This window comes from Vibrio sp. 10N.222.54.E6, assembly GCF_041473955.1.
Taxonomy (GTDB): domain Bacteria; phylum Pseudomonadota; class Gammaproteobacteria; order Enterobacterales; family Vibrionaceae; genus Vibrio; species Vibrio tasmaniensis_A.
The window spans coordinates 237,677-281,892 of record NZ_JBFRTD010000010.1 but is presented as its reverse complement, the minus strand read 5'-3'; the positions used below and the strand labels follow the sequence as shown (position 1 = coordinate 281,892).

44 protein-coding genes and 1 pseudogene (1 of these 45 cut by a window edge) are annotated in these 44,216 nt (G+C 43.6%); 24 read left to right on the top strand and 21 right to left on the bottom strand.

Translation table 11 applies throughout. From position 1 onward, the window contains the following. The first annotated feature begins 120 nt into the window (after positions 1-120). From AB4513_RS06190 to AB4513_RS06175, 4 genes are all read left to right on the top strand, one after another. Entirely contained in the window at positions 121-849 is a 729-nt protein-coding gene (locus AB4513_RS06190) for an AzlC family ABC transporter permease (protein WP_102257800.1), read from the top strand. A 2-nt stretch (positions 850-851) separates the two neighbouring features. Continuing rightward, positions 852-1,181 carry an AzlD domain-containing protein gene (locus AB4513_RS06185; RefSeq protein ID WP_009847233.1) on the top strand — a complete coding sequence of 110 codons (330 nt, stop codon included), beginning with the start codon at positions 852-854 and terminating at the stop codon, positions 1,179-1,181. Positions 1,182-1,237: 56 nt separating this feature from the next. Further along, positions 1,238-1,543: an NIPSNAP family protein gene (locus AB4513_RS06180; protein WP_102249511.1), complete on the top strand. Its 306-nt coding sequence runs from the start codon at positions 1,238-1,240 to the stop codon at positions 1,541-1,543. 81 nt (positions 1,544-1,624) lie between these two features. Continuing rightward, on the top strand, positions 1,625-2,398 hold the full coding sequence (locus AB4513_RS06175; RefSeq protein WP_102257801.1) for a viroplasmin family protein: 774 nt from the start codon (positions 1,625-1,627) through the stop codon (positions 2,396-2,398). Positions 2,399-2,594: 196 nt separating this feature from the next. Here the strand turns inward: AB4513_RS06175 and AB4513_RS06170 are convergent, their stop codons facing one another. Continuing rightward, positions 2,595-3,743, bottom strand: a complete 1,149-nt coding sequence (locus tag AB4513_RS06170; RefSeq protein ID WP_102257802.1) for a glycosyltransferase family 4 protein — start codon at positions 3,741-3,743, stop codon at positions 2,595-2,597. A gap of 315 nt (positions 3,744-4,058) precedes the next feature. Here AB4513_RS06170 and AB4513_RS06165 point away from each other — a divergent pair, with 315 nt between their 5' ends. The 4 genes from AB4513_RS06165 to AB4513_RS06150 all read left to right on the top strand — a co-directional run bounded on the left by AB4513_RS06165 (position 4,059) and on the right by AB4513_RS06150 (position 7,618). Further along, positions 4,059-4,985 carry a glycosyltransferase gene (locus AB4513_RS06165; RefSeq protein ID WP_102257803.1) on the top strand — a complete coding sequence of 309 codons (927 nt, stop codon included), beginning with the start codon at positions 4,059-4,061 and terminating at the stop codon, positions 4,983-4,985. Positions 4,986-5,000: 15 nt separating this feature from the next. Continuing rightward, complete coding sequence (locus AB4513_RS06160) at positions 5,001-6,437, top strand: lipopolysaccharide biosynthesis protein (protein WP_102257804.1); 1,437 nt, start codon at positions 5,001-5,003, stop codon at positions 6,435-6,437. 115 nt (positions 6,438-6,552) lie between these two features. Then, on the top strand, positions 6,553-6,906 hold the full coding sequence (locus AB4513_RS06155) for a hypothetical protein (RefSeq protein WP_102257805.1): 354 nt from the start codon (positions 6,553-6,555) through the stop codon (positions 6,904-6,906). A gap of 97 nt (positions 6,907-7,003) precedes the next feature. After that, positions 7,004-7,618: a LysE family translocator gene (locus AB4513_RS06150; protein ID WP_009847225.1), complete on the top strand. Its 615-nt coding sequence runs from the start codon at positions 7,004-7,006 to the stop codon at positions 7,616-7,618. Positions 7,619-7,731: 113 nt separating this feature from the next. Here AB4513_RS06150 and AB4513_RS06145 read toward each other — a convergent pair whose 3' ends face one another. The 4 genes from AB4513_RS06145 to AB4513_RS06130 all read right to left on the bottom strand — a co-directional run bounded on the left by AB4513_RS06145 (position 7,732) and on the right by AB4513_RS06130 (position 10,960). Next, complete coding sequence (locus tag AB4513_RS06145) at positions 7,732-8,199, bottom strand: DUF3429 domain-containing protein (protein ID WP_009847224.1); 468 nt, start codon at positions 8,197-8,199, stop codon at positions 7,732-7,734. Further along, positions 8,196-8,741: a glutathione peroxidase gene (locus AB4513_RS06140; protein ID WP_009847223.1), complete on the bottom strand. Its 546-nt coding sequence runs from the start codon at positions 8,739-8,741 to the stop codon at positions 8,196-8,198. The genes AB4513_RS06145 and AB4513_RS06140 overlap by 4 nt, the downstream gene beginning before the upstream one ends. 97 nt (positions 8,742-8,838) lie before the next feature. Continuing rightward, the gene (locus tag AB4513_RS06135; RefSeq protein ID WP_009847222.1) at positions 8,839-10,161 is read right to left on the bottom strand and encodes an AarF/ABC1/UbiB kinase family protein; all 1,323 of its coding nucleotides are present in this window, start codon (positions 10,159-10,161) and stop codon (positions 8,839-8,841) included. A gap of 412 nt (positions 10,162-10,573) precedes the next feature. Next, the gene (locus AB4513_RS06130) at positions 10,574-10,960 is read right to left on the bottom strand and encodes a thiol-disulfide oxidoreductase DCC family protein (RefSeq protein WP_009847221.1); all 387 of its coding nucleotides are present in this window, start codon (positions 10,958-10,960) and stop codon (positions 10,574-10,576) included. 160 nt (positions 10,961-11,120) lie between these two features. Here AB4513_RS06130 and AB4513_RS06125 point away from each other — a divergent pair, with 160 nt between their 5' ends. From AB4513_RS06125 to AB4513_RS06100, 6 genes are all read left to right on the top strand, one after another. Beyond that, positions 11,121-11,678 (top strand): DUF1439 domain-containing protein, encoded by a 558-nt coding sequence (locus AB4513_RS06125; protein WP_009847220.1) that lies wholly within the window; start codon positions 11,121-11,123, stop codon positions 11,676-11,678. A gap of 226 nt (positions 11,679-11,904) precedes the next feature. Beyond that, complete coding sequence (locus tag AB4513_RS06120) at positions 11,905-13,467, top strand: glutamate synthase-related protein (protein ID WP_102257806.1); 1,563 nt, start codon at positions 11,905-11,907, stop codon at positions 13,465-13,467. Positions 13,468-13,792: 325 nt separating this feature from the next. After that, positions 13,793-14,314: an NADPH-dependent FMN reductase gene (locus AB4513_RS06115; protein WP_032555252.1), complete on the top strand. Its 522-nt coding sequence runs from the start codon at positions 13,793-13,795 to the stop codon at positions 14,312-14,314. 164 nt (positions 14,315-14,478) lie between these two features. After that, positions 14,479-14,919 carry a redox-sensitive transcriptional activator SoxR gene (gene soxR / locus AB4513_RS06110; protein ID WP_009847217.1) on the top strand — a complete coding sequence of 147 codons (441 nt, stop codon included), beginning with the start codon at positions 14,479-14,481 and terminating at the stop codon, positions 14,917-14,919. A 154-nt stretch (positions 14,920-15,073) separates the two neighbouring features. Beyond that, positions 15,074-15,454: a VOC family protein gene (locus AB4513_RS06105; protein WP_009847216.1), complete on the top strand. Its 381-nt coding sequence runs from the start codon at positions 15,074-15,076 to the stop codon at positions 15,452-15,454. A gap of 62 nt (positions 15,455-15,516) precedes the next feature. Beyond that, complete coding sequence (locus AB4513_RS06100; RefSeq protein ID WP_029224030.1) at positions 15,517-15,918, top strand: globin; 402 nt, start codon at positions 15,517-15,519, stop codon at positions 15,916-15,918. A 60-nt stretch (positions 15,919-15,978) separates the two neighbouring features. Here the strand turns inward: AB4513_RS06100 and AB4513_RS06095 are convergent, their stop codons facing one another. Continuing rightward, on the bottom strand, positions 15,979-16,563 hold the full coding sequence (locus AB4513_RS06095) for an outer membrane beta-barrel protein (RefSeq protein WP_009847214.1): 585 nt from the start codon (positions 16,561-16,563) through the stop codon (positions 15,979-15,981). Between the two features lie 378 nt (positions 16,564-16,941). Next, complete coding sequence (locus tag AB4513_RS06090) at positions 16,942-17,709, bottom strand: hypothetical protein (RefSeq protein ID WP_009847213.1); 768 nt, start codon at positions 17,707-17,709, stop codon at positions 16,942-16,944. A gap of 139 nt (positions 17,710-17,848) precedes the next feature. Here AB4513_RS06090 and AB4513_RS06085 point away from each other — a divergent pair, with 139 nt between their 5' ends. Beyond that, the gene (locus AB4513_RS06085) at positions 17,849-18,238 is read left to right on the top strand and encodes a DUF4345 domain-containing protein (protein WP_009847212.1); all 390 of its coding nucleotides are present in this window, start codon (positions 17,849-17,851) and stop codon (positions 18,236-18,238) included. A gap of 9 nt (positions 18,239-18,247) precedes the next feature. Continuing rightward, entirely contained in the window at positions 18,248-19,750 is a 1,503-nt protein-coding gene (locus AB4513_RS06080; RefSeq protein ID WP_009847211.1) for an arylsulfatase, read from the top strand. Positions 19,751-19,881: 131 nt separating this feature from the next. Here AB4513_RS06080 and AB4513_RS06075 read toward each other — a convergent pair whose 3' ends face one another. After that, a complete protein-coding gene (locus tag AB4513_RS06075) occupies positions 19,882-20,367 on the bottom strand; it encodes an Lrp/AsnC family transcriptional regulator (protein ID WP_004736367.1) in 486 nt (161 codons plus the stop codon). 122 nt (positions 20,368-20,489) lie between these two features. On the opposite strand from AB4513_RS06075, the gene AB4513_RS06070 reads away from it, so the two are divergent. Then, complete coding sequence (locus AB4513_RS06070; protein ID WP_009847210.1) at positions 20,490-21,089, top strand: LysE family translocator; 600 nt, start codon at positions 20,490-20,492, stop codon at positions 21,087-21,089. Positions 21,090-21,290: 201 nt separating this feature from the next. Here the strand turns inward: AB4513_RS06070 and ahpF are convergent, their stop codons facing one another. Both ahpF and ahpC read right to left on the bottom strand, forming a co-directional pair. Beyond that, positions 21,291-22,883, bottom strand: coding sequence for an alkyl hydroperoxide reductase subunit F (gene ahpF, locus AB4513_RS06065; RefSeq protein ID WP_009847209.1), 1,593 nt, complete (start codon positions 22,881-22,883; stop codon positions 21,291-21,293). A 228-nt stretch (positions 22,884-23,111) separates the two neighbouring features. Further along, the gene (ahpC, locus tag AB4513_RS06060; RefSeq protein WP_004736364.1) at positions 23,112-23,669 is read right to left on the bottom strand and encodes an alkyl hydroperoxide reductase subunit C; all 558 of its coding nucleotides are present in this window, start codon (positions 23,667-23,669) and stop codon (positions 23,112-23,114) included. A 434-nt stretch (positions 23,670-24,103) separates the two neighbouring features. Here ahpC and AB4513_RS06055 point away from each other — a divergent pair, with 434 nt between their 5' ends. Further along, the gene (locus AB4513_RS06055; RefSeq protein ID WP_009847208.1) at positions 24,104-24,595 is read left to right on the top strand and encodes a VOC family protein; all 492 of its coding nucleotides are present in this window, start codon (positions 24,104-24,106) and stop codon (positions 24,593-24,595) included. A 166-nt stretch (positions 24,596-24,761) separates the two neighbouring features. On the opposite strand, the gene AB4513_RS06050 is transcribed toward AB4513_RS06055, so the two are convergent. From AB4513_RS06050 to AB4513_RS06040, 3 genes are all read right to left on the bottom strand, one after another. Continuing rightward, on the bottom strand, positions 24,762-25,781 hold the full coding sequence (locus AB4513_RS06050) for an AraC family transcriptional regulator (RefSeq protein WP_009847207.1): 1,020 nt from the start codon (positions 25,779-25,781) through the stop codon (positions 24,762-24,764). 105 nt (positions 25,782-25,886) lie between these two features. Next, the gene (locus tag AB4513_RS06045; protein ID WP_009847206.1) at positions 25,887-26,885 is read right to left on the bottom strand and encodes a DUF2860 family protein; all 999 of its coding nucleotides are present in this window, start codon (positions 26,883-26,885) and stop codon (positions 25,887-25,889) included. A gap of 109 nt (positions 26,886-26,994) precedes the next feature. Then, the gene (locus AB4513_RS06040) at positions 26,995-27,264 is read right to left on the bottom strand and encodes a hypothetical protein (RefSeq protein WP_032555251.1); all 270 of its coding nucleotides are present in this window, start codon (positions 27,262-27,264) and stop codon (positions 26,995-26,997) included. Positions 27,265-27,680: 416 nt separating this feature from the next. Between AB4513_RS06040 and AB4513_RS06035 the strand changes: the two genes are divergently transcribed. After that, a complete protein-coding gene (locus AB4513_RS06035; protein WP_009847204.1) occupies positions 27,681-28,133 on the top strand; it encodes a septal ring lytic transglycosylase RlpA family protein in 453 nt (150 codons plus the stop codon). A 108-nt stretch (positions 28,134-28,241) separates the two neighbouring features. Here AB4513_RS06035 and AB4513_RS06030 read toward each other — a convergent pair whose 3' ends face one another. Then, positions 28,242-28,793: a hypothetical protein gene (locus tag AB4513_RS06030; RefSeq protein ID WP_102257807.1), complete on the bottom strand. Its 552-nt coding sequence runs from the start codon at positions 28,791-28,793 to the stop codon at positions 28,242-28,244. A gap of 269 nt (positions 28,794-29,062) precedes the next feature. On the opposite strand from AB4513_RS06030, the pseudogene AB4513_RS06025 reads away from it, so the two are divergent. Next, positions 29,063-29,182: pseudogene (locus tag AB4513_RS06025) on the top strand (manganese-dependent inorganic pyrophosphatase); the annotation flags it as partial. A gap of 415 nt (positions 29,183-29,597) precedes the next feature. Here AB4513_RS06025 and AB4513_RS06020 read toward each other — a convergent pair. Beyond that, positions 29,598-30,866, bottom strand: a complete 1,269-nt coding sequence (locus AB4513_RS06020) for a triacylglycerol lipase (protein ID WP_102257808.1) — start codon at positions 30,864-30,866, stop codon at positions 29,598-29,600. 840 nt (positions 30,867-31,706) lie between these two features. Between AB4513_RS06020 and AB4513_RS06015 the strand changes: the two genes are divergently transcribed. The 3 genes from AB4513_RS06015 to AB4513_RS06005 are packed head-to-tail and all read left to right on the top strand — an operon-like array spanning position 31,707 to position 35,063. Beyond that, the gene (locus tag AB4513_RS06015) at positions 31,707-33,803 is read left to right on the top strand and encodes a protein-disulfide reductase DsbD (RefSeq protein WP_102257810.1); all 2,097 of its coding nucleotides are present in this window, start codon (positions 31,707-31,709) and stop codon (positions 33,801-33,803) included. Then, positions 33,800-34,327, top strand: coding sequence for a protein disulfide oxidoreductase (locus AB4513_RS06010; protein ID WP_009847199.1), 528 nt, complete (start codon positions 33,800-33,802; stop codon positions 34,325-34,327). The genes AB4513_RS06015 and AB4513_RS06010 overlap by 4 nt, the downstream gene beginning before the upstream one ends. A 10-nt stretch (positions 34,328-34,337) precedes the next feature. Further along, positions 34,338-35,063, top strand: a complete 726-nt coding sequence (locus AB4513_RS06005) for a DsbA family protein (RefSeq protein ID WP_009847198.1) — start codon at positions 34,338-34,340, stop codon at positions 35,061-35,063. A 505-nt stretch (positions 35,064-35,568) separates the two neighbouring features. On the opposite strand, the gene AB4513_RS06000 is transcribed toward AB4513_RS06005, so the two are convergent. Further along, positions 35,569-35,700 (bottom strand): hypothetical protein, encoded by a 132-nt coding sequence (locus AB4513_RS06000; RefSeq protein ID WP_017100407.1) that lies wholly within the window; start codon positions 35,698-35,700, stop codon positions 35,569-35,571. Positions 35,701-35,967: 267 nt separating this feature from the next. On the opposite strand from AB4513_RS06000, the gene AB4513_RS05995 reads away from it, so the two are divergent. Beyond that, complete coding sequence (locus tag AB4513_RS05995) at positions 35,968-36,447, top strand: hypothetical protein (protein ID WP_009847195.1); 480 nt, start codon at positions 35,968-35,970, stop codon at positions 36,445-36,447. Between the two features lie 140 nt (positions 36,448-36,587). Here the strand turns inward: AB4513_RS05995 and AB4513_RS05990 are convergent, their stop codons facing one another. The 5 genes from AB4513_RS05990 to AB4513_RS05970 all read right to left on the bottom strand — a co-directional run. After that, entirely contained in the window at positions 36,588-38,741 is a 2,154-nt protein-coding gene (locus AB4513_RS05990; protein ID WP_102249532.1) for a TonB-dependent receptor, read from the bottom strand. Positions 38,742-39,343: 602 nt separating this feature from the next. Continuing rightward, the gene (locus AB4513_RS05985) at positions 39,344-40,300 is read right to left on the bottom strand and encodes a GntR family transcriptional regulator (protein ID WP_102257811.1); all 957 of its coding nucleotides are present in this window, start codon (positions 40,298-40,300) and stop codon (positions 39,344-39,346) included. Between the two features lie 290 nt (positions 40,301-40,590). After that, entirely contained in the window at positions 40,591-42,588 is a 1,998-nt protein-coding gene (fhuB, locus tag AB4513_RS05980) for a Fe(3+)-hydroxamate ABC transporter permease FhuB (protein ID WP_102257812.1), read from the bottom strand. Next, entirely contained in the window at positions 42,588-43,499 is a 912-nt protein-coding gene (locus tag AB4513_RS05975) for an iron-siderophore ABC transporter substrate-binding protein (protein ID WP_017096909.1), read from the bottom strand. Before AB4513_RS05975 ends, fhuB begins: the two co-directional genes overlap by 1 nt. A gap of 17 nt (positions 43,500-43,516) precedes the next feature. After that, positions 43,517-44,216, bottom strand: the 3' portion of a protein-coding gene (locus AB4513_RS05970) for an ABC transporter ATP-binding protein (protein WP_017104133.1). The gene runs 68 nt beyond the window's last position; only the last 700 of its 768 coding nucleotides appear in the window; the start codon falls outside the window, past its right edge; the stop codon is at positions 43,517-43,519.

Genomic DNA, 44,216 nt, shown 5'->3' with positions numbered 1-44,216 from the left:
ACGGTTAAGTACGGTTAAGTGCGGCAAACAGAGGGGCATGAAATCGAGCAAGTTTGTACAATCGAACCGACTCCACTCTTCTTACATTGAATAGCTAATGTGAAGAGAGAAAAGAATGATATGGATAGTGAAACAATGGATAGACGAACACAGTTATGGAAAGGTGTTTTGGCTGCGATGCCCTTGAGTATTGCGGTAATACCGTGGGGCATATTAGCTGGATCATATGCGATAGATGCTGGATTGAGTCAGCTTCAAGCGCAAGCGATGTCGGCTATTCTATTTGCCGGCTCAGCACAACTTGTCGCAGCAGGGATGTTCAAATCGGGCATTGGGTTAGGGACTATGTTGTTGACCACGTTCTTTATTACTTCAAGACACTTTTTATACAGCGTATCGATGCGTGACAAAATCAGCCACCTTCCTGCTCGTTGGCGTCTATTACTTGGCTTTTGGCTGACCGATGAACTGTTCGCGATTTGTAGTGGCCAATCTCAGCAAGAGTTTAACCGCTGGTACGCTGCAGGTGTCGGTGGTGGTTTTTACCTCGTTTGGAACATCGCGAGCTTCGTTGGCATTGTCGCGGGAAGCCAAATTCCTTCGCTTAATGAAATTGGGCTCGACTTTGCGGTCGCAGCAACCTTTATCGCCTTGGTGTTCCCATTAATCCGAACTCTACCCGTCGTTGTGTGTGTGGTGGTTTCACTGGTCACTTCGGTTGCCATGTCGGTTAACAATATTGAGGGCGGGCTAATGATTGCAGCGATCGCTGGTATGTTAGCGGGCTTTTTCAGCGAATCGTTCCAAGAGCGAAACAACGGTAACAAGACAATCGTGGAGGGGAAATAGAGATGATTTGGTTAACGATATTACTTATGACGGCGATTGTTTTCTTTAGTCGGTATTTGTTTCTTGAGCCTGCAATCCCGCTTCGACTCAATCAAACCGCAAGGCGCCTATTGCGTTATTCAAGCCCTGCGGTACTGACTGCGATTTGGGGGCCAATTGTATTTGCACCAGAACAAACATTTTGGCCAAGCCTTGAAAACCCATACTTGATAGGCGCGGTGGTCACAGGTCTGTTGATTTGGAAAACAGGCAATGTGCTGCTAACGATTGGCGTCAGTATGGGCGTGTTTTTGTTCTATAACCTCGTTGCGGTTGATTACCTTTTTTCTTGAGCTTCAACGTCAACTTCGGCTTTGTGTTTCTCCTATTATTTAAGGGCTGAATAACTATGATTACTTGTTATGTTCGATATGTAATTGATCCTAAAAAGGTAAGTGAGTTTGAGGCATACGCAAAAATGTGGATTCCTCTGGTCGCTAAATTCGGAGGTCAACACAACGGTTATTTCTTACCGTCGGAAGGGGCGAACAATATTGCATTGGCGTTGTTTACCTTTGAAAGTTTGACTGCCTACGAAGAATATCGGGTTAAGTCGCTGAGCGATGCTGAGTGCATTAAAGCGTTTGAATTTGCAGACGAAGTTGATTGCATCGTGAGTTATGAACGCAGCTTTTTTAGACCTGTTTTAGAGTGATAGACCTTGCAACGTATAGCTTGGTGGCATCTAATGTACTGATTCACTATTTGTGTGTTTAGGTTTTGGTAAGGAGTTAGTTTGGCTAAGAAGTATTATGTGGTTTGGAAAGGTCGTACACCGGGTATTTTTACTACTTGGAATGAGTGTAAGTCGCAAGTTGATGGTTTTGCTGGTGCGAGATATAAATCGTTTCCAACACTAGGCGAGGCCGAGTCTGCTTTCGGTGGTAAAACGTCGTCTGTGTCAGGTTCTTCGGCTACAAAGCCAAGCTCTGCGGGGAAGGCGACGAAAGCTAAGGTGCCGCCTCTTTCGGAGCAGCAAATCACAGATATGCCTTTTGATATCAAGATCTTTACCGATGGTGCTTGTGAACCAAATCCTGGTGAAGCAGGGACGGGGTTAGCGGTCTACCAAAACAACCAGTTAACAGAATTGTGGTATGGCTTGTATCAGCCTGTTGGTACCAACAATACCGCCGAGTTACATGGGCTTAAGCAAGCGTTTGTTCTCGCGAAAGAGAAGTTAAACGCAGGCCTCTCTGTTGCGATTTATTGTGACTCTAAGTACTCGATAGATTGTATTACTAAGTGGGCAACGGGTTGGGAGAAAAAGGGCTGGACCAAGTCGGGCGGCGAGATCAAAAACCTCGATATTATTAAGCCTGCGTATGCTCTCTACCAAGAACTGGCTTCAAAAATCACCATCTACCATGTGAACGGTCACGTTGGTATTGAAGGTAACGAATTGGCCGATAGAATGTCGATTGTGGCTATTTCATCGAAAGAGCAGGAGCTAGCTCAATATCGTGACATCGAAGATCTTGAGTCTATTTTGGCACTTCGAGCCGGCTAGCTAGGCTTCTTAATGAAAAGCTAATAAAAGTTACTGAAAGCATAAGTTGCCATCATTAGGCTGTGCTAAGTTGAGCGTTACATTTCAAATCAATGTAGCGCTCTTCTGTTTTTGTGGTGCTCAGTTGTTTTGATGTGCTTAGTAGCTCGTATGGTGCTTAGCCGTTCTTGCGATGCTCAGCCGTCTGAGCTATTCCTTATTGAGCTGGGTTCTCTATCCAACGAGATAATTGCTGAGCTTGTTTGATCGAATTAAAACTGTCTTTCACTCTCTCACGTGCCTTTAAACCCATCGATGTTTTATCGTTACTGCTCAGCTGCGCGAAACGCTCAATCGCTTCTCTTAATTCTTCCACGTTTTTTTCGCTAACCACAAAACCTGTCTCTGGTGAGACGATCTCTTTGCATCCCATGATGTTGGTGGTAATGACGGGTGTTCCCACGGCCATCGCTTCTTTTAAAACCAGTGGCCCTGTATCCACACACCCGGTTTCGGAAAAACAGAAGGGCGCGATTAGGCTGTCATAGTTCGATAGTTTCTCTTTCACCCACTCGTGAGGTTTCGCGCCAAGAAAGGTCACGTTTCGAGCAAGTCCTTTTTCTTTGACCTGCAATTTTAATTGTTGCTCTAAATCGCCAGTACCGATGATATCGAGATGAATGTCGAGAGGTTCGGCAATCGGTGCCAATGCATCAATAAGATGGTGGATACCTTTTTGCTCCACTAATCGACCAAGAAAAACAAAGCGAAGTTGCTTCGTTTCGGTTTTGGGGGTGAGTTGGAATTGTTTGGTATTCACTCCGCAGTGCAGGAGCTTAATGTTTCCCTTAGCCATGGTGTTGAAATCAGTGAGCATGTCTTTGCACACTGCGACCACAAAATCACTCGACGAAATCTTCTGTTCAATATCATAAGCGAACTCGTAAACATCATGACCGTGAGCAACGAACGAGCAGGTGATGTTCAGTAGCTTTGCCGCGACGATGGCGTGAGCTGTAGTGTGCTGACAGAAATGCGCATGAACGTGTTCGACGTCGTTCTCGGCGAGTTGTAGCGCCAGTTTGAATCCATAAGCGAACAGTGATTTTTTGGGCATGCTGGTTTGCTTAGAAATAAATGAGATAGCCTTGATGAAACCTATCCAATTAATGCAGGCGACTTTACCCATCCGAACATTATTGCCTATTTCGACAATGTCGTAGTCGAACTGTTTTTCGCTGTTTTCAATTTCGAACGTCATTACACAAACATCGTGCCCACACGCTTTCACAGAGTCGACTTCTGTTTGAATGAAGGTCTCACTGAGTACAGGGTAGGTTGGTGCCACAAATGCTACTTTCTTCATTCCTTACTCCTCAAATCCATATGACTAAAGCTATCAAGCCAAGGTAATAACCAATAAAGCAAAATACGAACCAAGATAAAATCGTAGTTTTGGAGGGCTTTTCGATGGTTTTCCGAAGGTTATCCCCCAAGAAGTCGCTCATTTTCTCAAATTGATAATCAAATTGGAGTTTTGACGCTCATGTCTGATCACCCTGTTCGTCATTTTGAGAGTGTCTGCGTAGGCGACTGATCTAAAAGTGATTTCATAGCAAGGCACTCTCGGCATAGAACATGCAACGTCAGCCATATAACGTATAAATCTGAGGGCGTCATTATGGCTAAAGTAAGTGTTGTTATTCCTACCTACAATTGTTTGGATTACCTGCCGAAGGCAATTGGCAGCGTACTGAAGCAGACTCATCAAGATGTTGAGCTCATTGTCATTGACGATAACAGCAACGATGGAACGTCGACGTATCTCGCTTCGATAGAAGATGAACGCATTATTACCTTATCCACATTGGGTGTCGGGGCGCCTCAAGCGAGAAACCTAGGGATTGAAAAAGCGACCGGAGAATACATCGCTTTTTTAGACGCAGACGACTTCTGGTTTCCTGAAAAACTCGAACGCCAACTCGAATTTCATCAACGATACCCAGATCTCGCGATGAGCTTTACTAACTACGAACACCTTACTGAAGATTACCAAGTGATAGTCGACTGCTTTAGTTACTGGTCGCAGTTTCAAGACCAAGGTGAAGCGTTTATCAATATAGAAAACCCGTTGGAGTTCATCATTGAAAACAATGTTATTGGAACGTCAACGGTGATGGTGAAAGCGGATGTGTTTTCTCAAACAGACAGCTTTAATCCTGATATAAAATATGCAGAAGATTGGGAACTGTGGCTTCGAATGAGTGAAAATCATCAGATTGGTGTGTTGAATTCTGTGCAGGTTGGCTACTTGATGAGAGCGAGTTCTGTTACCCAAACTGAAAGTCTTAAACTGACAAATTTGCAGTCTATCGAAACCATTCTTCAACGTTACCAAAATGACAGTCAGCGATGGAACCTACCGACGTCCAGTTTCAAAATTGCAAAGGCAAGAATATTAGAAGGTTACGCCGACTATTACAGAGGCTTACAACAAAACCGACTGGCCATCTCATACAGTATTCGTTCGTTAGTTTTGGCTCCTCAAAAAAGAACTTTACGACACCTTCTTGGGGACTGTAAAAGTTTCCTAATGCCTGCATTGTAGGAATAGGTGACTCCAATGGGTTCATTAAAACAGTCGGCCTATTACGCCATTGGTATCGTGATGATGAAAGGGATCTCGCTCGTGATGATCCCCTATATCACCCATAAGATGACGTTGGCAGAATACGGTTCTTTAGAAGCCATCGTCTTGTTGGCTGACATCGGGACAATCCTATTTAGCTTTGGGATTGTTGAGGCAATGTACCGTTATGTGGGCGTCGCTGAGGGTGAAGAAAAGAGAAAGCTGGCCTCTAACTGTTTCACGTTGAGTGTCTTGGTCTGTGTGTTAGGCGGTTCTTTAATTGCTCTTAGTATGCCGTTGTTGTTATTGATGCTGCCCGTCGAGTTTCAGCCCTATCAAATATTACTTCTTCTGATACCGACCATGTTAGATGGTGCGATTTCTATCCCGTTAACACTGATGCGAATGAATGCGTTAGCTAAGCGCTTTTGCATGCTCAATGTATTGAAGGCAACGGTGCAAGCTGCAATGACCTTCGTGTTGCTTGAAGCGGGTTATGGCATTGATGGTGTTCTGATCTCTTCCGCTGTTTCTAGTGTGTTGCTGGTGCTGTGTTTGCTTCGTTATCAATGGCAAGAGATGGGTACATTTGGCAGCCTCAAATACTCCGCTAAGATCCTAAAGTTTGGATTGCCCACGTTAGTCGGTGGTGCTTCGATGTATATGATTACAGGGTTAGACCGCTGGGTGATGGCGAGCTTTGTTGGCGTTGAAGAACTGGCGATTTACGCGGTCAGTGGTAAGTTTGCGTTGCTTCTTGGCTTACTACTGCAGCCTTATGCTTTGTGGTGGTTTCCAAATCGGGTGGCCATGCTACAACAGCCTGGCGGTAAAAAATTCTGTGCGGATAGAGCGCTAGTCGGCGTGAATCTGGCCATAGTGTTGGGTTGTTTGATGATCCTTACGGTGCCTGGTTTTATTGCTTTGATTCTGCCCAGCAGTTATCAGTATGCAGGTACTATTGTTGTCGCACTCTTGGCGATTGGTGTGATTAAGAATGCAGGGGATTACCTCAACCTTGGTTGTTTCAGCGGTGACTCAAGCCAATCGCAAATGTGGATACAAGGCGGGTGTGCGATTGTAGCAACCATTGGCTATCTTGTTGTAACACCGATTTATGGCGTGTGGGGCGTGGTGGTGGTGCTTTGTGGTACTTATGCCGTGAGGCTGTCACTGCTTTATATTGTGAGCCAAAAGATGGAGTACTTGCCTTACGATCATCGTAAATGGATGGCTGCGGTGAGTATCGCCATACTTGCGATTACCAGTGACAGGCTTCTTGGTTGGGCGCTGGTTGATGTTCATGACTTTGTTTTAGGCAGTTTTGTGGCAATAGTGACGTTAGTCGTCTTTGTTCGATACTCTGTTATTCCTGTTCCACAAGTGTTGCTCGATAAGCTCACGTTAGGCAAACATTCCCACGTAAGTTGAACCGATTTCACCCAGAGCGCGGGTATTCTGATAAGCGTCTAGGGAAATATGAATTAATGATAATAAAACACTGTTCATAATTATTTTAATTAGATAGTATTTATAAATCTAGTGAATGCTAACTATGGAAAGATATATGAATAAGTGGATGCTGCTCCTCTCTCTGTTTTCAGCTGCCTCATACAGTGATTCTCATTTTACAACCGAGAGTGTTGATACTCCCGACTTCAATTCATCGGGTTTCAAGCCGCCTGAGGTTTCTCGACAGGAACAAAACAATATCGTTTGTGAAAGTGTCGTTTGTAATTCAATCTCGCGATCGCAGCCCGTTCCTGAAGTGGGCGAAGTACCGGATCGAGAGCCGAATAAAACATTAGAAACGATAGCGAGTGCGATTTTCATCGCGGGCGAAATTGGTATTGCAGACAATTTGATTGAACCAGACGAAGAGCATTATATTGTCGAGTAATGATTAATTAAAATGGCGGCATGTGAAGCTGAAATACAGAGCTTTCTGCATTCGTTCATTGATTAAATATTTACGAAGTTTTTAACAAGGACGAAAAATGGAAATCTGGAAGTTAATGCTATTCATCCCCGCTTGTTTCGCGCTCAACATGACACCGGGCCCAAACAATTTGTTATCAATGAACAACGCCCGTTGTTACGGATTTCAGGCCGCCTTTGTCCCTGGTCTAGGAAGAATCCTTGCTTTTTCCGGCATGATTGCTTTGGCTGCATCTGGTTTAGCGGTTGTGCTTTATACTTCTGAAACGCTGTTTTTCCTGATCAAATTATTTGGTGCAATGTATCTGTTGTGGATCGCGTTTAACCTATGGCGATCTCAAGCCAGCCCGGTCGCGGATATCGAGCGAAATAAGAACTGGTTTGGTCTTGTTAAACAAGAGTTCGCACTCGCTGCGGGCAATCCAAAAGCGATACTCATTTTCACTGCATTCCTTCCTCAATTTGTCGATGTTTCTGCGAACGTAAATACTCAATTCTTTGTTTTGGGAAGTACGTTTCTTGTATTAGAAATGCTCGCAATTTCTATCTATGCAGCCTTTGGCTTATATCTACGACATTGGTTTTCAAAACCTCAGATGGCCAAGCGTTTCAATAAAGCATGTTCTGTGTTTCTTGCCTTGTCTGGTGCGAATTTATTGGTGAGTCGTCAGTAGGAATTGACTGGTTTGTGAGTTGTATTTGTCGATGGTTTTGGTGCCATTAAAGAAGAGAGTGCCTATCTAGAGCCCGCATCTTGATGCCGGTTTAAATATGGGCGTACGCACGCCTAGGTCAACATCACGATACCGTGCATTAATACGACACTAGAGGTCAGTCGGGTTCGCATATCAAAGTAGCCGTCGGGGCCTTCACTTTGATTCTCTTCTCTCATTGACCTTTCCGCTCGCCAAACCGCAATGTAGCCTAAGATCAGAATCAGAGTGGTGAGGAACTCTTGTTGCTCACCGAGTAGCACCGCTAGCCACGCTGCCAACACAATAACATTGCTAAGAATCAGAGCCTTGTTGCTGGATTGGCTTTCGAAGTTCTCTATCCCATTGCCCCACAAGATGCCCGACAAAAAGCTCAAGATAACCACGCTGTAGGTGATGAAGAGTGTTTCGCCGCTCAAGCTAAAGAATTGCCTGTCGGTGAGTGATAACAGTAGGCCGAATAAAAAGGGGATTAAACCCATATAACCGAGCTTGGCCATGGTGTTGCGTGTTTGAGTTGTCTCCATGTAATCTAACCTCATAACTGCTGCTCTATTGCATTTTTGAGGGTGCTACTGGTTGGCGATGTAGAACTCGGGAAGGTTGCTATCACTTTGCCTTCTTTGCTGACCAAGAACTTGTAGAAATTCCATTTCGGTTTGATACCGGCTTGTTGTTGGATTTCGGCAAAGACTGGATTTGCGTTTGGCCCAGAGAGTGACGCGCGCGCCATCATTGGAAAGGTGACGCCATAATCTAGGTAGCAGATTTTTGCGGATTGCTTCTCGCTTCCTCTGTCTTGGCGAAAATCATTACTTGGGAAACCAACAACCGTGAACCCTTCATCTTTATACGTTTGGTGAAGCTGCTCTAGTTGCTCGAACTGAGGCGTGAAACCGCATTGGCTTGCCGTATTCACGATTAATAAAGTCTTACCTTGGAACTCTTCACACAGCTCAATTTCTTCGTTTGAATTTAGCAGCCTTTGTTTGCCGTTGAGTATCTCAGGGCAGCTTGCTGAAAATGCGAATGAACTTGTTAGGCTTGCGATTAGGGCGGTGGAGCACAGCAGTGAATGTTTCATAAGTCTGACTCATTTTAGTTGGCGTAACTGTTATTACTGTTCAGCGACTTGAAATGATCACTTTGCTAATCATTAACCGTCACTATTTAAGAACTAATCAAGTGTCATCGCTGATGAGATATGGAGCGACCAAACGACTTATGTTCACCCTTGCTCCAAGGCGAGATGCCAGTAGGTACATGCCTCCAATCTTTCGGTGGAGGAATAGAGCGTCTGCTGGTGGCGTATGCCAATACTCTTGCTCCATGCTGAGTATGGTTCCCGCTTCACGAAGCCTTTGTGCTAAACCACTGGCTTTGAAGTTGTAATCTTCGTCGACAAGCATGGGCTCACACGCCATAGTCACTAAGTTAAGAATGGCTTGGCGCTGATCGGGCAGTATGACTTCGCTAAAGAATCCAATCTGTTCGAGTGCTTGATTGAGCCCTGATTCGTCTTTATTAACAACAGAAGTAAAGGCCAAACGATAGCCATCACTGAAGCGGTCGCTGTATTCACGGGTGGCACCGAAATCCAATAAGCCAATCTGTCGTGTTTGTTCTACATACAAGTAATTGGCGAAGTTGGGGTCGGTCTGCACCATCCTAAAATCGAACAATTCCCTGAACATGAGTTCGAGCAAGCTGTGCATCACAAAATCTCGAGTACTTTGATCATAACCTTCAATTTGCTCTATCGAGATGCCCTCAATGAAGTCCATGGCGAGCACCGATTCTGATGAGATTTGCGCATGAATCTTAGGCACGACGAAGTGAGAGTGCTCTTTTAATGCATTTTGATAACGAGTCGCATAGTCGGCCTCGCGAGCATAGTCGGCTTCATCATGTAGTTGTTTTTTTGCCTCTTCTAACAAGCCTTTGTAATCGACTGACTTGGGTATCAACCCAACAATATTGAGCAATGTACCAACGTTATCCACATCACTGTCGATGCTTTTTCGAATGCCTGGGTATTGGACTTTTATGGCAAGTTTGTCTCCAGAGTCGCTATACGCTTGGTGAACCTGACCGATGGACGCACTGGCGATGGGCTTAAAGTTGAAGGAGATAAACTCCACCTTCCAGTTGATTCCGAGTGAATTTTCCAACACTTGGCTGAGCTGTTTGGCTGGCAGTGGGTCAGCGTCTGAACGTAGGCGAGAAAGAATATCGGCTAATTCAGGTTCTAAGACATCGCCTGCATCCATTGATAGCATCTGCCCCAGTTTCATTGCTGCACCGCGCAGGTGTGCGAGTTGATCGGTGAGCCGAGCAATGTTTTGTGGCGTTAGCAGTAAGTCTTTTGCTGTCGGCCTATTGCCCTGTGCGAGTTGCTTGGTGCCTTCCGTCAGCACATTACCCGCGACCCTTGTTGCCAGCGAGGCGAACTTACTGAATCTTGAAATACGATGGGTAGGTAGATTTCTTTCTTTTGCCGACATAAAGGTTCTCACTTAGTTATCAAGATTGATACCAATCGTAGTAAATAACTGTTCACCCTAGCTTGTTAAAAATCTCGATAACGTCGTTAGATTTTTTGATTGTAGAATAACTACTTATCGAAACTTCTTGTCGAAAAGAGCCGCCTTGTTCTCCAGCTTTTTCCCTGCGCTATTTTTGACCACTTACTTACTGTGATTGGTATGACTACAAAGTTCTATAAATCATTACCCAACCGAATGTTTTGTTGTGGTAACTTGTCTCGCGAAACAGTAAACAGAATTTAGAGGACAAAACATGAAGTTTATTTGGTTAAAAGTCGCGGTTACCGTTTTAGTTTTTGCTGCGCTGTTTGGTGTGGTGTATTACAAAGTCGCGAGTGGTATGTCTTAATACCAATGCAATTTAGTACAGCTATTTAGTGCAGCTGTTACCGTTGCAACGTGACTTTCCAGTTAGCCAGAAAGAGACTTTGTATCGGTTCTTGGCAAACCGCAGATAACACCAGTCGGCCATTGGCCTAAATATCGCCCAGCGCAATGGGGTATAAAGCCAACCTTTACCAACCAGCTTCCACGCTTGGTAAGTCACGTCCAAACCCAGCAGCAGTTTTCCATTCTCATCGAGTGCATGCAAAATCGTGTTGGCTGCCTCTGCATCTATCTGCGGGTAATCTGTAAACGCCTCACTGTAGATATCGATGGTTTGAATCTGATTTTTGGTATCAGATTTAGCCAGTGCCGCCATCTCTTTTGCACAAAGTGGACAGGTGCCATCGTAAAATATCGTTAATGCAGTCATTGTTTCCCTAACTATTTTTGCTAATTTTAAATTGTACGCAATCACCAACTAGGTGGATCATTTTACTCAGTTATCCGACACTGTAATTGTGACGACTATTTTACAGTACCATTACAAGGTAAATTCCGCGCTAATAACTAACGATAAAGAGTTGGTATTGATGATAATTAACGTAGCAAAAAAGTTTATTTTGGCAGCTTCTGTGCTGGTGCTAAGTGGTTGTGTTAGCTACAGCGTGACTGAGCAAGAAATGATGAACTACCTGCAAGATTCGGTGATGTTAGAACAAGAAGTCGGTGTGCAAAACGTTATGTATGCGCAAGTCGCTGTTGATGATTTAGCGGTGCAGATTGGTAGAGCTGATACCGAGCGTGTGTCTGTTTTAGCGAACACCAATGCAAAAGTTCAGGTGTTCAATATGCCGAATATGGGGTTGGACTTGGATATCGAGTTCAGTGCGATTCCTGAATACGACAAAGAGAGCGGCGAGATTTATTTGAAATCACTGCGTTTAGAGCGCTTTGAAGAAAAAGATAAACAGCTTTCGCCAGAGATTGCCAAACTACTTAAGCCTGCCGTTTCTATGATTGGTTTTGCTTTGTCCCAGTCTCCAGTTTACAAGCTCGACAGCAATAAAGTGCAAGAGTCGTTGATCAAGTCATCGGAACCCAATCTAGTGATTAAAGACAACAAGCTGGTCATCGAGTTATTCGATTAACCTTTCACGTTTAGCTTAGACTCAGATTTAAAACACAATGGCTGCCGATTTGGTGGCCATTTTTGTTTGTGTTGAATCAGTAAGATTTCTGTTTTTAGACTGTCTATTCAGCTTGTTTTCTCTGGCTTATTTATTGAATTAGCCGCGTATCTCACCTTTACTTTACTCTTGTGAGCAAGTCATCGCTTCAGTCATCAAATCATAAGAAAGAAAAGGTGAGCGAACTATGAAGAATCCAGTGATAGCGGATACCAAGCCAGTCAAAGTGGAGCTAACAGAAGGGGAGGAGTATTACTTCTGTACCTGTGGGAAATCGAAAAACCAACCGTTTTGTGATGGTTCTCATGCAGGAACGGGCTTCAAACCGAAGAGTTTCGTGGCCGAGGAAACCGGCGACGCTTACCTGTGCCGCTGTAAGTATTCGAACAATCTCCCTTTCTGTGATGGCACCCATAAACAGTTTACGGCTGAGCAAGTGGGCCAAGAAGGCCCCGATGTTCACATCCAAGCGGCAACGCCCGATCTCTCACCTGCGGCTTCTGCAACCAAAGAGGAGCCCACGGTTGAGTTCATTCATCAATTAGCACGAGATGGCTTATCCAAAGTGGGGCATCACGGGCCAATGACTTCAATGGGCGTTCCAAGATATCTATTGCCTCACTGGGATGATATTCAAGTGATGGTTGCACAAATGGCGACCAAACCGTTATTGGAACATGTGCCAGTTGGTACTGAGCTTATTATTGGGCCAAAAGCGAAAAAGCCACTCAAGTTGAACATATCTTTGTTTGTTTCTGATATGAGTTTTGGGTCGTTGTCTGAAGAAGCGAAAATCTCTTTAGCGACAGGCGCGGAGCTTGCGGGAACGGGAATTTGCTCGGGTGAGGGAGGCATGTTGCCCGAAGAGCAAGCGGCAAACTCACGTTACTTTTATGAATTAGCTAGCGCACAATTTGGTTACGATGAATCTAAGCTCAAAAATGTCCAAGCCTTCCATTTTAAAGGTGGGCAGGGTGCTAAAACCGGAACTGGCGGTCACCTACCGGGTGCGAAGAACATTGGCAAGATAGCAGAGGTGCGTGGCATTGAAGCGGGTACCGCCGCGATTTCTCCACCCACCTTTGTTGATCTAAAAACCGTCGAGGATTTCAAAAAGTTCGCCGACCGAGTTCGAGAGGTGACTGGCGGGATCCCAATTGGCTTCAAGTTGAGTGCCAATCATATTGAAGAGGATATTCAGTTCGCATTGGATGCCAGTGCCGATTACATCATCTTGGATGGTCGAGGCGGTGGCACAGGTGCGGCGCCAGAAATGTTCCGTGACCATATTAGCGTGCCAACTATTCCAGCGCTTGCTCGTGCCAGAGCCTATCTAGACAAGCAAGGCGTAAGTGGCAGAGTCACCTTAATCATTACTGGTGGGCTTCGTGTTCCAATGGACTTTGTAAAAGCGATGGCGCTTGGTGCAGATGGTGTCGCTATCTCGAACAGTGCCATGCAGTCGATAGGGTGTGTTGCCGCCCGAATGTGTAACACCAATAATTGCCCGGCGGGCATCGCGACTCAAAAAGCCGATTTACGCCAACGGTTAAATGTCGAGAAGGCATCGAATCAATTGAAGAACTTCTTCGAAGCCTCGACTGAATTGATGCAAGTGATGGCGAGAGCGTGTGGTCATGATCATTTGAATCAGTTTAATCCTCACGATTTGGCAACATGGAATCGCGAAATGGCCGAGCTATCCGGAGTCGCTTACTCTGGTGTCAGTCCATTAAATCAACTTAAGTAAATAGTATTTCGATCAAGCACACTCACTGTATTTTGGGTGTGCTTATTTTTGTCTGTGTAATACTAACCTATGTTTAACCTTTCGTAATTAACTGCTTTATAAGTGTTTTTAAATTATTTCCTATTTTTTGAAAATATCGCTTTACCTCAAGTTAACTTGAAGTTCTATCATCGTCCCCAATCTAAAAACACAATCTATCACCTTGTCGCCTAGTGCAGGTTTTGATGTTATCAAACAGACGTTACGAATCTTCAGTTATGAACTTTGAGCTCCGTAATTGAAGTCATGAGTGCAAAAAGGTGAGAAAAATGAACAAGGATCAACAATGAAAGTATTAGCGATTGGCGCGACCAACAGTAAAGCATCGATTAACCAACAATTGGCAGCGTACACCGCAAGCTTAGTTGAGGGCGCGCAAGTAGAGGTGCTCGATCTTAATGATTTCGAGATGCCCATTTACAGTGAAGACAGAGAAAAAGAGTCCGGTGTCCATCAACATGCGCAGCGCTTTTTTAGCAAGATTGGCGAAGCAGATGCTGTCGTCATCTCTTTTGCAGAGTACAACGGTTCATACACCGCAGCCTTTAAGAATGTGTTTGATTGGACATCACGAATCGACATGAAAGTGTACCAAGGCAAACCTGTTGTGATGCTCTCCACATCACCAGGCCCAGGTGGCGCCAGCTCTGTGTTGTCGTCTGCGGTACATTCTGCACCTTACTTTGATGCTGATGTGAAGGGCTCGATGTCGGTACCAAGTTTCTACGATAACTTTAATGTAGAAACGGGAGAAATCATCAATGCCGAAATAGCAGAGAGCCTGAAATCGATCATGAGTCAGATTTAGAGAGCGAGAACACCACAATAAAACAAAGTAGCTATTTGCGTGGTTTCTTTTCATTGCGCCCGTTATCAAAGTTTAAGGACATTAATTAGTTAAGATGAGAATTGGTCGTTATTATAAAGTTAAAGTAAGCTTTAAATATTTATGATCTCAAGGATAGTGTCGTAATGAGAAACATCGTATATCTCACCATAGGCCAATTGGCGGAGCGAAGTGGTGTGGCACCTTCAGCGCTGCGCTTTTATGAAACCAAAGGGTTGATTGCTTCGATTCGTACTAACGGAAATCAACGCCGGTATCAGTCGGCGATGTTGAGACGAATTGCGTTGATACAAGTCGCGCAGTCGATAGGCTTCACGCTCGAAGAGATCACCGAAGAGTTATCAACACTGCCAATGAACCATACCGCGACTAAGCGAGATTGGGAACGCGTTGCGAAGAAATGGCAGGGGCAACTGGACAGCAAGATGGCGCAGATTAAATCTCTACAAGAAAACCTAACTGGTTGTATCGGTTGCGGGTGTTTGAGTATGCAGAAATGCCAATTGTTGAACCCTGAAGATATTCTGCATGACCAAGGACAGGGCGCACAACGCATTGTTGATTAGACTAACTGAGTTCCTGAAAAACATGGAGCAACGGGCTAAGTTTTAGCTTTTACTCAATGGGTTAAGCAACAGTTGTGGCCGAATAGCGTGCCTAGACAATCACGAATTATAGGTCTAGTTTAGGTGGTTCTTTCAATAAAAGAAGAGGTTAGTTATGTTCAGCCATGTTTTTCTCGGTACCAAAGATATTGAACGCGCGAAGGCTTTTTATGACCCAATCATGAAAGTGCTTGGTTATAGCGAAGGTTCTGTTGATCCCAAAGGGCGCTGTGTTTACGTTAGCCAAACGGGTGTGTTGGGTTTAACGAAGCCGATTGATGGTCAGCCTGCGACTCACGGCAACGGTATGACGGTGGGTTTTCTTGCATCCTCCCCAGAAGTTGTAGATGAGTGGCATCGTGTTGGCGTCGAAAATGGCGGTACCAGTATTGAAAATGGCCCCGGAGCGAGAGGTTCTGACGAGCGTCGCTTGTACATGGCTTATTTGCGAGATCCTGATGGAAACAAGATCTGTGCAACTCACTTTATGCCATAGTGGCGTATACTTAGATGACATGGACTGTTAAGGATCGCTGGCGAATGCGAAGAACCAACAAAATGACACCTAATGAACTGTTTTATGAAAGCTTTGAGCGTTGCAGGATCGATGAAGAATTTCTAGAAACATTTTTGGCGGACTTCTGCGAACACAACCCTAGGTTTTCAGAGCGATTTGAAAACATAGGGTTAGAGCAACAAACCAAGATGCTTAAAGCTTCAATCATCCTTATCTATAACTCTGCAGGTCTGCCGAGCGTACGAAACTCGGTGAGAAAGCTTGGGAAGCGACATAAAGATTTAGGCATGGATATTTCTGAGCAAGAGCTCAACGAGTGGTTTAATTCCTTGCTCAATACGGTTAAAAAATACGATCCACTTTATGATGAAAATATCGAACAAGCTTGGGCACATACCTTGGAAACAGGACTTGCTATCATGAAGAAAGAGTGTGTAGTCTGAATCAAAAAATGTACAAAGTAAGCCCCACACAACAAGAGGCTTACTTTTTTATCGACTCAATTAAAAGGTAAAGCCTGCTTGGATATTCAGTACCGACTCAGCGGTATACCAACCAGTACTTCCGCCGAACTCATACCAATCAAATCCAGCTCGAGTCACAAACTTGGAGTGGCCGAAAACTGGTTTTAGTGACTTGTATTCTGCGCCGATGCCGTAAGTTAAGCCAAAATCACCATGGGACCCTTTGTGGACTTCATTATTATCGCTAGATCGGAACACCAATTTGGTATCTGAGTGTGCGTAAAACGCGCCCGCCTTACCATAAACAGCGAAGTTTTCGCTGAAGCTGTGCTTATACATAGGTGTTAATGAAAGCATTAAAGAATCGAACTCTTGCTCTGTTTGAAGCACCTTGTCACCATTATAGCTAGTAGACTTATCGTCAGTGCTGATAACAAGTAACGTCGATTCAATATACCAATTGCTTTGAACGATCTGGCTACCTAACGTGAATTGAGCGCCAACGTCACCGCTATCCATACCTACACCACCTAATGTGTACATTTCGTTTGATGCGAAAGCTGAAGTTGATGCGATCCCCGTAACTGAGGCAATCGTAAGAGCCGCTAAGACTAATTTTTTCATTGTTTTTACTCTGGTTTGTAAATTTCGGGAGAGGATTTTAGCGGCATTTTCAAAATAAAAAACACTGTTCGAATGGGCGATGGTAAGATTAAATGAAGATTAAATATCTCAAAACATAAGCCTGTATTTCCATGACCTAAAATTACAATTTTTTAGATGGATCAAATGCGCGGTGTGCGAGAGTTAGTCTATGATTTAATGGGTTTTCTATGAGGGAGGGCGGTGCATGTTTCACGCAGAAAAACCTCTGGCGACGGAGGTCATCACCAGAGATAAGAATCATTCGAGGCTTACGTTTTAATTGAAATTAAATCCAAATGACCAATGTTGGGTTGGCATTGGATTGGCCGAGGGTTCTAACACGTTACGATAATCGGATTAAAAGTGAGCAGCCCAACCAATCAGGAACCCTTGCGATGCGGTATCGTATTCAAAGGTACCTTTGTTTTCGTAATCAACCCAAGTGGATTTATACGCCAGATTTAAATCCGACCAGTCGTTAATTTGATAGCGAGCGCCGGTTAACAGAGATGAGGTAAAGTCGGTATCGCTTCCAAGGCCCATATCTAAGCTCGTGTGCACAGTCCAATTTTTGTTGAGTTCCTTGGTCCAACGAACGCCTATCAGATAATCAATCCAATCTTCTTCTAAAGATCTTGAATTCAGGGTTGTCCCGCTGTTTGTGTAGAGTTTGGAATCAATATCGTTATCCCACCAGCGTAATCCAACCATATAATCAATGGCACCAATGTCGTATTGGTAGCGTTTAAAGCCTTTTGCTTCTAAAACGCCTTGTCTGATCTCAAGCTTGCCATTAAGAATACCTGTGTTGCCGATGATTGAATCTGACTTTCCGCTCAGTTTCATGTAGCTGTAGTCAACGTAATAACCCCACTGATTGTTATAGATCCCCTCTAGTCGAAGCATCGCTCCCATATCCAAATGACCCATGATGAATGCAGGGTCGACATCAACATCGCTAGAAATATCACCAATTGTTGTATTACCACGGATATTTAAAGCAAGCGCATAAATTTCTATGCTGTGTTGCCACTTTTTCGTGTCCGATTGTGAACTTGCTTCTTGTGCATTTACGGTTGAACTAACAGCCAACGCTGATGCGAGTAGGTAATGCCATTTAGCCATATTGATATCCTTATCTTCGATGTGAAATAGCACGAATGTGAATGTGTGTTTTAACTATCCATTTTTCACATATGCAACTTGTATATTGCTGATTGTAGACTATGTTTTTTGAAAAGAGCCAAATTAAAAGAGTAAGGATATGAAGCCACAAAGCATTTTTTTGTTCGTTGCTGTTTTGGGTTTAACACCGATTGCGTTGTCGTACGGTTATGCCCCCGTTGTCTCCCTTGATTATCTTTTCGGAATTGATGCTAGCCCTATCAATGTCACTCATATCTTTCGTGCTGTGATGGGGTTGTACTTAGCGTTGGCTCTGTTTTGGATAGTAGGGGCGTTACTAAAGAAATACCGACTGCCAGCACTCTACAGTTTGGTGGTCTTCATGTTGGGTTTGGCTGCCGGCCGAGTCATTAGCTTGTTGATAGATGGCATGCCTCACTGGCTACTTGTCGTCTATCTACTATTGGAGCTTGGCTTTGGTTTGGTAGGAATAAAAATGGTTCACAAAGAGCAATCTGAAACAGTATAAGGACATTCTATGAAAAGGATTTTCCACCTTGTTGTGATGAGTGTGTTGAGTAGCTTTTCGCTATCAGCATGGTCAGCACAAGAGCAACCGAATATTTTTGTTATCTTCACGGATGATATTGGAATATCAAACCTGAGTGCTTATCACAATGGTGTGATGAGCAGCGAAACACCGAACATCGATAGTATTGCTGAAAAGGGCATGCTATTAACGGATTACTATGCTCAACCTTCTTGTACGGCGGGTCGTTCTGCATTCTTAACGGGTCAACTCCCTGTTCGAACAGGCATGCACTCAGTTGGGTTACCGGGTGGCCCAGTTGGTTTAAGTGCCGACACGCCAACGCTTCCTGAAATCCTTAAAACCATGGGTTATGTCACGGGGCAGTTTGGCAAAAACCACCTTGGTGATAGAGATGAATTCTTACCGACAATGCACGGTTTTGATGAGTATTGGGGTTGGTTGTATCACTTGAATGCAATGGAATACACAGAAGATCCAGATTGGCCAAAAGATGGATCTTTGGATGCGTTTGCACCTCGTAATGTTATTTATGCAAGATCAGACGGTAAAGGTGGTCAAACGATTGAAGACGATGGTGCATTGTCGATCGAGCGTATGCGTACACTCGACGATGAAGTAAATAAACATGCGATCAACTTCATCGAAAGGGCGGTTGAAGCGGATAAGCCATTCTTCACTTGGTACTGTCCATCACGTGGTCACGTTTGGACGCACCTGTCACCTGAATACGAAGCTATGCTTGGCCAAAACGGTTGGGGACTTCAAGAAGTGGTCATGAAAGATCTTGATGACCATGTTGGTGAAATGATGGCCAAAATGGAAGAACTCGGTATTGCCGATAACACCATCATCATTTTCACTGCGGATAATGGTCCTGAGATCATGACTTGGCCAGATGGCGGTATGACACCTTATCACGGTGAGAAAGGCACAACTTGGGAAGGTGGCGTAAGAGCCCCTGCACTGGTTAGCTGGCCGGGTAAAATCCCAGCGGGTACTGTAGGCAATGGCATCTTTGATGGTATGGATTGGTTACCCACTCTTGTCGCTGCGGCTGGTGGTCCAACGGATCTAAAAGAAAAACTGCTGAAAGGTCACGATGGCTTTAAAGCGCACCTTGATGGTTACAACCAAGTGGATATGCTGACTGAGAAAGGTGAGTCAAACCGTAAAGAGATCTACTACTACGAACGAGACAAGCTGCAAGCGGTTCGTGTTGGTGATTGGAAGGCGCACTTTGTGGTCCAAAATCATGGCTGGAGTGGTCCGAAAGAGGAGCTAAATGCACCATTACTGTTTAACTTACGTCGTGACCCATACGAGAGAGCGGCGGAAGAGTCGGGCATGTACTTGAAGTGGATGGGGCAAAAAATGTGGGCATTTGGTCCTGCTCAAGCTGCTGTACAACAACATCTAGCAACCTTCCAAGAGTGGCCCCCAGTGACACCAGATTTACCAGCTGAAAAAACAGGTGGTGTGGGTAACTAATACGCACTTGTAAAAACTAAGTGCCCGGTTAACAAACCGTTGACTGGGCATTTTTTGTTTGGTCTATCAATCTTTTCTTTGAGTAAAAATAAGCCCGAGTTAATAGAGTTCTGAGTAGATGGTAGCGCAAGCTAATCCCCAAGAGGCAACTTATAGCTGTTTTTCAACTCTTTAACCGAGATATTCGACTGAATCGCACTTACACCTTTTACTCGTCTGATCGAGCTAATACGCTCAAAGTACTCTTCTAAATCTTTCGCTAGCACTTGAATCATATAGTCGGCGCCGCCTGCAATACAGTGACACATAGGAATCCAATCGGTTACTTCGACAAACTCTTCAAACGGTTCTGTGTTTTCTACTTCATGGTTACCTAAGGTCACAAGAGTAAAACCAGCCACATGAAAACCAAGCTTTTTGCGGTTTAGCTTCGCGGCGTAACCATCGATATAACCCGTCTCTTCCATGCGTTTCCAACGGCGCCAACATGGGGTTTCGCTGAGGTTCACTTTCTCTGCGAGCTTGCTGTTGCTCATGCGTCCGTCTTGTTGGATATGTTCTAAGATGGCGATATCTGTGTCATCTAACACTTCTTTGGTGGATTCTTTCTGTTTCATGGTGTTTTTAGGAAGGTCTTGCTCAAATTTGCATTAATATTAGCCTATATAGCAATTTAATTCCTAGTCGAATCTGTAAACTCTCTCCGTATAAATACTTTACTTATTAGGAGTGAGAGGAAATGAGCTCTCAATTAATGCTGGCGTTCTTGCTATTTTCAACATCAATTGCAATTACACCTGGGGCAGGCAATATCGCATTACTTGGGATTTCAAGTCGTTATGGATTTGCTGCGACTTTACCTTTTATCTCTGGGAACGCTGTTGGCATCATCATCGTACTGGCAGGATCCAGTGTCGGATTGGTGAGTCTATTTACCCTTTACCCAGATCTTTATAACATTTTGAAATACGTGGGTGCGGCTTACTTGCTGTTTATGGCGTGGTCGATTGCGAACATGCAAATCGAAGAAAGCACCACAGATAAACGTTCAGGTTTTATGTCAGGTGTGTTGGTGCAGGTGTTAAACCCTAAAGGTTGGATAGCTTCATTAACCGTGTTTTCGCAATTCATTACTCCGAATGCAGATTACTTGATTCAAGTAGTGACCATTATCGCGGGTATGGTGATTACCGGTGTGCCGTGCATGTTGGTGTGGGCGTATTGCGGCACCATGCTGAAAAAATTACTGCAATCACCAAAACAGATGATGTTTGTGAACCGTTGCTTGGGTGGAAGCTTAGCGATGGTGGTTGCCTTTATGCTTTATCAACCGGCATAAATCACAAGGAAAAAAACCACTCCTAAATCCATAGGAGTGGTGTCTAAATGTCGACTAAGTCGTTAACAGTAAAGAATTAAGTTAACAAATATTTAAGGAACTTGAGTTAAAAGCTTTTATGCCTAGAAGCTTTTAAGTTTTAAGTTTTAAGTTTTAAGTTTTAAGTTTTAAGTTTTAAGTTTTAAGTTTTAGGTTTAAAGATTAAGCCGTTTCAGCCTCTTTAACTGGAGCTGAGTTACGGATTAGGTGGTCAAATGCACCTAAGCTTGCTTTTGCACCTTCACCCATTGCAATGATGATCTGTTTGTAAGGTACGGTTGTTACGTCACCCGCTGCGAATACACCTTTCATTGATGTTGCGCCATGAGCGTTAATTTCAATTTCACCGCGTGGTGAAAGCTCTACCTTCGAACCCTTCAACCATTCGCTGTTTGGCATCAGGCCGATTTGAACAAAGATACCTGCTAGTTCAATCTGTTTAAGTTCATCGGTGTTGCGGTCTTTGTATTCCAGACCGGTTACGCGGTTGCCATCACCAATCACTTGCGTTGTTTGCGCCATCTTGATGATTTCGATGTTTGGTGTTGCGTTCGCTTTGTCGATAAGCACTTGGTCTGCACGCAGTGTGTCTGCAAATTCAAGTACGGTTACGTGTTCAACGATACCCGCTAAATCAATTGCCGCTTCGATACCTGAGTTACCACCACCGATAACCGCTGTTTTCTTACCTTTGAATAAAGGACCGTCACAGTGTGGGCAGTAAGCGACGCCTTTATTGCGGTAATCTTGCTCACCCGGAACATTCATTTCACGCCAGCGAGCACCGGTACTGGTGATAACCGTGCGAGATCGTAATGTTGCGCCGCTCTCTAGTTCGACGTGGATGTAACCGTCGCCTGTGTCTTCGGCTGCGATGATGTTTGCAGCGCGCTGCTCAGTCATTATCTCAACACCGTACTCTTTTACGTGCTCTTCAAGGCTTGCCACTAATTTAGGACCTGTTGTCGCTTTCACGGAGATAAAGTTCTCAATCGCCATGGTATCCATAACTTGGCCACCGAATCGGTCTGCAACCACACCGGTACGAATGCCTTTACGTGCTGCGTAGATAGCCGCTGAAGATCCTGCAGGGCCGCCACCGACAACCAATACATCAAACGGTGCTTGTTCGTTTAGGTTAGCCGCTTTCTTTTCTGCTGCGCCTGAGTCAACTTTGTTCAGGATCTCAGCCAGAGACATACGGCCTTGACCAAATAGCTCACCGTTAATAAACACGCTTGGTACTGCCATGATGTCGCGAGACTTCACTTCGTCTTGGAATGCTGCGCCGTCGATCATGGTTGTCTTAACCAGAGGGTTAATCGCCGACATCATGTTGAATGCCTGAACCACTTCTGGACAGTTTTGGCATGAGAGTGAGATAAAAATCTCTACATTAAGCTCTTGATCGAGTTCTTTAATTTGCTCGATTACGTCCGCTTCAAGCTTGATAGGGTGACCACCACTATGAAGCAGTGCAAGTACCAGTGATGTGAACTCGTGGCCCATTGGCAAACCGGCAAAACCGATCGCGGTGCCTTTCTCTTGGTTCACTACCTGCATGATAGGACTGCGAGTGCTTGCGCTGTCATCTCGAATCACTTCAATTTTGTCAGTGAGAGAAGCTATATCATTCGCCAGATCTTGAAGTTTGTTCGCGGTGTCGCTGTCATCTAGGCTAAGGACTAACTGAACATTGGTTTTTAGGTTTTCTAGGTATGCTTTTAGCTGCTGCTTCATTGCTTGATCTAACATAATCGTGCCTGCTCTTAAATTCTGTGTCTTGGTATTGACCAATACCTTCTTGCTGAAAAAGGAAAATAAAAAGGGGGCGCAAGTCGGCAAATATTGTGGTGTTGATGTTTTGAAAGGGTGGCGCGCAACTGCCCTTTAGGAGGGAGGCCGAAGCGCGCCTGTAGAACCGTTTAACTGTTCTGTTTTACTTGTTCTTTCTTAGCTGTTCTTGTTTGAACTAGGCTTAGATTAAATCTTGCCTACTAGGTCTAGAGATGGCGCTAGAGTCTCTTCGCCTTCTTTCCATTTAGCTGGGCAAACTTCACCTGGGTGAGCGGCTACGTATTGTGCTGCTTTAACCTTGCGTAGTAGGTCTTCTGCGTCACGTCCGATGCCTTCAGCTGTGATTTCCATTGCTTGGATAACGCCTTCAGGGTCGATTAGGAACGTTGCACGGTCTGCAAGGCCTTGACCTTCACGCATAACGTTGAAGTTGTTTGTGATGTTGCCTGTTTGGTCGCCGACCATGAAGTATTCGATAGTGCCGATTTTGTCAGAAGTATCGTGCCATGCTTTGTGAGAGAAGTGCGTGTCAGTTGATACTGAGAAAACTTCTACGCCGCGAGATTGAAGCTCTGCGTATTTGTCTTGTAGGTCAACTAGCTCAGTTGGACATACAAACGTGAAGTCTGCTGGGTAGAAGAAGAATACAGCCCACTTGCCTTTAACGTCTTGCTCAGTGATTTCTACGAATTCGCCGTTTTTGAATGCTGTTGCGTTGAATGGTTTGATTTCTGTGTTGATCATGATTCGACTCTCTTTCTAATTTGTAGTGTTTAACGCTATCCCGCGTCGATGGAGCTATATTGCATTCGCACCGAAAATTAGTGAAATCGGACATTTCTATAGATTCAATAGGCAAATCCTATCTTCGTAAGAAGATCGCTATCGACAAAAACTATCGATAAAAGTTATCAAACTAGGGCTACGTTCTATTTCGGCTTATCTCTATTCACGTAAGCCTCTATGTATCTATGTATCTAAGTAGGCAAGGGCAGGCGTGGCTTCTTTAAGCGAGCTGGGATTTGATGCTAAATCTGTAAATAACAAAAAATTATCATTAATATAATTAATGATAATTTCATTTAATCGTTACATCTCCATATACTCTCTCCATCGAAACGAAACATCGAAGCCAGTCTTCGAAACGCACAGAATTAAAAACGAATTTGGAGTAAGTTATGAAAATGAATCACGTAGGCATCATGGTGGGTGACATGGATCAAGCAGTCGAGTTTTACACGAAAGCGCTGGGTCTAAGAATCGTAATGAACAACACTAAGGTTATGGAAGAGCGTGAATCAGCAATCGGCCGTATGTGTATCGCAGTATTTGGCGAAGGCTTCAAAGGCTTCAACATTGCACACCTAGTCACATCTGATGGCATCGGTGTTGAACTGTTCGAAATGAAAGAACGTCAAGAGCGTCACGAAGTAGACTTCTCTCGTCTAGGCATCTTCCACTTCTGTCTGCAACTTCCAAAAGAGCAGTTTCATTCAGCTATTAAGCGTGTTGAAGAGTATGGCGGTAAGGTTCGTATGGACATCATGCGTTACCACCCAGAAGACGAACTAAAACAAGCGCAAATGGTTTATCTAGAAGACCCGTTTGGCAACCTATTCGAATTCTACTCGCACACATACGAAGACACGTACGCGACTGATTACGAGTAATCGCGTTACCTGCCTGTCATAAGGTAGAAAACCGAACCCCCCCTAAAGAGGATTGGTAGAGATACCAATCCTTTTTGTATTTGGATCGACTTCGATTGGCCTGACACATAAGAATGCCGTCGAGAAGAAGCTTCCGCTGAAGCGTATAACTCGCCGGAAAGTGACCTTACGATTTTAGTTCGGTAGGAGAGTGCCCAGTCCAATTTTTGAATGCTCGGCTGAATGCGCTCGAATCTGAGAAGCCAAGTTCGTGAGCGACATAAGTAATATTACCGTCGTTTTGGTTAAGTAAGGTCAGGCTCAGTTCAAGTCGATACTTATCAAACAAACGACGGAAACTCACACTTTCTTGTTTAAGTTTACGGTTCAAGGTTCGAGGGCTTATGTGCAGGTTGCTTGCTACGCTATCTAGGTTTGTGTCTTTCACTGCAAGCACCTTGAACGTTTCATTCACTTTGTAGATTAAGTTGGTTTTTAACACCTTTTCCATCTGTTGGTCAGCAATTCGTACTAACTCTGCATGAAAATCAGGTTGGAATTGGCGAGGCTTTCTCTGTGCCAGTTCGTTAGAGAAAAGGAGATATCGGGCAGGGTAACCTTCTTTCATTTCTATATTGAATACGCGCTCGAAGATAGCCAAGAACTCATCGCCAATGGTGCTCTTGTTGATATGAATGGTAAGTTTTTGCTTGGGCGCATTGAGGTACTTTCGAATGAGCTTGAGAATAATACTGAAATAGAGCCCCAAGCTAATGTGTGTCATTAGCGTTGACTCATCAATGTATTCGGGTGTCACTGTCCAAAGTTCCAGTTCACCGTTATCGGTTTCACGACTGAATATCTTCAATAGTGGGTGTATATGAATTGAATATCGACTCAGTAGTTCACAAAAGCTGGAGATATTGGGGGCGGTTAGCATGGCCATGACCGGAGCGCCCATTTCAAGCTCATCAAAGTAACGGGCTGATTCATCAAACAAGTCGATCAGTTCATGATCAAAACGTTGGTAGATATTGGTGATCCCGGTTTGAAGCTGATGGGCCGAAATCGTTTCGGCGGAGCAAAGTTGTTCATATACCTCTGCCCCTGACCAGATGTCACTGCTGTCTCCAATTCTAGCTTGGATCGCTGAATCTAAAGTTTTAAACCAAAATATGGGCAACTGAGTACTAAAACTTTCCACCATAACTTCCTGTTATTGCTGGTTGTTGAAGAGTGTTCTCCTCGTTAATGTGCCTCAAATTATAGGATTTTTTTACTGGTTACAAGCAGTGAAAAGCTCAGTTAGACCTTAGAACTTGTAATCAACACCTACTGAAACTACATATTGTGACGATTGGTAATATTCAATATTCGATGTGGTTGTTTTTGCACCTAATAGTGATACTAGAGACCAGTTTTTTGCATCAAAGATATTGGCATATTCATAGGCGATAAATGCACCGAAATCTTTGTCTTCACGCGTCTTATTGAAAATAGGGTTCTCTTTATCATAGTCGCGTTTTGCTGCGTTGATCGTGAAAGCCAGACCATGATTGCCGAATCTTTTCGCTAAGTTCACCTCTGCTCCAACACTCAGGAATGATAACGCATTACCCTCAGAGTTCGACGAGAAAACATTGATTGAAGGCGTGAGAATGCCAGACCCATCTTTTAAGAAGTACTGGTAACCCGACTTTAGGTAAAAATACTCTCGCTCTCGCGTCATTAATGCTCGCTCTTCGTCCGTTAAATCAAGTCCTTTTAATCCTGTGTTTTCTTTTTTCACATCGGACTCGCCAAAAGCCATATCGATATTAAAGTTAGTCCCCATCATTTTAGACAGCTGCATTCGAACCACGTTGCCGGTTAGGTCGGTTTCTTCTCTCTTCGAATCAACGGCATAAGGGTCATCCCACACTTCGCCAGAGATCAGCGTTGGTAAGATGGAAAAGTCGATAACCATCCCGCTCTCCAGTTGCTGTCTATAGCCCACTTCAAATGCCAACGTACCTGTAATGATGTCGTCTCTAGAGGTGCCTAAGAAAATTTGCTTGTGATTCAAAGCGCCAAAGGTGTACTGCATCGAACCTAAAATAGCGACCATTCCATTGGCTTCAGTTGCACCAGACGACATTAAATCGGTTTGAGATTGATGATTACTTTGGCCAACATCTAAGTTGCTTGAGTTTGCGGTGAAGCCGGTTAGGAAGGTCATGTTGCCACTGAAACCTTCGCTTGGTGCTAAAGCTGCGTATGAAGGAGAAGCAAGCATCATAGTTGCCAAAAATAGGGAGATAATATGTTTCATCAATAGACTCGTACTTGAATGGTTTTTAATCGAACTGATTTCGAAATCGAATAGCTCTTGAAAATAAATAGCTCTTGAAAGTGAATTGCTTTTTAAAGTGCATTGCTTCTTAAAGTGCTATTGGGGCTTTTTTATTTGCCCAAGGCTTGGCGCTTTCTAGTTGATAGGCCAATTCAAATAAGAGGCGGTCGTTGCCTCTTGCTGCGGAAAAGTGGCTGCCGACTGGAAGGTTCTGCTTGTTCCAATAAGAGGGAGGCGACTTGATGGGAGAACACGCAATATTCGCTAAAGTAGGAAGAGAGTTCGTTGCAGCTGAAGGCGCAACTTTACCCATGGCTTCGAAAAAATATCGATATTTCAATTCACTGACAGTCATCATTTCTATCCCAAGTTAGAAAGTCACTATCCTTGTTTCGAAATCTAGCTTGCTAGATCTATCTTCACTCCGTGTGCTGATTTATGGGAGTAGAATAAAGATCAGGGTGTTGGTTTGCAGTGCAAATATCGCCAATGCTCATACTATTTACGCCAACTGGATTGTCGGGTTATGTGTAGGTAAGCGTTATTACTACACAAAAAAGTAGCCATCGTCGTTCTGAATAGAATGATAAAGAAACAAACAACATTAAGACGTTGTTAAAGTTGACGTTTTAAGGATAAAACCTTTCATGAAAATGACGGAAGAAAGCGTAGTTTATGGAAATATTGCGGGCTCATACCGAATGGTAGCCTTGACTGAGCTGTGACTATACTCAGCACAATATTACTAACCAACAACAACGAAAATAGAGAAACATGCAGAGATTAGCGTTCCCAAATCACATGAAAAAACGACATATCATCTTTACCGCTCTTATTCTTATGATATTAGCTGGATGCACCTCAACGTCGGCTGTCGGCAGTTCTAAAACAAAGGACTATGCCAAGTCACATGCTCTTGTGGGTAAAGCTTCTTGGTATGGCGATAAATTCCATGGAAAACTCACAGCAAGTGGTGAGACATACAACATGAATGCCTACACAGCGGCTCATAAAACCTTGCCCTTTGGGACGATCGTGAGAGTGACCAATACAGACAATGGCAAGTCGGTCGATGTGAAAATTAACGATCGAGGCCCTTACGTAAAAGGCCGAGTTATCGACCTTTCTCACAAGGCATTTGCACAAATAGGTAACGTTAAGCAAGGCACTGTGCCTGTCAAAATTGAGATTGTTGATGACAGTAATACCTTTAGGTATAAGCACTAACCAACTTCAAGTATTCCTTTGAATTGTCAACCACTACTATAAACGGTGCTAAGAGCTAGGCCGGTACTGGTTAGTAATCAAAAGTGAAATTGTATTCGTTAAGCAGGCTCACATCTTACTAAACTTGTGAGACATAAAATGGCCGACGGTTAAGTTGGGAATATAGAATTGAGTCGCTCCGCCAGGTAGGCCTTGCGAATTACCTCTCATTTCAAGAGCTGTATTTCTTTTGGATTGTGAGCCTGCATCAATACGGTCCATCCCTTTAAAACCGCCAAACCAAGCATAAACCGGAGATTTTAGTCTCATCTCCAATAAGTAATCCAATGAACTCCAGTTCTCTTTGATAACTGAGGTCAAACGTCCCCATTCTCTAAGAGATACGCCATTACGCTGCGCAATTTTTTTCTTTTGTTCTAGTCCTGCATCATGTTGGAAAGGGTCGGTTGGTGACCACCATGGTGACAGTGTGGTCTCGTCTGTAATTTCGCCTCGCCCTAAAGTTGGATAACCATTAAATTTATATATCGATGTCCCAGCTGGAAGGAGTTCTCTAGTGGGTTGGCCATATTGTAATTGAAAGGCATCTCTTACAAATGTTCCAGGGCCAGTTGGTATAGAGCCAACAATACTCCAGTCTAAATTATGATTTAGTATCACTTTAATACTCCTGCGTGATTCAATATAAATAGTTGAATTTGCGAATCGAATAACTGTCTGAAAAATAGCTATTATTATTTATTTACAATATCATCACCAAGTATTACCTGGCAATATCACTCAGTGTTCATATATGTTCGGTTTTAATGTATTTGACAAGTGCGCAGGAGGCATGAGTTGATTCGCTATGTCTATATTTCCCCGTCGAAAATCTACATATAGGGTGAGGATGATTAGGGGCAAAAATAAGTGAACTTAGGTGAATTAAGGAGATTAAAAAATCGGCTTTCAATGCTGAACCAACAAGTGACATGCTGACTTTGGAGGGCGTCACTTCTCGTAAGCGCCAGATTGGCCCTGCAGTGCAAAAGGCAATTGAGAGCTTGTAAGTAGAAAGAGATTTTTGGGAGAGGGATTGGTATAGATCCCCCCCCCTTCTTGTTGATAAGCTAATTAACTTGGACTTTAGGACTAAATTCACCAGTGTTTTCGTTGGCAAAATACTAATACTCGCATTGTATAAATATGGTAAAAAGTAGAGTTTGGTTGTTTATATGAAGTGTATAAATAAAAATTTCTTTTTATTTGAGTAGAAATGCATTTTCTGTTGTCCAAAACACACAATGTTTCTACCTAAAGGATTTTATTCTGTATGAGAAAACTAATAATAACCGCTCTTTGTCTTTATATATCTGGCTGTGCAACCAACGGTGCTGTCTGCATTCCTACAGGAGTTAGTATTTACTGTGGTAGTGGTGTCTAAATAAACAATATCAATTGTGGACAACCAATAGTCAATTAATCTTAAAAATTATTTTCATTGGCATTATAGCCTTGTTCGGTTCTCAACCAAAACTCAGAAAGATCTTCAAACAAGTCGTCGTTGTCTAAGATGCTTAAATGGTTTTCATCGTAACCAAGAATTTGGTCGGCGTTTAATTGAGCTGGGCGCCAAAGCTGGCTTGATAGGTCAATTACGCCATCATTACTGTTGGTATTAAATAACTCCCCTGAATTGTATCCAAACGCTAAAAAGTGCGGGGTATGGTTTTTAGTTTTACTACCAAATAACTCGGCGATAAATTTTCCGTCTGGATTTAAATCTACCCAGGCTGGCATCACGATAGGGGAGTATTCAACTCCTTGCTTGGCAGATGTCACCCCACCAAACGGGGAAGATATGGTGGTGATGCTGCTGACAAAATTGCACAACTGCCCGATTTGGCACTGACGAACACTGTTTGCCACGATCAGCCCGCCCATGCTGTGTGCCACCACGTGTGATTGTTGGATCTTGTATTCCGTCACTATGGTATGCAGCAGGTTATTTAAGCCTTTCGAACTTAAAACCAGAGATAAGCCAGAAGGGTAGTTGAATACCCATATTTGGTATTTAGATTGATCGATTTTTTCGATTAATGGAGCAAAATCTAAAGCGGTTGCGTTGATACCATGTACAAATAGGATAGGGATTTTAGTTGGGTCGTATTCCGACAAAAAGTAGAGTCCAGCATTCCCTTCAAAAAAGAATGTTACTGGCTGCCACATGCCGAGCTTAGCGTTTTCTCGCTTAAAGGGCGGATCCGTTAAACTCACAACGGTGCCTATATCGACAAGATCCAATTCCACTTTCAGTAAAGAGGACAATGAGTGATTAACAAAGGCTCTGGGCGCTTTGTTTTCGTTAATGGCGAGTGAAATTCTTACTGTAGAATTGTCTTGGTGATCATGCAGATTAACGACACTGAATGGTTCGTCAGCTTGTAGGGTTAAATCTTGGTTTTTATCATCAAAGACAAGTAGGTAGTGTATTTTTCTAGATAGCTGCAATTGAATACTGTCGCTATCTATTATGCCGTCGTAGCCATCAACTTCGCTTTTATTGATATCTTTTATCTGTTGAATAACGACGGCTGAGCCCGACGCTGGTTCGGTCAAAATGATTTGGTACTGGTCGGTATAGGCATCAATTGCGTCTATCTCATTAGATAGATTTCTAAAATTACCACACCCTGACAGCACAGCACTGAATAACAGTACGAAAAATAATCGTCCAGTAATGAATTGCCTCATTCTAATCTCATCCCCATCTCAACAAGCTTCGTCATTCAATCAATAATTTTTATACATAAACAAACAGCATGAGTTTAATACTAGCAAGAAAACAGAGAGTTAGGTCATACGTTGTTCTTGAGCATGTATTGTCTTGGTCCGAGTTTACTTAGTTCACGCTGCTCGACCGCGGTATGGCTGATGTCGATTGTCTTTTCGATACTGATTGTCTTTCCGACCCTGATTGTTGGTATATGATTTTTACGATTCTCAATCGCTTTGATTCATGAAAATTATCGACATTGAGAAAAAAATTGAACTTTATTATTTTAGTTAAGTCGTATTGCTACGTTTACCATAACAAGACATCTGCAGTTTAGATATGATCTCAAGTCGAAACACACATCAGCTAACTCGTAGCGCACTATTATTAGTGGGTTGGGTTATCTGTTTCTGTCTCGCCAGTAATATGAGTTTTATCCAAGGCTGCAAAGTAAATTATGACAACAGTGATTCTGCTATTTCTACTGCCGTGCAGGCAAACAAGATTAGCGATAGTGGCGTTTTTATTGATGGGGCATCTCAATCCCAAGACGGCCAATCCGTCCAAAAATGTGAGTTATCAGAACACCTGATAAACTTTGATCACCACCAAGTCAATGATCAAGCTATATTCACGTACTTCATACTCGTTGTCGTCGTATTGTGGTTGCTAAGTACTGTCCCGTATTTCCCTCCCTTCACTGAGCCAATCCTCCACAAAGGTAGGCGCATCCATCTCAAGATCTGTGTCTTTAAAGAATGAAAATAAGAGCGTTTAACTAACACTCATATTATTCATTTTTTAAGGAAAAATTAGACATGCCTAAAAGCAAAATGTCATTGCGCTTTGTTGTGCTTTGGCTATTCGTTGCGTTGTGTTCAACATTCACTGTGAACGCAAGTGCGAGCGAATCAATGACTCCTGTTACAACGGGTTGGATGCAAGACAAGTTACATCCGTATGTAGAAACGCGTTTTGTCATGACAGGACAAATTAATAAAGAAGATAAAACCGCGGCGGGTTATCTGGAAGTGAACCTTTCTGATGAATGGAAAACTTACTGGAGAAGTCCTGGCGAAGGAGGCATTGCGCCCAAAATTAAATGGGCTGACTCTAAGAACGTTTCGCAACTGCAATGGTTTTGGAAGTTTCCTCAACGCTTCAACTTGCTCGGCATAGATACGCTAGGCTACAAGCACAACATCATCTTTCCGATGAATCTTCATATTGATGATATGAACAAACCTGTTGAGCTCCATGCAGTGCTGACGATGTCTTCATGCACCACCATATGTATTCTCACGGATTTTGACATCAACTTGGTGTTTAACCCAAGTGAGATGACCGTGAATAACGACGCGATGCTTGTCTACGCAAAAGCAATGAGCGAAGTGCCGAAAGACTCACCGCTTGTAGAGGGTACATCTACGATTTGGGATGCTCACAAGTCGCAACTTCAAGTTATTGCTACACATAAAATTGGTTGGACTGCACCCGATATAATCGTGGATGGTGATTCAGATGAAATGCAAGATGCTGAATTTGGTATTCCTCACATTGAAATTGAAGGTAACCAAGCCATTGCGACTTATGACGTAAGCAGCTGGATGGGCACACCCGATCTCAACAACCAACACATTCGTGTCAGCATCAAAGACAAAGACTTCATTACAGAATACCCAGCCACTGTTACCAACGGCATAGTGGGTAATAGCTCTATGATAAGTATGGTGCTTTTGGCGCTATTAGGTGGGTTGATTCTCAATATCATGCCCTGTGTATTCCCTGTACTTGGAATGAAACTGAGTGGGGTTATTTCTGCTCAAGGCATGGCAAGAAAACAGGTTAGGTTCCAATTCCTTGCATCTGCGAGTGGCATCCTCGCATCCTTCTGGTTAATCGCCACTTTCTTGGCTGTGTTAAAAATATCAGGCAGCGTTATCGGTTGGGGAATTCAGTTCCAAAACGGTTGGTTTATCGGAGGGATGTTTATCGTCACAGCCCTTTTCAGCGCCAACATGTTAGGGCTTTTCGAGATCCGTCTTTCATCTAATACCAATACGTGGATGGCAACCAAGGGAGGCAGTAGTTACGTCGGACACTTTACACAAGGCATGTTCGCAACGCTATTGGCTACGCCATGTTCTGCTCCATTTCTTGGGACAGCCGTTGCATTTGCTCTTGCCACGACTATCCCGACGATGTTTGGTATTTTCACCGCACTTGCCGTTGGTATGGCACTTCCATGGATCATCGTTGCTGCATTCCCATCGATAGCTTTGGCGCTGCCTAAACCAGGAGCATGGATGAACCGTGTTAAATACCTGTTCGGCGGAATGATGCTAATCACTAGCGTTTGGCTCTTTGGCTTGCTTCGACCTCACGTCCCTCAATTGTGGTTATACGCAATATTGGCAGTCAGTGTTTGCTTATTGCTTGTCCGGTTGGTTCAAGTGCATGGAATCAAGACTGCGGGTGCTGTTGCCTTGCTGCTGTTGAGTGTTATCTCTGCCTCGTTATTTGTCGAGAAGGCAACATCCAAAATTCTGCCACCAGAACCTGAGTGGGAAGCTTTGTCGACCGTAGCCATTGATGAGCATGTTGCTAATGACAAAGTAGTTTTCGTTGATGTTACCGCTGATTGGTGCGTGACTTGTAAAGCAAACAAGATCGGGGTTCTCTTACAAGATCCTGTTTACAGCGTATTGACTGAAGGTGATGTAGTGCCGATGGAGGGCGATTGGACAGTCCCAAGTGATAGTGTCACGTCATACCTACAAGATCACAACCGTTTCGGTGTTCCGTTCAACATGGTTTATGGCCCTAACGCTCCGGAAGGTATTGAGCTTCCTGTCATCTTAACCAGTGATGCGGTGATGGAAGCCATTGAGAAAGCAAAAGGTGGTGACGAATGATGAGAAAAAAAGCTAAGGCAAAACCTCAGTCCAAAAAGCAGAAGTTGAGATCGGCATTACTGTATACCTTGTTCGCATTGGTCGTGGTCTTTGGTGTTGATTATTGGCGTACAAAAGACGTTCCAATGCAGAACGTTCCGCCAATGGTTGGGATGTCGTTATCCGGTAAACCGATAGATGTAATAGAGATGAGTAAGAAAGAGCCGGTATTAGTTTATTTTTGGACGACATGGTGCGTCGCCTGCAAATTTGTGACGCCAGTGGTTGATTGGTTTTCATCGAGCTATCCCGTCGTTGGTGTATCACTGACTTCGGGTAAAGATGAAAGAGTTCAACGCTATATGAATGCTAAAGGGTATAGCTACGACAACATTAATGACACTCAAGGTAAAATTGCACGCGATTGGGGAATCTCCTTAACGCCAACACTCATTGTTATTAATGATGGAAAAGTAACAAGTGTTACTTCAGGAATTACTACGCCAATAGGTATCGCAGCCCGACTTTGGTTAGCTAAGTATTAATGGGAAAAATATGAAATTCATTACAAAAAGCATCATCACACTATTGGTTACTCTGGCTTTCTCACCCGTCACTTTCGCAATGACAAAACAAGAAAAAATTGCCGAGATAACGCAAATGCTAGAAACGAACGAAGGTATTATCGATTCAGTTCACGACAGTCTAGCTGCTTACATAGATCAACAAAGTAGCTTTGATAAAACGTTAGTTGAGAGTCATGACTTTATTTATAACAACCCACATCACCCTTGGTATGGTTCCGAACATCCAAAACTGACGATCGTAAATATGACTGATTTTAGTTGCCCGTGGTGTAAAAAATTAGACCCTGTTCTTCGAAAAATAGCGGATGAGTTCCCTAATGACATCAAGGTGATAAATATTTATATCCCTCTAAAGGAGAGAGATTCGCCATTGAACTCAGCAACTTTTGGACTCAATGTCTGGAACAATGACAAAGAAAAATACAAAGCAGTTGAAGAGATGTTGATCAGTAAGCCTGGTATTCACAACGTTCGTTCGATAATGAAAGTAGCGAAGAAGAACAAAGCCACCGATTATGTTTCTTCAGACAGTGAAATAGCGATTGAAGTTGCTGAAAACTATAACTTATTTACGAGGCTGGGTGTTCGGGGTACACCAGCGATGCTAATTGATGGAACATTGCTCCCCGGCTACTTGCCATACGAAAAACTATATCCAATAGTAAAGGCTAAGCTAGAAGAGAAAAGTAAATAGAATAAATTTACGATAACTTAATTATTATCTTTGATGGATAAAAAGCCCTATTGATTAGGGCTTTCTATCATTTAAATATTAATTGTAAAAGTAGATTACAAATTAATAAACAATATACAACGCAGCTAGTCCAAATATGCCTAGAAAACTCAGAACACCACATGTCGAGTACAACAACAGTCTCATTGTTAATTCCTGATTACAAAAAATTATTAATAGTATTTACTTTTATAAATTGTCTTATGTGCAATTTAAGGGCGTGGGGTTGACAAGGTTATATTAAAATAGCACCTCCAGATAAATTATCACTTAACATTTAGTTAGAGTTTTCCATACTTAAATAATTCCCTTTACTCTGTGTTTTTTACGAAGTAATTAGAGGTTGCTTATTTTTAATTTTTACAGGTTGATATTCCATTTTGTTTCTTGTGTGGTTGTTATTTGGGTGGGTAATACGTGAATGTAAATTGATTCATAGAGTGGGAATTAACTCGAGAAACGGAAACTAACTCGTAGAATGGAAGTTAATTTCTCTAATCTGGGTGATCAAGTTATCCTCGATGAGGACTGATACGCTCTCGATTAAGTTGTTATCAACACCGTTAAATACGTTCACGTTAGTGATTAGCTTTTTCATAGTCTGCACCTTTTGGAAATGAGTGTGTGTCGCTGATGGAGTCATCATATGGGGACAGCATTTGAAGAATGGCCATTTGGTGACAGTGATGAATTGGGTGTGTTTTTGCTATTGCTATTGCTATAAGAGAAGGAAGGGGGATTTCTGTCGAATCATTAATTTGAATAATGATTATTGGTGGTGTCACAAAATGGTAAGTTTTGCTCCTTTTCGAGCGCTAAGATGTATTTCAAATCAAGGCGACTTATCAAATTAGAGAGAGACAGAATGACTAAATCAGACAAAGTTTACGGGTTCAACACACCACAACGTCTATTTGTAGGTTACACGTTAGCTGTGCTGGTGGACTTAGTGGTACTTAATTTTTTCGATGAGTACTGGGACTTCGTCAACATTGAGTCTTTCACTATTTCTTTGATAGCAGCGTTATTACTGCAGTTATTGTTGAAGCTCTCTATTGGCTTAGAACACAAGATTGCTGAGCACTTCAAAAGTAAACCGGGTACCGGGCCTAAGGTTTATCGCGCCATCACTACTTACATCATCTTGGTGGGTTCAAAGTTCGTGATGCTAGAAGCGATTAACTTATTGTTCGGCGAGAAGGTGAGCTTTACAGGCCCTTGGAATGGTGTAGTGGCGTTCTTCGCCGTGGTATTTACGATTCTCATTGCTGAAGTAATTGTATCGAAGATCTACTTTGCGCTTGATGATAAACAAGAATCAAACTTGAAAGAAAAGACAGCTTAAGCATAAGTAGAGTTAAACATAGGGGAGTTCGGAATGAACCCTCAATTGAAAAGGGTTGGCATGTTTGCCAACCCTTTTTGTCTTTTAGCTATCCCACACTTTAGAGTAAGCGACTAATTCAGCTTATGCAGACCGATTAATTAGTACTTAACTTGGTAGTTCAGAGTGTAAGTACGGCCGCGGCCTTTGTAGTCATACGCTGCTGAGTCGTAATGAGACGAGTAAAGGATTTGAGCACGTTGACCCCAAACAGTGGTGTAGTCTTTGTTCAGTAAGTTTTGAATACCAAAACCTAGACTACCGACAGGAAGCTGATACGTACTCACTAGATCAAACACGGTGTAGCCATCAAGTTTGTTTTTGTCGTCTTCGTAATCAAACATAGTTTGGCTTTGTACTTTTACAGATAGGTCTGTGTCATACCAACCTGCCCAAGCACTTGCTTTAGAAGTACTTGCACTTCCTGCAGATACATCTTTCCAACCGTCGTTACCTTTCACTTCAGAGGTGACGTAGTGACCAGAAGCGCCCAGTTGAATGTTGTCATGTACCCAGTAAGAAGCCATCGCCTCTAGCCCGTACACTCGCTTTTTGTCATTGATGTTTTCAATCAGCAATGTCTTTCTGTTGTACTTCACTGATTTGTCAGATTGTGAGTAATAAGCCGCGGTTTGCAAGCTTAGCTCGCCAGTATCAAGGCGGTAACCTAACTCGAAACTGTTGGTTTTGATACCAGACATTTTTGAGTCATTAACGTTGATGCTGTCGTTGAGTTTCCAGTGATCACCAACGAGCTTGTAGCTGCCTTGTCCGTAGTATTTAGCTGGGTCTGCAAGGTCGAAACCTTGCGAGAAGTTTGCCCAAACTTGAGACTCGTTATTAAGGTGGTAGATCGTACCTAGGTTAAATAAGCCAACACCGTAATCAGTTTCACCACCTGGTACTGCGTCTGCTGTTTTGCCTTTACCAGCAGCAATTTTCTTCTGCTGGCTGTAGCCGACAAAATCATCAATCTTGTTAGAGATGTATTGGTAGCGGAATCCACCTTCCACCGTCCAATCATCGGTGATCGCATAGTCAGATTGTATAAAGCCTGCGATAGAGCTGACTTTAACACCTGCATAGCGACCCACTTGTGCATAGGTCTTGTTGACTAAGTTGCCTGAATTGTTCGCAATGGTGCGATCGTAAAGCGCTTGATTGCTATCAAGCTGATCTTGATACGCATCGATACCATAAACAATATTGAACTTATTGAAGCTCTTAGCCAGTGCTGTTTTTAATGAAATAACATCGGTAATTTGTTGACCAGAAGATTGGAAGTAAGGCGTGTAAGTTTGGTCTTCTTTACGGTATGAAGCTTCAGCAATAAACTGATGCCCAAGGAATTGATCATCGACGTAAGAGGCACTCAGCATGATGCGCTCAGTTCCGTGTTCGCGATCCGAGTAAAACCCTTTACGTACGTCAACAAAATCGCGCCCGGTGATGTATAGACCGTAAGGAGAGTTTTGCTGGCTATCGTAATATTGTGCTAGGAAGTTGAGCTTTTTGGTCTCAGACAGGTTCACGCCGACAGTTGTCAGGAAATCTACCGTCTTGTTGAACTGCAGTGAGCCTTGTGAAATGTCAGGAGTAACAATATCGCCATCTGCATCGAATACACCTTGTGTCTCGGTGTAAACCACAGAAGAGCGAGCTTGAACTTTGTCGTTACCGCCAGAGATAGATTGACCGACTTTGTAATCGAAATCTTCACCTGAATTAAAGCCCGATGAGCCACCGACATAAGATTCGAATTCTAACTCTTCACCTTGTGCTTTTTTGGTGATGATGTTGATGACACCACCAGAAGCACCGGCACCGTAGATAGATGTTGCACCCGATAACACTTCGATGCGATCAATGTTAAATGGGTCGATTGAATCTAAGTGGCGGCTGATTTGGCGAGAGGATTGCAGTGATACGCCATCGATCATAACGAGCATCTTACGGCCACGTAGATTCTGACCATAGTTAGTACGAGCGCCGCTGCTTACATCTAAAGAGGGAATGCTCGCCGATAGAATTTCACCTAATGATTTACCGCCACGGTATTCCTGTTCGATTTTATCTGCGTCGATGTACCAAACTGTTCCCGGAATATCGCTGATCGCTTTAGGCGTTCGGCTTGCGACAACCACCATGTTTTCTTCGGTTGTGTATTCTTGTGCTTGGGCTGTAAACACTGTGCTTGCTGCGACAATCGCTAGCGTAACGGTGGAAAGCTTGAAACTTCCTTTTTCGGTTTTCATTTTGTTCTCAATCTTGATCAATAAAAGGCTGCACAAAGACTCATATTTGTGCGATGACTTTGTTTTTTATAAGTAAACAAGCGTTCATCTTTACTGGTTAGTAATAAATGAAGCCTCCTAAATTAGAAAAGAGGTTAACGTGGTCACTTACTTATGGCCCCAAACATACTCATCTCGATATCTTTCAAGCTTGTATACGTTCGCATTCACGCCACCTAAGCGGTTACTACTTCTATAGTTAAAGTACGAAGTATTATCGTTAAGTTTATCAATTCTAAATAAGAATCATTATTATTGTGTTTTTGTTGCAAAAATACAATATGAAAATGCAATTTTATTTTATAGATTTGGAAACACTTGTTTGCCGAGGGGGTTAGTCACTCGGGCGGAACAGAGCCAGTGCCTTGTTCCGCAAGTGTTTAAGCGGGTGTGAACCATATAATTCAGAAGGTGTGAAAGTGCAGGTATTAGGGCCTGTTGATCTTTTGAACAAAATTTAACAACGAAAGGTAAACAGGCCTCGTGTGTTCATGAAGTCAGAATGGCATTTTCGATGGTAGAAGGACACGATAAGGGCAGCCATGATTTGACTGCTCACGTAGTTAACTGTTTTTTGCAATGATACTGTTGATTAAACTTTCTCGCTGCTCCATAGAGACCGTCATTACGTCGTTGTAGGTGCGTTTCATGACTCGAATGTCATTTTCCAGTAGCTGAGCTAATTTTGTCGAGGCCGTTTGGTTGTCACCTTCGAGCACCAATTCGATGATCTCTAGGCGACGCTGGCACGATTTAGTGACCGAAGATTGAATGTGCATCGAGACGAGATCGGTCGCTTTACGTAGGCGATTATGTTGTTGCATGGTGCTCAATAAGAAGCGATTTCCTGAACATGCGGCAAGTTGCTCGTGAAACTCGGCACTGAGGCTAAAGAGTTGACTGGCGTTGACTGATTCTGGGGCGTTAATCGCTTGAGCATGGCGATCTCGGCAGCTTTCAATTGCACTGTTATCAAGTGTCCATGTTGGTTCGAGTAGGCCTGCAGGCTCGAAAATGAGTCGACAGCGATAACTTTCGGTGTGTCTTTCTAAGGTGTTCAACACACCATCAAGCTGCCATTTGTATCCTGGACTGCGACGAAAAATACCATCGCTTTCTAACAGGCGCAGTACGCTTTGCATCTCACCACGATTGGCATCATAACGTTGTTGCAGGTCTTTCTCGGAAAACGACTGACCTAACTCACTAAAAAATAAATCCATGAGTACGCGCAGGTATAATTGTTCTTGGCGAGGTTCTTGGTCGTTGTCTTGGCCTGAAATTTCGATATCTGCCGCATCGGTTTGTAATACAGACCCTTTATAAGGGACGACTTTAGTGATGCCTTGCGCTGACAAGTGTTTTAGCACCGCTCGAATAGGGCTTCTTGATACTTCGAATTGCTGCGCCAAAGATGATTCATTTAGGCTGCTTCCCGCTTTCGCGTTGTCGGCTTTTAGCCTCGCGATGACCTTGAATAACAAATTTTGTTGGAGCTTTGTAATTGTCGTTATGTCCATGACGCTCAGAGTATGTGTTTAATCTTGATTCCATGGTAAACACAAAAAGGCTTAAATACCATAAATTGTGTTTTTGTAACCAAAAGACAATGTTAATCGACCTGTTGCAATGGATAGATTGGTTGGTAATTTAGCGGTTGATTGGGAATTGATCGGTTATTGATAGCTTTGTTGGCAAGTGTGTCAATGAGTAAGAAGAGAGCCCGCTTAAAGCCTCGACTTCAAATAGAGGCTTCAAATAGAGGCTTCAAACGGGGCTTTAAGCGGAGAAAGTGATTTCTCGTGTGTGCTTATTTTCTCATTAGATAGAGGAAGTAGCCGCCACCAATCAGAGAGGCTAATAGACCTGCCGGGAACTGCCAAGGGAACCATAGCGTACGACCAATCCAGTCTGCAGCCACCATGATGATAGCGCCTAATAATGCTGCTGTGAGCATTTGAGGAATCGCGCGATATTGGTGAAGCGAACGCGCCATGTGTGGCGCCAATAATCCAATGAAACTTAATGGCCCAATGACGATGGTGCACAGAGTTGTTAGTGCCGCGACTAGCAAAAGCAAAGCCAATCGAACAGCGGTTGTGTTCATACCTAGGCTGCTTGTGGTGACGTCGCCTAAGTTAATCAGCTCTATCCAGCGATTCAAAGACAGCGCCACTGCACTGATGATGGCAACCCCAACGGCGAGCAAAATGACATCTTGATTAGCGACTAAATAAGTCGAGCCTGAAAGCCAAGTGAGGAGCGCGGTTGCATTCTCATTACCCGAGCTCATTGTGATGCGCAATAGAGCGTCGAGCCCTGCACTTAGCGCGATGCCTGTTAACAAGGTTTGCGTTGGGGCGAAATTGTGTTTTCTTCCCATTAACCAAACCACGGCAGTCACTGAAGTTGCACCGAGTGTACCAAGCAGCATTTGCTCTTCTCGGCCGACTGCAGTGCCAAATAGTGTGCCGAGCACTAACGCCAGAGCAGCCCCTGAGCTGATCCCCAATACTTCGGGGCTCGCCATTGGGTTGTTTGAGATGCGTTGAATAATCGTGCCTGCAAACGCAAGCCCGATCCCTGCCAATAGCGCGACTAATACACGTGGTAGACGCAGATCGAATAGCGATGAGTTGAGTTCAAGATTCCAACCAAACTGGTTTTTACCTACTGTAAGAGCAAGAACACACATTACCGTCAATAGCACTGACATCGCGGCCAGTACTTTACGCGTACTGACGAATTTGTAGTGCTCAATGGTTTCACTGCGGTTTTTGAGATCGGACTGCAGCTTGGTACGTTGCAGTAACCACAATAAGAAAGGAGCACCCAGTAGCGCCGTCATTGCGCCGGTAGGGAGCAGTTCGCCACCGAAGCCAGAGAAGGGCTGAATCACTAAATCCACAATCAATAGAATGAAGCTGCCTACCAACCCACTGACCAGAATCTGTTTCGCGAGTGCTCTTACACCGATAAGCCTAGCGATAGCAGGAGCCACAATGCCAACGAATCCGATTAAGCCTACTTCACTGACTACGGCTGCAGTAATAAAAATCGCCAACGATAAGCAAAGCAATTTGATTTGTTTGATGTTTACACCAAGTGAAGTAGCGACATTATCACCAAATTGCAGCGCTGATAATGGACGCTGTAAAACCAGTAATAACAGCGTCGGGATCGAGACTAAAGGTATGAGAACCTGCACGCTCGACCAATCATTCTGATTCAGTACACCGGCACCCCAAACAAAAATACTGGTAAGCCGTTGTTCATGCAGCATGAGCAACATGGTGTTGAGTGAGCCTAAAAATAGGCTGACCACCATACCGGCTAACACCATGTGTAATGGTGAAAAGCCTCGTGCAGAACTTAAGGTAAAAACTAAGCCTGTTGCAAGGCAGCCCCCGATGAAAGCGGGAATAAACCCTGGGATAGCTAGGTTAGCAGGAATTAAAAGGATCCCTAATACCATGCCGAGTTCTGCGCCCGCAGCAACACCCAATGTGGTAGGTGAGGCAATGGGATTACGCAGTACAAATTGCATCACACACCCAGCGACTGCCAGTGCAAAACCACAAATGAGAGCGACGGTAAGCCTAGGTAAATAGGTGAGGTGAGTAATCAGATGCTGATAATTTGAAGAATCAAAGTGAAACAGCGTATCCCAAATCAAGCCAACCCCTTGCGAGTAAGGAGCGGTAATTTGCAGTAGCGAGCTGATCAACAAAACAGCAGCGAGAGGTAGTGCCGCTGCCTTGATATTGAATCGCCCTGTGACGGTTTTTTCGATCTTTACGGTAGCCATTATTTTTGGATAAGAAGTTCGGTAATGTGGTCACTAAACCTTTGAGCAGCGATTAGCCCACCGAAGGTCCAGATGGTAGGAAGTTCGTAAACGGAGTCTGTACGTGTAAACGCCATCGCTTGCCAAAGAGGGGATTGAGTCAGTTTCTTATGCTCTTCTTCCGTTAGCGGGCCAAAGATCATCACATTCGTCTGTTGGTGTTCAGCGAGCCTTTCAGTACCTGTAGTGGTAAAACCCCAGAGGTTTGTCTGCTCTTGCCAGTCGTTTTTAAGGCCCATGCTGCTTATGGTGGCTTGCGCTAATGAACCTTGGCTATGAATGCGTAAGGTTTTGTCGTTGATAAAGCGTGCAAAAATCAGTGGTTTGTCTGAGTTGCCTGCGGCACGTATTTTTTCACCATTATCGCTTAATCTCTTGTTTGTCTCATCAATCACTTGTTGGGCGCGTTGTGCTTTGTTAAATAGCTTGCCTAAAGAGAGGGTAACCGAAGTTGCGGATTCAAGAGGTTGTTTCTTTTTGCTGTAGACACTGTAAACCAAGACAGGTGCGATTTTATTGAGCTGGTGGTAGGCCGCCGCCATATGCTCGCTGATTAAAATGACGTCAGGTTTGAGTTCTGTTAGTAGCTCTAGGTTTGGTTCTCTTCGAGATCCCACATCTGTCACGTCTGCATTTAACGCAGGTTTTACCACCCATTGCTGATAACCTTGTGCGTCTGCCACACCTTGCAACTCAACGCCTAGGCTTAATACGGTTTCGGTGAGTGCCCAATCTAAAGCCACCACTTTTTTAGGTGTAGCATCGAAAGAGACACTGCCCATTTCATGTTTGATTTCTAGTGCGTGAACGCTCTCTAGAGCAAGGGCGTTGAAAGCTAATACTGTGAACAGCATGGTGATGAACTTTTTCACAACAGGTTCCTTTTGATTTAAGGGATGTAGCTGATAGGTTGCCCTGTCTCAGGGTGTTTAAAGAGCGCAAGCTCCATTCCGTAGATTTGCATTAGTGTTTCTGGCGTCATCAAATCTTTAGGCGAACCGGAAGCAATCACTTTCCCAGAATGAAGCGCAATCAAATGATCACTGAATTTGGCGGCCATGTTGACATCATGAAGCACCATGATCACGGTTAAGCCGAGTGACTGATTAAGCTCTCTGATCAAAGCGAGCAATTCATGCTGGTGCGCGACATCGAGTGCTGAGGTTGGTTCATCAAGCAAAATACATTGGCTTTGCTGAGCAAGTAGCATGGCGACCCAAGCTCTTTGTCTTTCTCCGCCGGAAAGTGTTGCGACAAATCGGTCAGAAAAGGCATTAAGGCCAACTTTCTCAATCGCTTCGTCTACGATGGCATAATCATCTTTGCTGTAACGTCCAAATGCGCCTTTCCATGGATAACGGCCAAAGCAAACCAGTTCACGAACGGTCACGCCATCAGTAATCGGTGGGTGCTGCGGCAGGTAGGCGACTTGGTGTGCAAATTCAAGGTTACTGTATGAGGCGAGTGGTTGCTCATTGAAGAAAACGTCACCTTCTGTTGGCGTATTTTGTCGACTTAACAGTTTAATGAGTGTCGATTTGCCACATCCATTATGACCAAGCAAGGTGGTGATCTTCTTTGGTTCAAAG

Excerpts from the sequence above, each read along its gene's own strand:
- AB4513_RS06190 (WP_102257800.1), top strand. The coding sequence starts at position 121 with ATGGATAGTGAAACAATGGATAGACGAACACAGTTATGGAAAGGTGTT.
- AB4513_RS06185 (WP_009847233.1), top strand. The coding sequence starts at position 852 with ATGATTTGGTTAACGATATTACTTATGACGGCGATTGTTTTCTTTAGT.
- AB4513_RS06180 (WP_102249511.1), top strand. The coding sequence starts at position 1,238 with ATGATTACTTGTTATGTTCGATATGTAATTGATCCTAAAAAGGTAAGT.
- AB4513_RS06170 (WP_102257802.1), bottom strand. The coding sequence starts at position 3,743 with ATGAAGAAAGTAGCATTTGTGGCACCAACCTACCCTGTACTCAGTGAG.
- AB4513_RS06165 (WP_102257803.1), top strand. The coding sequence starts at position 4,059 with ATGGCTAAAGTAAGTGTTGTTATTCCTACCTACAATTGTTTGGATTAC.
- AB4513_RS06160 (WP_102257804.1), top strand. The coding sequence starts at position 5,001 with ATGGGTTCATTAAAACAGTCGGCCTATTACGCCATTGGTATCGTGATG.
- AB4513_RS06155 (WP_102257805.1), top strand. The coding sequence starts at position 6,553 with ATGCTAACTATGGAAAGATATATGAATAAGTGGATGCTGCTCCTCTCT.
- AB4513_RS06150 (WP_009847225.1), top strand. The coding sequence starts at position 7,004 with ATGGAAATCTGGAAGTTAATGCTATTCATCCCCGCTTGTTTCGCGCTC.
- AB4513_RS06145 (WP_009847224.1), bottom strand. The coding sequence starts at position 8,199 with ATGAGGTTAGATTACATGGAGACAACTCAAACACGCAACACCATGGCC.
- AB4513_RS06140 (WP_009847223.1), bottom strand. The coding sequence starts at position 8,741 with ATGAAACATTCACTGCTGTGCTCCACCGCCCTAATCGCAAGCCTAACA.
- AB4513_RS06135 (WP_009847222.1), bottom strand. The coding sequence starts at position 10,161 with ATGTCGGCAAAAGAAAGAAATCTACCTACCCATCGTATTTCAAGATTC.
- AB4513_RS06130 (WP_009847221.1), bottom strand. The coding sequence starts at position 10,960 with ATGACTGCATTAACGATATTTTACGATGGCACCTGTCCACTTTGTGCA.
- AB4513_RS06125 (WP_009847220.1), top strand. The coding sequence starts at position 11,121 with ATGATAATTAACGTAGCAAAAAAGTTTATTTTGGCAGCTTCTGTGCTG.
- AB4513_RS06120 (WP_102257806.1), top strand. The coding sequence starts at position 11,905 with ATGAAGAATCCAGTGATAGCGGATACCAAGCCAGTCAAAGTGGAGCTA.
- AB4513_RS06115 (WP_032555252.1), top strand. The coding sequence starts at position 13,793 with ATGAAAGTATTAGCGATTGGCGCGACCAACAGTAAAGCATCGATTAAC.
- soxR (WP_009847217.1), top strand. The coding sequence starts at position 14,479 with ATGAGAAACATCGTATATCTCACCATAGGCCAATTGGCGGAGCGAAGT.
- AB4513_RS06105 (WP_009847216.1), top strand. The coding sequence starts at position 15,074 with ATGTTCAGCCATGTTTTTCTCGGTACCAAAGATATTGAACGCGCGAAG.
- AB4513_RS06100 (WP_029224030.1), top strand. The coding sequence starts at position 15,517 with ATGACACCTAATGAACTGTTTTATGAAAGCTTTGAGCGTTGCAGGATC.
- AB4513_RS06095 (WP_009847214.1), bottom strand. The coding sequence starts at position 16,563 with ATGAAAAAATTAGTCTTAGCGGCTCTTACGATTGCCTCAGTTACGGGG.
- AB4513_RS06090 (WP_009847213.1), bottom strand. The coding sequence starts at position 17,709 with ATGGCTAAATGGCATTACCTACTCGCATCAGCGTTGGCTGTTAGTTCA.
- AB4513_RS06085 (WP_009847212.1), top strand. The coding sequence starts at position 17,849 with ATGAAGCCACAAAGCATTTTTTTGTTCGTTGCTGTTTTGGGTTTAACA.
- AB4513_RS06080 (WP_009847211.1), top strand. The coding sequence starts at position 18,248 with ATGAAAAGGATTTTCCACCTTGTTGTGATGAGTGTGTTGAGTAGCTTT.
- AB4513_RS06075 (WP_004736367.1), bottom strand. The coding sequence starts at position 20,367 with ATGAAACAGAAAGAATCCACCAAAGAAGTGTTAGATGACACAGATATC.
- AB4513_RS06070 (WP_009847210.1), top strand. The coding sequence starts at position 20,490 with ATGAGCTCTCAATTAATGCTGGCGTTCTTGCTATTTTCAACATCAATT.
- ahpF (WP_009847209.1), bottom strand. The coding sequence starts at position 22,883 with ATGTTAGATCAAGCAATGAAGCAGCAGCTAAAAGCATACCTAGAAAAC.
- ahpC (WP_004736364.1), bottom strand. The coding sequence starts at position 23,669 with ATGATCAACACAGAAATCAAACCATTCAACGCAACAGCATTCAAAAAC.
- AB4513_RS06055 (WP_009847208.1), top strand. The coding sequence starts at position 24,104 with ATGAAAATGAATCACGTAGGCATCATGGTGGGTGACATGGATCAAGCA.
- AB4513_RS06050 (WP_009847207.1), bottom strand. The coding sequence starts at position 25,781 with ATGGTGGAAAGTTTTAGTACTCAGTTGCCCATATTTTGGTTTAAAACT.
- AB4513_RS06045 (WP_009847206.1), bottom strand. The coding sequence starts at position 26,885 with ATGAAACATATTATCTCCCTATTTTTGGCAACTATGATGCTTGCTTCT.
- AB4513_RS06040 (WP_032555251.1), bottom strand. The coding sequence starts at position 27,264 with ATGATGACTGTCAGTGAATTGAAATATCGATATTTTTTCGAAGCCATG.
- AB4513_RS06035 (WP_009847204.1), top strand. The coding sequence starts at position 27,681 with ATGCAGAGATTAGCGTTCCCAAATCACATGAAAAAACGACATATCATC.
- AB4513_RS06020 (WP_102257808.1), bottom strand. The coding sequence starts at position 30,866 with ATGAGGCAATTCATTACTGGACGATTATTTTTCGTACTGTTATTCAGT.
- AB4513_RS06015 (WP_102257810.1), top strand. The coding sequence starts at position 31,707 with ATGCCTAAAAGCAAAATGTCATTGCGCTTTGTTGTGCTTTGGCTATTC.
- AB4513_RS06010 (WP_009847199.1), top strand. The coding sequence starts at position 33,800 with ATGATGAGAAAAAAAGCTAAGGCAAAACCTCAGTCCAAAAAGCAGAAG.
- AB4513_RS06005 (WP_009847198.1), top strand. The coding sequence starts at position 34,338 with ATGAAATTCATTACAAAAAGCATCATCACACTATTGGTTACTCTGGCT.
- AB4513_RS06000 (WP_017100407.1), bottom strand. The coding sequence starts at position 35,700 with ATGAAAAAGCTAATCACTAACGTGAACGTATTTAACGGTGTTGATAAC.
- AB4513_RS05995 (WP_009847195.1), top strand. The coding sequence starts at position 35,968 with ATGACTAAATCAGACAAAGTTTACGGGTTCAACACACCACAACGTCTA.
- AB4513_RS05990 (WP_102249532.1), bottom strand. The coding sequence starts at position 38,741 with ATGAAAACCGAAAAAGGAAGTTTCAAGCTTTCCACCGTTACGCTAGCG.
- AB4513_RS05985 (WP_102257811.1), bottom strand. The coding sequence starts at position 40,300 with ATGGACATAACGACAATTACAAAGCTCCAACAAAATTTGTTATTCAAG.
- fhuB (WP_102257812.1), bottom strand. The coding sequence starts at position 42,588 with ATGGCTACCGTAAAGATCGAAAAAACCGTCACAGGGCGATTCAATATC.